This is a genomic window from Exiguobacterium sp. s168 (genome assembly GCF_018619035.1).
GTDB lineage: Bacteria > Bacillota > Bacilli > Exiguobacteriales > Exiguobacteriaceae > Exiguobacterium_A > Exiguobacterium_A acetylicum.
The window spans coordinates 1-54,486 of record NZ_JACSNE010000023.1 but is presented as its reverse complement, the minus strand read 5'-3'; the positions used below and the strand labels follow the sequence as shown (position 1 = coordinate 54,486).

At 48.0% G+C, this 54,486-nt stretch carries 70 protein-coding genes, 1 rRNA gene and 2 other annotated features; of the genes, 1 reads left to right on the top strand and 70 read right to left on the bottom strand.

The window, feature by feature from the left end; all coding sequences use genetic code 11:
* The 4 genes from KNQ15_RS12740 to KNQ15_RS12725 all read right to left on the bottom strand — a co-directional run.
* Positions 1 to 71 (bottom strand): 16S ribosomal RNA (locus KNQ15_RS12740); the annotation flags it as partial.
* Positions 72 to 414: 343 nt separating this feature from the next.
* Positions 415 to 1,017 (bottom strand): KinB-signaling pathway activation protein, encoded by a 603-nt coding sequence (locus KNQ15_RS12735; RefSeq protein ID WP_023466658.1) that lies wholly within the window; start codon positions 1,015 to 1,017, stop codon positions 415 to 417.
* Positions 1,018 to 1,019: 2 nt separating this feature from the next.
* The gene (locus tag KNQ15_RS12730) at positions 1,020 to 2,051 is read right to left on the bottom strand and encodes an Mrp/NBP35 family ATP-binding protein (RefSeq protein ID WP_214729709.1); all 1,032 of its coding nucleotides are present in this window, start codon (positions 2,049 to 2,051) and stop codon (positions 1,020 to 1,022) included.
* A 144-nt stretch (positions 2,052 to 2,195) separates the two neighbouring features.
* Entirely contained in the window at positions 2,196 to 2,846 is a 651-nt protein-coding gene (locus KNQ15_RS12725) for a M15 family metallopeptidase (protein ID WP_047390619.1), read from the bottom strand.
* A 96-nt stretch (positions 2,847 to 2,942) separates the two neighbouring features.
* Between KNQ15_RS12725 and KNQ15_RS12720 the strand changes: the two genes are divergently transcribed.
* Positions 2,943 to 3,230, top strand: a complete 288-nt coding sequence (locus KNQ15_RS12720; protein ID WP_047390616.1) for a hypothetical protein — start codon at positions 2,943 to 2,945, stop codon at positions 3,228 to 3,230.
* A gap of 93 nt (positions 3,231 to 3,323) precedes the next feature.
* Here KNQ15_RS12720 and rpsI read toward each other — a convergent pair whose 3' ends face one another.
* From rpsI to KNQ15_RS12390, 66 genes are all read right to left on the bottom strand, one after another.
* Complete coding sequence (gene rpsI / locus KNQ15_RS12715; protein WP_023466655.1) at positions 3,324 to 3,716, bottom strand: 30S ribosomal protein S9; 393 nt, start codon at positions 3,714 to 3,716, stop codon at positions 3,324 to 3,326.
* Between the two features lie 24 nt (positions 3,717 to 3,740).
* Positions 3,741 to 4,178 carry a 50S ribosomal protein L13 gene (gene rplM, locus KNQ15_RS12710; protein ID WP_023466654.1) on the bottom strand — a complete coding sequence of 146 codons (438 nt, stop codon included), beginning with the start codon at positions 4,176 to 4,178 and terminating at the stop codon, positions 3,741 to 3,743.
* Positions 4,179 to 4,346: 168 nt separating this feature from the next.
* Complete coding sequence (truA, locus tag KNQ15_RS12705; RefSeq protein WP_035399345.1) at positions 4,347 to 5,081, bottom strand: tRNA pseudouridine(38-40) synthase TruA; 735 nt, start codon at positions 5,079 to 5,081, stop codon at positions 4,347 to 4,349.
* Entirely contained in the window at positions 5,081 to 5,872 is a 792-nt protein-coding gene (locus tag KNQ15_RS12700) for an energy-coupling factor transporter transmembrane component T family protein (RefSeq protein WP_064300980.1), read from the bottom strand. The genes truA and KNQ15_RS12700 overlap by 1 nt, the downstream gene beginning before the upstream one ends.
* Entirely contained in the window at positions 5,869 to 6,723 is an 855-nt protein-coding gene (locus tag KNQ15_RS12695) for an energy-coupling factor transporter ATPase (protein WP_214729708.1), read from the bottom strand. Before KNQ15_RS12695 ends, KNQ15_RS12700 begins: the two co-directional genes overlap by 4 nt.
* Positions 6,711 to 7,541 (bottom strand): energy-coupling factor ABC transporter ATP-binding protein, encoded by an 831-nt coding sequence (locus KNQ15_RS12690; protein WP_029343095.1) that lies wholly within the window; start codon positions 7,539 to 7,541, stop codon positions 6,711 to 6,713. Before KNQ15_RS12690 ends, KNQ15_RS12695 begins: the two co-directional genes overlap by 13 nt.
* Positions 7,542 to 7,639: 98 nt before the next feature.
* The gene (gene rplQ, locus KNQ15_RS12685) at positions 7,640 to 8,011 is read right to left on the bottom strand and encodes a 50S ribosomal protein L17 (RefSeq protein ID WP_023466649.1); all 372 of its coding nucleotides are present in this window, start codon (positions 8,009 to 8,011) and stop codon (positions 7,640 to 7,642) included.
* A gap of 33 nt (positions 8,012 to 8,044) precedes the next feature.
* Positions 8,045 to 8,989 (bottom strand): DNA-directed RNA polymerase subunit alpha, encoded by a 945-nt coding sequence (locus KNQ15_RS12680; RefSeq protein WP_023466648.1) that lies wholly within the window; start codon positions 8,987 to 8,989, stop codon positions 8,045 to 8,047.
* Between the two features lie 137 nt (positions 8,990 to 9,126).
* Positions 9,127 to 9,522, bottom strand: a complete 396-nt coding sequence (rpsK, locus tag KNQ15_RS12675) for a 30S ribosomal protein S11 (RefSeq protein WP_023466647.1) — start codon at positions 9,520 to 9,522, stop codon at positions 9,127 to 9,129.
* 16 nt (positions 9,523 to 9,538) lie between these two features.
* Positions 9,539 to 9,904 carry a 30S ribosomal protein S13 gene (gene rpsM / locus KNQ15_RS12670; RefSeq protein WP_023466646.1) on the bottom strand — a complete coding sequence of 122 codons (366 nt, stop codon included), beginning with the start codon at positions 9,902 to 9,904 and terminating at the stop codon, positions 9,539 to 9,541.
* A 20-nt stretch (positions 9,905 to 9,924) separates the two neighbouring features.
* Complete coding sequence (rpmJ, locus tag KNQ15_RS12665) at positions 9,925 to 10,038, bottom strand: 50S ribosomal protein L36 (RefSeq protein WP_003156543.1); 114 nt, start codon at positions 10,036 to 10,038, stop codon at positions 9,925 to 9,927.
* A gap of 33 nt (positions 10,039 to 10,071) precedes the next feature.
* Positions 10,072 to 10,290: a translation initiation factor IF-1 gene (gene infA / locus KNQ15_RS12660; RefSeq protein WP_012369032.1), complete on the bottom strand. Its 219-nt coding sequence runs from the start codon at positions 10,288 to 10,290 to the stop codon at positions 10,072 to 10,074.
* A gap of 149 nt (positions 10,291 to 10,439) precedes the next feature.
* Positions 10,440 to 11,192, bottom strand: a complete 753-nt coding sequence (gene map, locus KNQ15_RS12655) for a type I methionyl aminopeptidase (protein WP_214729707.1) — start codon at positions 11,190 to 11,192, stop codon at positions 10,440 to 10,442.
* Positions 11,192 to 11,839, bottom strand: coding sequence for an adenylate kinase (locus tag KNQ15_RS12650; RefSeq protein ID WP_214729706.1), 648 nt, complete (start codon positions 11,837 to 11,839; stop codon positions 11,192 to 11,194). Before KNQ15_RS12650 ends, map begins: the two co-directional genes overlap by 1 nt.
* Positions 11,840 to 11,910: 71 nt before the next feature.
* Positions 11,911 to 13,200 (bottom strand): preprotein translocase subunit SecY, encoded by a 1,290-nt coding sequence (secY, locus tag KNQ15_RS12645; RefSeq protein ID WP_023466642.1) that lies wholly within the window; start codon positions 13,198 to 13,200, stop codon positions 11,911 to 11,913.
* Positions 13,200 to 13,640: a 50S ribosomal protein L15 gene (gene rplO, locus KNQ15_RS12640; protein ID WP_047390602.1), complete on the bottom strand. Its 441-nt coding sequence runs from the start codon at positions 13,638 to 13,640 to the stop codon at positions 13,200 to 13,202. Before rplO ends, secY begins: the two co-directional genes overlap by 1 nt.
* 35 nt (positions 13,641 to 13,675) lie before the next feature.
* Entirely contained in the window at positions 13,676 to 13,861 is a 186-nt protein-coding gene (gene rpmD, locus KNQ15_RS12635; RefSeq protein WP_023466640.1) for a 50S ribosomal protein L30, read from the bottom strand.
* A gap of 18 nt (positions 13,862 to 13,879) precedes the next feature.
* Positions 13,880 to 14,380 carry a 30S ribosomal protein S5 gene (rpsE, locus tag KNQ15_RS12630; protein ID WP_023466639.1) on the bottom strand — a complete coding sequence of 167 codons (501 nt, stop codon included), beginning with the start codon at positions 14,378 to 14,380 and terminating at the stop codon, positions 13,880 to 13,882.
* A gap of 22 nt (positions 14,381 to 14,402) precedes the next feature.
* Entirely contained in the window at positions 14,403 to 14,753 is a 351-nt protein-coding gene (gene rplR / locus KNQ15_RS12625; RefSeq protein WP_029343092.1) for a 50S ribosomal protein L18, read from the bottom strand.
* Positions 14,754 to 14,790: 37 nt separating this feature from the next.
* A complete protein-coding gene (gene rplF, locus KNQ15_RS12620) occupies positions 14,791 to 15,327 on the bottom strand; it encodes a 50S ribosomal protein L6 (protein ID WP_029343091.1) in 537 nt (178 codons plus the stop codon).
* Positions 15,328 to 15,358: 31 nt separating this feature from the next.
* A complete protein-coding gene (gene rpsH / locus KNQ15_RS12615; protein WP_012369023.1) occupies positions 15,359 to 15,757 on the bottom strand; it encodes a 30S ribosomal protein S8 in 399 nt (132 codons plus the stop codon).
* A gap of 31 nt (positions 15,758 to 15,788) precedes the next feature.
* Positions 15,789 to 16,058, bottom strand: coding sequence for a 30S ribosomal protein S14 (gene rpsN / locus KNQ15_RS12610; protein WP_023466636.1), 270 nt, complete (start codon positions 16,056 to 16,058; stop codon positions 15,789 to 15,791).
* A gap of 14 nt (positions 16,059 to 16,072) precedes the next feature.
* Positions 16,073 to 16,612, bottom strand: a complete 540-nt coding sequence (gene rplE / locus KNQ15_RS12605) for a 50S ribosomal protein L5 (protein ID WP_023466635.1) — start codon at positions 16,610 to 16,612, stop codon at positions 16,073 to 16,075.
* 31 nt (positions 16,613 to 16,643) lie between these two features.
* On the bottom strand, positions 16,644 to 16,955 hold the full coding sequence (gene rplX, locus KNQ15_RS12600; protein WP_012369020.1) for a 50S ribosomal protein L24: 312 nt from the start codon (positions 16,953 to 16,955) through the stop codon (positions 16,644 to 16,646).
* A gap of 34 nt (positions 16,956 to 16,989) precedes the next feature.
* A complete protein-coding gene (gene rplN / locus KNQ15_RS12595; RefSeq protein WP_012369019.1) occupies positions 16,990 to 17,358 on the bottom strand; it encodes a 50S ribosomal protein L14 in 369 nt (122 codons plus the stop codon).
* Between the two features lie 48 nt (positions 17,359 to 17,406).
* Positions 17,407 to 17,670 (bottom strand): 30S ribosomal protein S17, encoded by a 264-nt coding sequence (gene rpsQ / locus KNQ15_RS12590; protein ID WP_023466634.1) that lies wholly within the window; start codon positions 17,668 to 17,670, stop codon positions 17,407 to 17,409.
* 31 nt (positions 17,671 to 17,701) lie between these two features.
* Complete coding sequence (gene rpmC / locus KNQ15_RS12585) at positions 17,702 to 17,905, bottom strand: 50S ribosomal protein L29 (RefSeq protein WP_012369017.1); 204 nt, start codon at positions 17,903 to 17,905, stop codon at positions 17,702 to 17,704.
* The gene (gene rplP, locus KNQ15_RS12580; RefSeq protein WP_012369016.1) at positions 17,892 to 18,329 is read right to left on the bottom strand and encodes a 50S ribosomal protein L16; all 438 of its coding nucleotides are present in this window, start codon (positions 18,327 to 18,329) and stop codon (positions 17,892 to 17,894) included. Before rplP ends, rpmC begins: the two co-directional genes overlap by 14 nt.
* 33 nt (positions 18,330 to 18,362) lie before the next feature.
* On the bottom strand, positions 18,363 to 19,019 hold the full coding sequence (gene rpsC, locus KNQ15_RS12575) for a 30S ribosomal protein S3 (RefSeq protein WP_023466633.1): 657 nt from the start codon (positions 19,017 to 19,019) through the stop codon (positions 18,363 to 18,365).
* A gap of 12 nt (positions 19,020 to 19,031) precedes the next feature.
* Positions 19,032 to 19,364: a 50S ribosomal protein L22 gene (gene rplV, locus KNQ15_RS12570; RefSeq protein ID WP_012369014.1), complete on the bottom strand. Its 333-nt coding sequence runs from the start codon at positions 19,362 to 19,364 to the stop codon at positions 19,032 to 19,034.
* A gap of 20 nt (positions 19,365 to 19,384) precedes the next feature.
* On the bottom strand, positions 19,385 to 19,663 hold the full coding sequence (gene rpsS / locus KNQ15_RS12565; RefSeq protein WP_012369013.1) for a 30S ribosomal protein S19: 279 nt from the start codon (positions 19,661 to 19,663) through the stop codon (positions 19,385 to 19,387).
* Between the two features lie 63 nt (positions 19,664 to 19,726).
* Positions 19,727 to 20,557 (bottom strand): 50S ribosomal protein L2, encoded by an 831-nt coding sequence (gene rplB, locus KNQ15_RS12560; protein ID WP_023466632.1) that lies wholly within the window; start codon positions 20,555 to 20,557, stop codon positions 19,727 to 19,729.
* Between the two features lie 32 nt (positions 20,558 to 20,589).
* Positions 20,590 to 20,874 (bottom strand): 50S ribosomal protein L23, encoded by a 285-nt coding sequence (rplW, locus tag KNQ15_RS12555; RefSeq protein ID WP_023466631.1) that lies wholly within the window; start codon positions 20,872 to 20,874, stop codon positions 20,590 to 20,592.
* Positions 20,874 to 21,497, bottom strand: a complete 624-nt coding sequence (gene rplD, locus KNQ15_RS12550) for a 50S ribosomal protein L4 (protein ID WP_023466630.1) — start codon at positions 21,495 to 21,497, stop codon at positions 20,874 to 20,876. Before rplD ends, rplW begins: the two co-directional genes overlap by 1 nt.
* Positions 21,498 to 21,526: 29 nt before the next feature.
* Positions 21,527 to 22,153, bottom strand: a complete 627-nt coding sequence (gene rplC, locus KNQ15_RS12545; RefSeq protein ID WP_023466629.1) for a 50S ribosomal protein L3 — start codon at positions 22,151 to 22,153, stop codon at positions 21,527 to 21,529.
* A gap of 68 nt (positions 22,154 to 22,221) precedes the next feature.
* The gene (rpsJ, locus tag KNQ15_RS12540) at positions 22,222 to 22,530 is read right to left on the bottom strand and encodes a 30S ribosomal protein S10 (RefSeq protein WP_029343090.1); all 309 of its coding nucleotides are present in this window, start codon (positions 22,528 to 22,530) and stop codon (positions 22,222 to 22,224) included.
* A gap of 316 nt (positions 22,531 to 22,846) precedes the next feature.
* The gene (gene tuf, locus KNQ15_RS12535; RefSeq protein WP_023466627.1) at positions 22,847 to 24,034 is read right to left on the bottom strand and encodes an elongation factor Tu; all 1,188 of its coding nucleotides are present in this window, start codon (positions 24,032 to 24,034) and stop codon (positions 22,847 to 22,849) included.
* 117 nt (positions 24,035 to 24,151) lie between these two features.
* Positions 24,152 to 26,230 (bottom strand): elongation factor G, encoded by a 2,079-nt coding sequence (gene fusA, locus KNQ15_RS12530; protein ID WP_029343088.1) that lies wholly within the window; start codon positions 26,228 to 26,230, stop codon positions 24,152 to 24,154.
* Between the two features lie 124 nt (positions 26,231 to 26,354).
* Positions 26,355 to 26,825: a 30S ribosomal protein S7 gene (gene rpsG, locus KNQ15_RS12525; protein WP_023466623.1), complete on the bottom strand. Its 471-nt coding sequence runs from the start codon at positions 26,823 to 26,825 to the stop codon at positions 26,355 to 26,357.
* A 49-nt stretch (positions 26,826 to 26,874) separates the two neighbouring features.
* The gene (rpsL, locus tag KNQ15_RS12520) at positions 26,875 to 27,294 is read right to left on the bottom strand and encodes a 30S ribosomal protein S12 (protein WP_023466621.1); all 420 of its coding nucleotides are present in this window, start codon (positions 27,292 to 27,294) and stop codon (positions 26,875 to 26,877) included.
* A gap of 125 nt (positions 27,295 to 27,419) precedes the next feature.
* Positions 27,420 to 27,671 (bottom strand): ribosomal L7Ae/L30e/S12e/Gadd45 family protein, encoded by a 252-nt coding sequence (locus KNQ15_RS12515; protein WP_023466620.1) that lies wholly within the window; start codon positions 27,669 to 27,671, stop codon positions 27,420 to 27,422.
* Between the two features lie 80 nt (positions 27,672 to 27,751).
* Positions 27,752 to 31,351, bottom strand: coding sequence for a DNA-directed RNA polymerase subunit beta' (gene rpoC, locus KNQ15_RS12510; protein WP_047390588.1), 3,600 nt, complete (start codon positions 31,349 to 31,351; stop codon positions 27,752 to 27,754).
* A 20-nt stretch (positions 31,352 to 31,371) separates the two neighbouring features.
* The gene (rpoB, locus tag KNQ15_RS12505) at positions 31,372 to 34,929 is read right to left on the bottom strand and encodes a DNA-directed RNA polymerase subunit beta (protein ID WP_047390625.1); all 3,558 of its coding nucleotides are present in this window, start codon (positions 34,927 to 34,929) and stop codon (positions 31,372 to 31,374) included.
* Between the two features lie 231 nt (positions 34,930 to 35,160).
* Positions 35,161 to 35,757: a class I SAM-dependent methyltransferase gene (locus KNQ15_RS12500; RefSeq protein WP_069940145.1), complete on the bottom strand. Its 597-nt coding sequence runs from the start codon at positions 35,755 to 35,757 to the stop codon at positions 35,161 to 35,163.
* Between the two features lie 82 nt (positions 35,758 to 35,839).
* On the bottom strand, positions 35,840 to 36,208 hold the full coding sequence (rplL, locus tag KNQ15_RS12495; protein WP_023466613.1) for a 50S ribosomal protein L7/L12: 369 nt from the start codon (positions 36,206 to 36,208) through the stop codon (positions 35,840 to 35,842).
* 76 nt (positions 36,209 to 36,284) lie between these two features.
* Positions 36,285 to 36,791: a 50S ribosomal protein L10 gene (rplJ, locus tag KNQ15_RS12490; protein WP_023466611.1), complete on the bottom strand. Its 507-nt coding sequence runs from the start codon at positions 36,789 to 36,791 to the stop codon at positions 36,285 to 36,287.
* 50 nt (positions 36,792 to 36,841) lie between these two features.
* Positions 36,842 to 36,993 (bottom strand) — a sequence feature (ribosomal protein L10 leader region).
* Between the two features lie 55 nt (positions 36,994 to 37,048).
* The gene (rplA, locus tag KNQ15_RS12485; RefSeq protein ID WP_023466610.1) at positions 37,049 to 37,735 is read right to left on the bottom strand and encodes a 50S ribosomal protein L1; all 687 of its coding nucleotides are present in this window, start codon (positions 37,733 to 37,735) and stop codon (positions 37,049 to 37,051) included.
* Positions 37,736 to 37,852: 117 nt separating this feature from the next.
* Positions 37,853 to 38,278 (bottom strand): 50S ribosomal protein L11, encoded by a 426-nt coding sequence (rplK, locus tag KNQ15_RS12480; RefSeq protein WP_023466609.1) that lies wholly within the window; start codon positions 38,276 to 38,278, stop codon positions 37,853 to 37,855.
* A 149-nt stretch (positions 38,279 to 38,427) separates the two neighbouring features.
* Positions 38,428 to 38,979, bottom strand: coding sequence for a transcription termination/antitermination protein NusG (gene nusG, locus KNQ15_RS12475; protein WP_023466607.1), 552 nt, complete (start codon positions 38,977 to 38,979; stop codon positions 38,428 to 38,430).
* 19 nt (positions 38,980 to 38,998) lie between these two features.
* Positions 38,999 to 39,169, bottom strand: a complete 171-nt coding sequence (secE, locus tag KNQ15_RS12470) for a preprotein translocase subunit SecE (protein WP_023466605.1) — start codon at positions 39,167 to 39,169, stop codon at positions 38,999 to 39,001.
* Positions 39,170 to 39,213: 44 nt separating this feature from the next.
* Positions 39,214 to 39,360: a 50S ribosomal protein L33 gene (gene rpmG, locus KNQ15_RS12465; RefSeq protein ID WP_023466603.1), complete on the bottom strand. Its 147-nt coding sequence runs from the start codon at positions 39,358 to 39,360 to the stop codon at positions 39,214 to 39,216.
* Between the two features lie 155 nt (positions 39,361 to 39,515).
* Positions 39,516 to 40,157: an RNA polymerase sporulation sigma factor SigH gene (sigH, locus tag KNQ15_RS12460; protein ID WP_029343084.1), complete on the bottom strand. Its 642-nt coding sequence runs from the start codon at positions 40,155 to 40,157 to the stop codon at positions 39,516 to 39,518.
* 189 nt (positions 40,158 to 40,346) lie between these two features.
* Positions 40,347 to 40,877, bottom strand: coding sequence for an NYN domain-containing protein (locus KNQ15_RS12455; protein ID WP_029343083.1), 531 nt, complete (start codon positions 40,875 to 40,877; stop codon positions 40,347 to 40,349).
* Positions 40,874 to 41,557, bottom strand: coding sequence for a 23S rRNA (guanosine(2251)-2'-O)-methyltransferase RlmB (gene rlmB / locus KNQ15_RS12450; protein WP_412767687.1), 684 nt, complete (start codon positions 41,555 to 41,557; stop codon positions 40,874 to 40,876). Before rlmB ends, KNQ15_RS12455 begins: the two co-directional genes overlap by 4 nt.
* Positions 41,558 to 41,723: 166 nt before the next feature.
* Positions 41,724 to 42,128 carry a Mini-ribonuclease 3 gene (locus KNQ15_RS12445; RefSeq protein ID WP_047390584.1) on the bottom strand — a complete coding sequence of 135 codons (405 nt, stop codon included), beginning with the start codon at positions 42,126 to 42,128 and terminating at the stop codon, positions 41,724 to 41,726.
* A complete protein-coding gene (cysS, locus tag KNQ15_RS12440; RefSeq protein ID WP_047390581.1) occupies positions 42,125 to 43,522 on the bottom strand; it encodes a cysteine--tRNA ligase in 1,398 nt (465 codons plus the stop codon). Before cysS ends, KNQ15_RS12445 begins: the two co-directional genes overlap by 4 nt.
* Positions 43,476 to 44,195, bottom strand: coding sequence for a serine O-acetyltransferase (cysE, locus tag KNQ15_RS12435; RefSeq protein ID WP_214856809.1), 720 nt, complete (start codon positions 44,193 to 44,195; stop codon positions 43,476 to 43,478). The genes cysS and cysE overlap by 47 nt, the downstream gene beginning before the upstream one ends.
* Positions 44,196 to 44,204: 9 nt before the next feature.
* Positions 44,205 to 44,423, bottom strand: a binding site (T-box leader).
* On the bottom strand, positions 44,423 to 45,871 hold the full coding sequence (gltX, locus tag KNQ15_RS12430; RefSeq protein WP_029343080.1) for a glutamate--tRNA ligase: 1,449 nt from the start codon (positions 45,869 to 45,871) through the stop codon (positions 44,423 to 44,425). (Overlaps the previous feature by 1 nt.)
* 43 nt (positions 45,872 to 45,914) lie before the next feature.
* Positions 45,915 to 46,397, bottom strand: a complete 483-nt coding sequence (gene ispF / locus KNQ15_RS12425; protein ID WP_029343079.1) for a 2-C-methyl-D-erythritol 2,4-cyclodiphosphate synthase — start codon at positions 46,395 to 46,397, stop codon at positions 45,915 to 45,917.
* 2 nt (positions 46,398 to 46,399) lie between these two features.
* A complete protein-coding gene (ispD, locus tag KNQ15_RS12420) occupies positions 46,400 to 47,083 on the bottom strand; it encodes a 2-C-methyl-D-erythritol 4-phosphate cytidylyltransferase (protein ID WP_029343078.1) in 684 nt (227 codons plus the stop codon).
* 132 nt (positions 47,084 to 47,215) lie between these two features.
* On the bottom strand, positions 47,216 to 48,301 hold the full coding sequence (locus tag KNQ15_RS12415) for a PIN/TRAM domain-containing protein (protein ID WP_047390578.1): 1,086 nt from the start codon (positions 48,299 to 48,301) through the stop codon (positions 47,216 to 47,218).
* Between the two features lie 127 nt (positions 48,302 to 48,428).
* Positions 48,429 to 49,805 carry a DNA repair protein RadA gene (gene radA / locus KNQ15_RS12410; protein ID WP_029343076.1) on the bottom strand — a complete coding sequence of 459 codons (1,377 nt, stop codon included), beginning with the start codon at positions 49,803 to 49,805 and terminating at the stop codon, positions 48,429 to 48,431.
* A 76-nt stretch (positions 49,806 to 49,881) separates the two neighbouring features.
* The gene (clpC, locus tag KNQ15_RS12405) at positions 49,882 to 52,329 is read right to left on the bottom strand and encodes an ATP-dependent protease ATP-binding subunit ClpC (RefSeq protein WP_023466588.1); all 2,448 of its coding nucleotides are present in this window, start codon (positions 52,327 to 52,329) and stop codon (positions 49,882 to 49,884) included.
* Complete coding sequence (locus KNQ15_RS12400) at positions 52,329 to 53,402, bottom strand: ATP--guanido phosphotransferase (RefSeq protein ID WP_029343074.1); 1,074 nt, start codon at positions 53,400 to 53,402, stop codon at positions 52,329 to 52,331. The genes clpC and KNQ15_RS12400 overlap by 1 nt, the downstream gene beginning before the upstream one ends.
* Complete coding sequence (locus KNQ15_RS12395; RefSeq protein ID WP_029343073.1) at positions 53,395 to 53,823, bottom strand: hypothetical protein; 429 nt, start codon at positions 53,821 to 53,823, stop codon at positions 53,395 to 53,397. Before KNQ15_RS12395 ends, KNQ15_RS12400 begins: the two co-directional genes overlap by 8 nt.
* Positions 53,824 to 53,848: 25 nt before the next feature.
* Positions 53,849 to 54,304, bottom strand: a complete 456-nt coding sequence (locus KNQ15_RS12390; RefSeq protein WP_029343072.1) for a CtsR family transcriptional regulator — start codon at positions 54,302 to 54,304, stop codon at positions 53,849 to 53,851.
* Positions 54,305 to 54,486: the final 182 nt, after the last annotated feature.

The window sequence follows — 54,486 nt, the reverse complement described above, 5'->3', positions numbered from 1 at the left end:
CTGCGCTCGACTTGCATGTATTAGGCACGCCGCCAGCGTTCGTCCTGAGCCAGGATCAAACTCTCCATGAAGTGTTTGACTTGCTCGTTGTGTGACCGAAGTCACGATTGACGAAGCTTGCGCTTCATTCATTTTTGTATTCCGTAGAATACGATTTTTGCCTCATCGTTCAGTTTTCAAAGTCCAATATGTCATTTGACGACTTTTAAATCTTACAGTAAAGTAATATGTGATGTCAATTACTTTTTTGAAGTTTTTTTCGTCTGTGACGCTCGCGTTTGGCGTGTGCCTCAGCGACATGTATTAATATATCAACTCTTGTTTTTTTCGTCAACTGTTTTTCTAAAAAAACTTTAGAAAAAAGATAGACCCGCTTGAACCGGTAAAACACTACCCGTTCGCGGGTCTTTTTCGTTACGCCTGTTTTTGTGATTGTCCTTGAGAAGCCGGCTTTTCTTGCAAGCGATGCAGCATTAGAATCTGATACGCATTACAGATTAAAAGTGTCGCAAGCGCCGCCCATAACATCCGTTTATCTTGTGTTGCCTGCAAAGCAGGTACCCATTCGATCAACGTGATGACTGTCATGAGGAACAAGGTTGGAATGAACGCTGTAAAGTTCGTTTCCCGTGCTTTCGTCCGCGCGACTAAGAATGCAATTAAAAGCAAGACGACCATCTCACCAATATAAAGGCTCGTTTTATCAAAGCCGTATGCTAATCCGCGTAGATAGACACCATCAAATAGCGCAAATGCGATCAAGACGATCTGGACACGATTCCAAAGCTTTGCGCCTCGGAATAAATCGAGTCCGACGCGATGTAAGATCAAGTACGAGAAGAATCCCATCAAACTGATGGCTGTCCACGTACTACTGTAGGAGAGAGCCGTCACATATCCGCTAATCGATTGATTTCGGATATATCCAGGTTCTGCTACCAAGTTAAACACGAAGCCGGCGAGCGTTCCGATTAGGAGCGTCATCCAAAACAGCTTCAAAAATCCTTTAATCTTCATTCTTATCCCTCTACTTTTTCGATGACACGCGTGGCGAGTTCATTATAGTACGTCTCAAATGGATGATCATCGCGATAGATCGATGGGGCGAAGTCCGCATCATTCGCATATGGTTGTCCAAGTGGAATCTTAGCTAGAATATCGGTTTTTAACGCTTCTGACAACCTCTCTCCGCCACCACTGCCGAAGACATATTCTTTTTCACCTGTCACTTTGCTTTCAAAGTATGCCATGTTCTCGACGATACCGAGGAGACGGTGGTTCGTCTTGATCGCCATTGCTCCTGCTCGTGCTGCAACAAAAGCCGCTGTCGCGTGAGGTGTCGTGACGATGACTTCCTGACAACTTGGGAGCATCGAATGAATATCGAGCGCAACATCCCCTGTTCCCGGCGGAAGATCAAGCAACAAGTAATCGAGATCGCCCCATTCGACGTCCGCGAAGAAGTTGTTCAGCATCTTCCCGAGCATTGGTCCCCGCCAGATGACGGGTGCATTATCTTCAACGAAGAAGCCCATCGAGATGACTTTGACGCCAAAGCGTTCTGGTGGAACGATTCGGTCGTTAACGACAGTCGGACGTGTTTCGATTCCCATCATGTCTGGAACACTAAAGCCGTAGATATCGGCGTCGATCAACCCGACTTTCTTCCCTGCTCGTGCGAGGGCGACTGCTAAGTTAACGGAAACCGTCGATTTCCCGACGCCCCCTTTACCGGAAGCGATCGCGATGAACGTCGTACCCGATTCTGGTTTGAGGATCGACGGTGTCATCGCTGCTTGAATCCCATGATCACCAAGTGCCTCAAAACGGAGTCCAACCGTCTTGAATCCTTTTTCTTTTAGTTCCTTGACGATTTGCTGTTGGAGCACGAGTTGCTCCCCAGAACCAGATTGAGCTAAAGCGATTTTCAGACTGACATAATCACCTTTAATCCGGACGTCACGAATGCCGTTCGTATCTGCAAGCGGGCGGTCAATCGTCGGATCGACGAGCGTTCCGACTACCTCGCGAATTTCTTGTTCATTCAACATAGTGCCTTCCCCCTGAAAACGTTCGATTTAATCCTTATTAGTATAACAAAAATAAGAGAGCGCTTGCACATTTCGACACCGGAAAGGATGACTTTTCCATGTCCAGTGTCGGTTTTCATCATTTCACTCGATCATTCGCTCGTTTTAGAACATTCGGTTCCATGTACTAGGACCCACGACACCATCGACATCAAGTCCTTGACGTGTTTGATAGGCGCGCACCTTCTGAGCCGTCTCTGCATCAAAGCGCCGAGTCACGGTTGCTTTGACTGCACGCTGAATTCGTTCGATATCCCGCGGATTCATATTGGCTGCACCTTGATACAACGGACGACCTGGATACGGAACGATCGCACGAGAGTGATTCGGCGTTTCTTCAGACACTCCTAGTAATTCAAAGTGTGGATAATCCTTAAAGCTCGTCCAGTCCCCACCCCAAGAAAAGCCACGTCGTTTCATCGCAGCAACAATCTTTTGAAAGCTTTGGTCGTTTCGAAACAGCGCTTGTGTACCGTCTTTGGAATATTGAAAGAGGTCGACGGCAATTCCGCGATTATGATTGGATTGTCCCCCACGTGCATTCGTTACAATTGGTCCCGGTAGTGTCCGTCCCTGTGCGTACAACCGATTCTGTTCTGCAATGGATCGGTACCCTTGTGCGACGCCTACATAAATCCCTTGCGCATGCATCTCCCGAATGACCTCTTGCGTCCGTTTGGCGACTTCTCGCGAAAGTCCCGAAGCATTCAACTTCCGATTCGCTCGCTCGAGTAACCAGCTGATCGATAATGCCATCTATGCTCACTCCCTTTGTCTCCTGTTCCCGAAAACAAAATCCGCTATACTTATGGAATGCAGAATGATTTTAACTCATATCAAAAGGAGCATCCTATGAAAAAACGCATCATTTGGACACTTGGCGTCACCTGTCTCTTACATCTTAGCTTCGTCCTGTATCTGACGCTGCAACCGACTGTCGCTACCGAGACGAAGTTACCGGACAATGCAACCGTCTTAAGTGAAGAAACCGCTTTTACAGGACGTGTCGGTCAAGCGACGGCACATACACCTACCCAATTCATACAATCTCTCTTTGTTTGGAGCATCCCGCTGACGATCGTCATCCTCTACGTTCTTCTGACGATATTGCACCGATTACGCTCCACTCCGTCGACTTGACTTGAATCGCTGTTCTGACACTTCGTCAGGAGAGCGGTTTTTTAGTGCATAAAAAAACCTCCCACCACAAGGGTGAGAGGGATTCGAAAAGAATTAACGTTTCGAGAATTGTGGTGCACGACGAGCTGCTTTAAGACCGTATTTTTTACGCTCTTTCATACGAGCATCACGAGTCAAGAAGCCTTTCGCTTTGAGTGCGCCGCGGAATTCTGGATCCGCTTGAAGAAGAGCACGTGAGATACCGTGACGGATAGCGCCTGCTTGACCAGTGAAGCCGCCGCCTTTGACCGTTACGATTACATCGTACTTGCCTTCTGTTTCTGTGATTACGAGTGGTTCTTTTGCAGTCATGATCAATGTCTCATAACCGAAGTATTCGCTGATATCGCGACCGTTAACTGTGACTTTACCGTCTCCAGCAACGAGGAAAACGCGCGCTGCCGCGTGTTTCCGGCGACCAGTGCCGTAGTAACGTACATCTGCCATCGTGTAGTTCCTCCTAAATTCGTATTAACCGCGAAGTTCGTAAACTTCTGGTTGTTGTGCTTCGTGCTTGTGTGCAGCTCCAGCGTAGACGTGGAGTTTGTTGAACATTTGACGACCGAGGCTACCTTTTGGAAGCATCCCTTTGATCGCGAGTTCAAGCATGCGCTCAGGTTTGTTAGCAAGCATATCGCGTGCAACAGTCTGCTTTAAGCCGCCTGGATGACCAGAGTGACGGTAGTAGACTTTTTTGTCGAGTTTGTTACCAGTTAAAACGATTTTCTCAACGTTGATGAGGATAACGTTATCCCCACAGTCAACGTGTGGTGTGAACGTAGGCTTGTGCTTACCACGGAGAAGTGATGAAACTTCGCTCGCAAGGCGACCGAGTGTTTTACCTTCAGCGTCGATAAGGAGCCATTTGCGTTCTACATCAGTAGCTTTCGCCATGAAAGTTGTGCGCATGTAAAATACCTCCTAAGGAATTAAAAGTTCTGTTTTTGATTTTTCATTTATTCACTAGGTGAATCTATCATAATCTTAGGTGTACGGGGCTAAGATTGTGGTTTCATAATAAATGAAATGCCAATAAACATTGTATGTTTTTTAATAGCCAATGTCAATTGCCTTTTTTCACTCCGGATAGAAAACTTCCCATAGATAGAGTCCATGGGGAGGCGCTGTCACGCCTGCGACGTTCCGGTCCTTTGCCAGTAACATTTTTTTAATGTCCTCTGGTGCAAAACGACCGCGTCCGACGTCAAGTAACGTCCCGACCATGATCCGGATTTGATTATAGAGAAACCCACTGCCCTGGAACCGAAAGACGAGTTCGTCACCGACTGTCATCAACTCTGCCTCGTAAATCGTCCGGACCCGGTTATCCGTTTCCGTCTTCGCGACACAGAACGAACTGAAATCGTGCGTGCCGACGAGATGTGCCATCCCTTGACGGATGCGCTCGAGATCGAGCGGATACGGAATATGAACCGATAGATTCCGACGAAACGCATTTTCTTCGCGGCGGACGAAATAGCGGTATTCCTTCCCCACGACATCGTAACGCGCTTCAAAGGTCGGTTCGACCTCCTCGCAGCTCCGGACACGAATATCCGCTGGTAAGAGCGTATTCAGTGCCTTGACGACGTTCTCCGGTGGAATCGCTAGTTCCGTATCAAAATGAATGACTTGCCCGTAGGCATGCACCCTCGCATCCGTCCGTCCCGACCCGATGATCTTGACGGGATGTTTGTGCATCCGCGCAAGCGTCGTTTCAATTACTTCTTGAATCGTCAATCCGTTTGGTTGCACCTGATATCCGGCGTAGCCGGTTCCGTCATACTGAATCGTACATTTTAAACGACGCATTAACCGATCCCTCGCAATCCTACTAAACTGATCGTTAGGAGGACGAGTAGGATCATCAGACCTGTATCCCGCATCGTCCACTTGGACTCCCGTAAGCGTGTCCGTCCCTCTCCTCCACGGTATCCCCGCGCTTCCATTGCTGTCGCAAGATCCTCTGCCCGCTTAAAGGCGGAGATGAACAACGGAATCAATAACGGAATGATCGCCCGTAAACGTTCCTTGATCGGTCCTGCCGATAAATCAACACCACGTGCTTGCTGTGCCTTCATGATTTTCTCCGTCTCCTCCGCTAAGGTTGGTAAGAACCGAAGTGAGATCGATAACATTAAGGCGATCTCATGCGTTGGAACACGGACGACCTTGAACGGCTTTAATAACAACTCAATCGCATCTGTCAATTCGATCGGTGAGGTCGTCAGCGTGACGAGTGTCGTGATCGAGACAAGATAGAAGAAACGTAATGAGACGATGATCGCGAGTCGCAGTCCTTCTTCGTAGATCCGAAGCCAGCCGAACTCAAAGAGGACAGACCCTTCGCGCGTGAAGAACAGCTGGATGACGAACGTAAAGACGATCAGGAAAAGAATCGGTCGCAGTCCTTTTAGAACATACCGAAGTGGTAACCGACTACTCATGAGTGCTAAGAACGTAAAGACAAGTAAAAAGATGTTCGTTGCTGCATTGTTTGCGAGAAAGACGAGCGGAATGAAGCAGAAAGCAAAGATGATCTTCGCAAGTGCCGACGACCGATGCAAGTACGACTGACCGGGAATATGTTGTCCGACGATCATTCGCTCACCCCTTTCGTCATCAACCACTCGATCAATTCGGTCTCCGTCCGGATCTCCGGTCGTTGCAATCCACGCCGATCAGCGACTTGCCAAGCAAGCGATAGGACGTGCGGGAGATCGAGGTGGAATTGCTCGAGCAATGTCCCTTCTTTAAACAGATCAAGCGGTAGCCCGTCAAACGCCACCTGGGCATCTTCCATGACGATCACACGCTCAGCATACTCAAGCACCTGATCCATGTCGTGCGTGATCAGGAGCAACGTCATACCGGTTTCAGCATGGAGCCGGGCAAACAGACTCAGCATATGCTTGCGCCCTTGCGGATCGAGTCCTGCCGTCGGCTCATCGACGATCAACACGTCTGGTTGACTAGCGAGTACGCCGGCAATTGCAACACGCCTCATTTGCCCACCAGACAGGTCAAACGGCGAACGACTCCAAAAAACTTCATCGAGTCCGACAGTCCGTAATGCCTCTTTCGCTAATTGCTCAGCCATCGCGGCATCATGACCGAAGTTCATCGGACCGAACATGACATCCTTTAAGACCGTCTCTTCGAACAATTGATATTCCGGATATTGAAAAACAAGCCCGACGCGACGTCTTAATGGCTTGAGGTCCTGTTTTTTCTTCGGTTCGACGATGATGTCATCGACTTGTACCTTCCCCGCTGTCGGCTTGAGCAACCCATTGATGTGCTGCACGAGCGTCGATTTCCCGGATCCGGTATGCCCTACAAACGCAACAAGCGCCCCTGACGGAATCTCAAGATTCACATCACGTAGCGCGACTCGTTCGAACGGACTATTGAGTTGATACGTATAATTTAATTCCTGGATTAAGATTGGCATAAACGGTTCACCAATTCTCTTTCATCTAGTATCGTCTCCTCGAGTGAGAGACCTTGCGCCCGTAAACGTTCTTGTACCCGAACAACGAATGGAACATCGAGTCCGATGTCTTCTAAGAACGATGCATGACGAAAGACTTCCTGAGGGGATCCTTCTAATACGATTTTCCCGGCATCCATGACGATGACACGACTAGCCCGTAATACTTCGTCTAATTCGTGTGTAATCGCGATGACCGCCATTGGGTGAGTCGCATGGAGTTCCTGAACGGTCGACATGACCTCTTGTCGTGCTAATGGATCAAGCATCGATGTAGCTTCATCGAGCACGAGAACATCAGGGCGCATCGCAAGCGCCGAAGCGATTGCGACACGCTGCTTCTGTCCGCCGGATAGTTGATGGGGTTCCCGATCAACAAAATCCGTAAGGCCAACGCGCGCTAGACTGTCGTCGATACGACGAACCATTTCCTCGCGTGGCACACCCCAGTTTTCTAGAGCAAATGCCACGTCGTCGCGCACGGTCGTGCCAACGAATTGATTATCTGGATTTTGGAAGACGATGCCGATTGCTCGGCGCATCTCCCACAGTTGCTCCGGATTCGCACTTGAAAAGCGCTCAGCAACCGTAACGGTCCCTGTCTCCGGTAACAACAATCCATTAAACAATTTCGTCAGCGTTGATTTTCCAGAGCCGTTGTGACCAACGATGGCGACCCATTCACCTGAACGAATCGTCAGAGAGACCTCGTGTAGGGCTGCTTGCTCCTGTTCCGGATACCGATAGGTGACCTGTTCCAGTTCAATCAGCTTGTCCATGATCTCTCCTCCTTCATCAAATCAATACTTTCATTTTGTAGCAAAAGGGCAGAAGCGGGATACGCACTGCCCTTTTATGGCGAATCATTTAATGAGGATTAAACGAGTTCGATGATGACCATTTCTGCGCCGTCACCACGACGTGGTCCCATTTTCATGATGCGTGTGTAACCACCTTGACGCTCAGCAAAACGTGGAGCCACATCAGCGAATAATTTTTGGATCGCGTCTTGTGCTTTGCCCTCTGCGTTTTGACCAGCAGCTTCACGGCGAACGAACGATGCAACTTGACGACGAGCGTGGAGATCACCGCGTTTACCTAAAGTGATGAGTTTCTCTACGACTGGACGAAGTTCCTTCGCTTTTTGTTCTGTAGTTTGGATACGCTCATTGATGATGAGATCAGTCGCAAGGTCACGCAAAAGTGCCTTACGTTGTGAGCTTGTACGGCCTAATTTCGAGTATGCCATGGATGGATTCCCTCCTTCGTGCAATTAATAGTATTAGTCTTCTTTGCGCAAGCCTAGTCCGAGTTCGTCGAGTTTCGCTTGAACTTCCTCGAGTGATTTACGTCCGAGGTTACGGACTTTCATCATCTCGTCTTCGCTCTTGTTCGCGAGTTCTTGAACCGTGTTGATACCAGCGCGTTTCAAACAGTTGTACGAACGAACTGAGAGATCGAGTTCTTCGATCGTCATTTCGAGTACTTTTTCTTTTTGATCTTCTTCCTTTTCGACCATGATTTCAGCATGGAGCGCTTCGTCCGTAAGACCAACAAAGATGTTTAAGTGTTCTGTCATGATTTTCGCACCGAGTGACACTGCTTCTTCAGGGCGGATTGAACCGTCCGTCCAAACATCAAGCGTCAACTTATCGAAGCTCGCATCTTGACCGACACGTGTTTTTTCAACTTGATAATTTACACGTTGAATTGGCGTGTAAATCGAGTCGATTGGGATTACACCGATTGGCATATCGTCCCGTTTGTTATCTTCAGCCTGAACATATCCACGACCACGGCGTGCTGTTAGACGCATATGAAGTGATGCACCTTCTGCAAGCGTTGCAATGTGAAGTTCTGGGTTGAGGATTTCGACGTCGCTGTCATGCGTAATGTTCGCAGCAGTGACAACACCAGCGCCTTGAATATCGATCTCAAGCGTTTTCTCTTCTTCCGAGTACACTTTGAGGGCGAGTTTCTTAAGGTTCAAGATGATTTGGGTAACGTCTTCTACAACGCCATCAATCGTCGAGAACTCATGAAGAACGCCATCGATTTGGACTGCAGTGACTGCAGCACCCGGAAGTGAAGACAATAGGATACGACGCAATGAGTTACCAAGCGTTGTACCGAATCCACGCTCAAGCGGCTCAACTACGAATTTACCAAACGTAGCGTTCTCGCTTAACTCGATCGTTTCAATCTTCGGTTTTTCGATTTCGATCATCTGAACCCCTCCTTGAATATCGTCATGTTGGCCATCGCGTTCAATCGCCAACCGCCTTGTGTACGTTTCTACTGCCTTGCTTGGTCAAACGATCAACAAAAGTCTACTCGAATCCCCGCTCTGCAGTACAAGACGGGTTACACGCGACGACGTTTTGGAGGGCGGCAACCGTTGTGTGGTACTGGAGTAACGTCACGGATTGCAGTGACTTCGAGACCGATTGCTTGAAGAGCACGGATAGCTGCTTCACGACCTGCACCAGGACCTTTAACGTTAACTTCTACAGTACGCATACCGTTATCCATTGCTGTTTTAGCAGCTGTTTCAGATGCCATTTGTGCAGCGAAAGGAGTCGATTTACGTGAGCCTTTGAAGCCCATGTTACCTGCAGTTGCCCAAGAGATTGCATTCCCTTGCATATCAGTGATCGTAACGATCGTGTTGTTGAATGTTGAACGGATATGCACGATACCAGATTCAATATTCTTTTTGACTTTACGTTTACTACGAACGTTCTGTTTGCGTTTTGCCATCTTAGTTTACCCTCCCTTACTTCTTCTTGTTCGCTACTGTACGGCGTGGGCCTTTACGAGTACGCGAGTTGTTTTTAGTGTTTTGACCACGAACTGGAAGACCACGACGGTGACGAACACCACGGTAGCAACCGATTTCGATCAAACGTTTGATGTTGAGTGAGATTTCACGACGAAGGTCACCCTCAACTTTGATTTTGTCTAAACCATCACGAAGTTGGTTCAATTGTTCCTCAGTCAAGTCGCGAGTACGAGTATCTTCAGAGATACCAGTTTCTTTCAAGACTTTTTGAGCAGTCGTTTTACCAACACCATAGATGTAAGTGAGTGAGATGACGATGCGTTTCTCACGTGGAATATCTACACCAGCAATACGTGCCATGTGTGCACCTCCTTGTTTAATTACCCTTGTTTTTGTTTATGCTTAGGGTTTTCGCAAATAACCATTACTTTGCCTTTACGGCGGATAACTTTACATTTTTCACAGATCGGTTTAACCGAAGGTCTTACTTTCATTGTGAATACCTCCTCCTGAAAAAATCGGAGTTTTTATTTGAAACGGTATGTGATCCGTCCGCGAGTCAAGTCGTATGGTGACAACTCAACCGTTACTTTATCTCCTGGCAAGATCCGAATGAAGTGCATCCGAATTTTTCCTGAGACGTGCGCGAGGACCGTGTGGCCGTTTTCTAACTCCACCTTAAACATCGCGTTTGGAAGCGGCTCGATAACCGTACCTTCCACTTCGATTACATCTTGTTTCGCCATCAATTATACCCCTTTCTCTATAAAGTTGATTGGGAGCCCAGACGATTTGTAGCGCTAGGGGCTTTCTACAAGAGCCATTGAGAGATCATCGGTCACAAACACGAGTGGATACTGGCTTATAGAAAGGTGACACCAATAACGCGCACAGCTCACTCTGCATCGACCGTTAAGATCTCGTAGCCGTCGTCTGTGATGGCGATGGTGTGCTCAAAGTGGGCGCACATGCTACCGTCCACCGTCACTACCGTCCAATTGTCGGATAGTGTGCGAACATAGCGTTTCCCGACGTTGACCATTGGCTCAATTGCCAGTGTCATGCCGGTTTTCAGGCGCGGCCCTTTCCCCGGTGGTCCATAATGTGGAATTTGCGGATCTTCATGCAAATTTTGTCCCACGCCGTGGCCCACATATTCGCGGACTACAGAAAAATTCGCTGCTTCAACATGTGACTGAATCGCATGCGAAATATCTGTCAGGTGCACGCCAGCTTTGGCGCGCTCCAATCCTTTATACAGAGATTCTTCAGTTACGTCAAGTAACCGCTTCGTCTCTTCAGAGATTGTACCTACCGGATATGTCCAGGCTGAATCTCCGTGATACCCATTGTACTCTGCTCCGATGTCAATCGAGATGATGTCACCGTCCTGAAGTACACGATCTCCCGGAATACCATGGACAAGCTCTTCGTTCACGGAAGCACAGATGCTACCCGTGAAACCATTATACCCTTTAAACGATGGTGTTGCCCCTTGACATCGAATATAGCGTTCAGCGATCGCGTCGAGTTGCCCCGTCGTGATACCTGGGCGAATGTGAGCTTGAAGCTCCTTATGCGTCCGGGCGACGATTTGTCCTGCTTTACGCATGATGTCGATTTCACGCGGCGCTTTCGTGATGATCATTACTGATCACCAAGGAGTGCCTGAACATCGGAATATACATCGTTGATTGGACGATCACCGTCCAAATTACGAAGATACCCTTTTTCTGCGTAAAAGTCAATCAAAGGTTGCGCTTGAGCGACGTTGACTTCCAAGCGACGACGTACTGTCTCCTCTTGGTCATCTTCACGTTGTACAAGTGCTGATCCGTCGATATCACAGATCCCCTCCACTTTTGGTGGGTTATAGAGAACATGATACGTTGCTCCGCAAGTTGGGCAAATCCGGCGACCTGTCAAACGAGGGACAAGTTTCTCCGGGTCTACACCGATGTGGATGACGTGATCAATTTGTTTGCCCAGATCTTCAAGTAATGCTTCAAGAGCATCTGCTTGTTTCGCTGTGCGTGGGAAACCGTCAAGGAGAAAACCATTTGCACAGTCTTCTTTGGCGAGACGCTCACGTACGATGCCGATTGTGACTTCGTCCGGAACGAGTTCCCCTTTATCCATGTATGATTTCGCTTCTTGTCCGAGTGGCGTTGAATCTTTGATCGCCGCGCGGAACATGTCGCCTGTCGAGATATGGGGGATCGCATAGTCTTCGATGATTTTCGCAGCCTGCGTTCCTTTACCAGCACCCGGCAAACCCATCAATACTAGATTCATGTCGGTAGCCTCCACTTCTATAGCTCTATAGACACAACAGAAAGGAAAGGGATGGTCCCCTTCCTCCCGCCTTATCGGATAAAGCCTTTGTAGTGTCGTTTAACCAATTGGCTTTCAATCTGTTTCATCGTCTCTAGTCCTACACCGATGACGATCAACAAGCTCGTTCCACCAATCTGCACCGAGTTCGGTAAGCCAGCAAACTTAATAAAGAATGTCGGCGTCACCGCGATGACAGCGAGGAAGAGTGAACCGAAGAATGTCAGACGGTATAGAATCTTCGTGATGTACTGCTCCGTTTGCTTACCAGGACGAATACCAGGAATGTATCCGCCTTGTTTTTGAAGGTTCTCTGCCATTTGTTCCGGGTTCACCTGAACAAATGTGTAGAAGTACGAGAACGCGATGATCAGTGCCACATAGATCGACATACCGATTGGACTCGTGTAGTCGAAGATGTCACGGATCTTCGTTGCCGTTTCCGGACTTGCAAAGAAACTCGCAATCGTTGGTGGCGTCACCATGAACGACACCGCGAAGATGACTGGAATAACACCGGCAGCGTTCAATTTGATCGGCAAGTGTGCCGATTGACCGCCAACTGGTGTCCGGTTCACCGTACGCTTAGCGTACTGAATCGGAATCTTACGTGCAGCTTGCTGGACGTAGATGACTCCGACGATGACCGCGATAATGATTAAAAGCAAGAGTACGATATAAAGCACGTTTACAAACAAAGCATCCCCTGCATTTTGGAGCTTCGTTTCGTAAATCTGGCGGAATGCATTCGGGAAGCCCGCGACGATCCCGGCGAAGATGATCATTGATATCCCGTTACCAATGCCCTTCTCCGTGATGAGTTCACCGATGAACATCAAGAATGCTGTTCCCGCTGTCAATACGAGTGCAATCATAACGTATGTCCAGGTGCCGAACTGTTCGTCGACAAGACCTGGGTAGATACGGTTAAATCCAAGCGCGATTCCAAACGCTTGGACTAAGCCGAGTACGATCGTTCCATAGCGCGTTACCGTTGCTAACTTCTTACGGCCCGCCTCTCCTTGTTTTGCCCATTCGGCAAACTTTGGAACAACGTCCATCTGTAAGAGTTGGACAACGATCGAGGCCGTGATATACGGCATGATTCCCATCGCAAAGAGTGAGAAATTCTGCAAAGCATTCCCACCGAACGAGTTCAAGAAACCAAGAATACCATTCTGGTCGATCTTGAACACTTCCGTGTTTACCATCGGCACCGGGATATGTGCTCCGATCCGGAACACGATGACCAATGCCAAGGTAAAGAGAATGCGCCGACGAATGTCAGCTACGCGCCACATATTGGAGATCGCTTGAAACATTAGATCACCTCAACCGTACCGCCGGCAGCTTCGATCGCTTGCTTCGCAGCTTCGGAGAACTTATGAGCTTTAACTGTTAGTTTCTTTTCGATCTTACCGTTAGAAAGGATCTTAACGCCGTCTTTCATGCCTTTGACTGTACGAGTCTCGACAAGAAGTTCTGGAGTGATTTCAGTTCCTTCTTCAAAACGGTTGAGTGTGTCAAGGTTAATGACCGCGAACTCTTTACGAGTTGGGTTGTTGAAGCCGCGTTTTGGTAAACGACGGTAAAGTGGGTTTTGTCCACCTTCGAAACCTGGACGAACACCACCGCCTGAACGAGCTTTTTGACCTTTGTGACCACGGCCAGAAGTCTTACCGTTACCAGAAGACATACCGCGACCTACACGGTTGCGTTCTGAACGTGAACCAGCAGCTGGTTTCAATTCATGGAGTTTCATAGTGGGGCACCTCCTCATAAAATTATATCGAACTATTACTCTTGAATTTCTTTTACTGTCACTAAGTGTGACACGTGGTTAATCATCCCACGCATAGCAGCGTTGTCAGGTACGACAACAGTCTGGTGCATCTTACGGAGACCAAGCGTACGAGTAGTAACGCGTTGGTTCTCCGGACGACCGATCATGCTGCGTGTGAGGGTAACTGCGAGTTTCGCCATCTGTTTTCCCTCCCTTTCTTAACCGCGAAGTTCTTCGACGGTTTTACCGCGGAGTTTCGCAACTTCTTCAGCACGTTTGAGTGATGTGAGACCTTCGACAGTCGCACGAACCATGTTGATTGGAGTGCTTGATCCAAGTGATTTTGAAAGAATGTCGTTGATTCCCGCTAATTCGAGAACCGCACGAACTGGACCACCAGCGATGACTCCAGTACCTTCAGAAGCAGGCTTCAAGAAGACGTGACCTGCACCGAATACACCGTTGACTTCGTGTGGAATTGTTGTGTTAACGATTGGAACGTTAACCATGTTTTTCTTAGCATCTTCGATTGCTTTACGGATCGCTTCAGGCACTTCCTGAGCTTTACCCGTACCGAAACCTACGTGACCATTCTTGTCACCAACGACGACGAGTGCAGCAAAACGGAAGCGACGGCCACCTTTTACTACTTTCGCGACGCGGTTTACGGTAACAACGCGTTCTTCGAGTTGATCCATGTTAATTTCTAACTGGCGCATGTAGAGGTTCCCTCCTTTTCTATTAGAATTTGAGACCAGCTTCACGAGCTGCTTCAGCTACAGCTTTGATACGTCCATGATAGAGATATCCTCCACGGTCGAAAACGACTGTTTCAATACCCTTTTCAAGAGCGCGCTCAGCTGCAAGCTTACCAACTGCTGTTGCAGCGTCAGTCGTGTTGCCTTTTTCAAGGTCGAGTGATGATGCAGATGCGAGTGTTGCATGTGTTGCATCGTCAATGACTTGTACGTAAATGTTCTTGTTCGAACGGAATACGTTCATACGTGGACGTGTTGCAGTCCCGATGATTGTACGACGGACACGACCATGACGTTTTTTACGCGTAGCGTTTTTATCTGCCTTTGAGATCATTTATGCCACTCCTTTCCGGTCAATTCGCATTTGCGAATTACTTACCTGTTTTACCTTCTTTACGACGAACGACTTCATCACTGTAACGAATACCTTTACCTTTGTATGGCTCAGGCTGACGGTACGAACGGATCAATGCAGCGACGTGACCAACACGTTCTTTGCTGATTCCGCGAACGATGAGTTGCGTATTCGTAGGAACTTCGACTTCGATGCCTTGTTCCGGAGTGTACTCGATTGGGTGTGAGTAACCGAGGTTGAGTACGATTTTGTTACCTTGCTTTTGTGCACGGTAACCAACACCTTGGATATCGAGTGTCTTAGCGAAACCGTTGTTTACACCTTCGACCATGTTCGCGATAAGCGCACGAGTCGTTCCGTGGATCGTACGGCTTGCTTTCTCGTCGTTCGGACGAGTGACAGTCAATTCATTACCTTCTACGTTGATCGCCATAGCTGGGCTGAACTCGCGTGTGAGTTCCCCTTTAGGACCTTTTACCGTAACCGTGTTGTTTTCAACTGTTACTGTAACGCCTGCTGGGATGACGACTGGCTTTTTACCAATACGTGACATTTAAGACACCTCCGTTCTTTTTATGCGTGTATTACCAGATGTATGCGATCACTTCGCCGCCGACTTTTTGTTGGCGAGCTTCTTTGTCAGTCATTACACCTTTAGATGTTGAAACGATAGCGATTCCGAGACCACCGAGTACTTTCGGGATTTCATCAGCTTTCGCGTAAACGCGAAGACCTGGTTTCGAGATACGTTTGAGTCCAGTGATGACGCGCTCGTTGCTTGCGCCGTATTTAAGGAATACGCGGAGCGTACCTTGTTTGCTGTCCTCGAGATATTCAACATCGCGGATGAAACCTTCACGTTTGAGGATTTCAGCGACTTCACGTTTGATTGTAGAAGCTGGCATTTCCAACTTCTCATGGCGAACCATGTTTGCATTACGAATGCGTGTAAGCATATCTGCAATCGGATCTGTCATAACCATGCGATGTACCTCCTTTCACAACTTTAATGAATTACCAGCTTGCTTTTTTAACACCAGGGATTTGACCTTTATGAGCAAGATCACGGAACTTAATACGGCTGATACCGAATTTACCAATGTAACCGTGTGGACGGCCAGTGATACTACAACGGTTGTGTAAACGAACCGCTGAAGAGTTACGTGGGAGTTTGCTCAAGCCGATGTAGTCGCCTTGTGCTTTCAATTCTGCGCGTTTTTCAGCGTAGCGCTCAACGAGTGCTTGACGTTTTACTTCACGTGCGATCATTGATTTCTTAGCCATGTTGTCGACCTCCCTTATTTTTGGAATGGCATGCCGAGTGCTGTGAGAAGCTCACGTGACTCTTCATCCGTGTTAGCAGTAGTTACGATAACGATGTCCATACCACGGACTTTCGATACGCGATCGTAGTCGATCTCTGGGAAGATCAATTGTTCCTTCACGCCTAGCGTGTAGTTACCACGGCCATCGAAAGATTTTTTCGATACGCCACGGAAGTCACGTACACGTGGAAGTGACACGTTGATCAACTTGTCGAGGAATTCGTACATGCGCTCGCCACGAAGTGTAACCTTCGCACCGATTGGCATACCTTCACGAAGTTTGAAACCAGCGATTGATTTCTTAGCTTTCGTGATGAGTGGCTTCTGACCAGTGAGGAGCTGAAGCTCTTCAACTGCCATGTCAAGTGCCTTAGAGTTCGTAACAGCGTCACCAACACCCATGTTGATTACGATTTTATCGACTTTCGGCGCTTGCATTACAGAACTGTAATTGAATTTCTCCATCATTACTTTGACGATTTCGTCTTGGTATTTAGCTTTTAAACGGTTCATCAGAAAGTGGACCTCCTTTCTTTAAATCTTCTTATTTATCTAAAGCTTCGCCCGATTTTTTAGCGATACGTACTTTCTTGCCGTCAACCACAGTGAAACCAACGCGTGTTGGGTTACCTGTCTTAGGGTCGATGAGCATAACGTTCGATACGTGAATCGGTGCTTCTTTCTCGACAATTCCGCCTTGCGGGTTGAGTTGAGAAGGTTTTGAGTGTTTTTTGATCATGTTAACGCCTTCGACGATTACGCGATCTTTTTTAGGCATAGCTGTAAGGACAACGCCTTGTTTGCCTTTGTCTTTACCAGTCATAACCTGAACTTTATCACCTTTTTTGACATGCATCGTTAGAGCACCTCCTTGTAGGAATTCTTTGGAATTAAAGTACTTCCGGTGCCAACGAGACGATCTTCATGAAGTCTTTTTCACGAAGTTCGCGTGCGACTGGTCCGAAGATACGTGTGCCACGTGGGCTTTTGTCATCTTTGATGATGACTGCTGCGTTTTCGTCAAAACGGATGTACGAACCGTCTTTACGACGAACGCCACGTTTAGTACGAACGACTACTGCGCGTACAACTTCACCTTTTTTGACAACGCCACCTGGTGTTGCTTGTTTTACTGTACAAACAATAACGTCACCAATGTTAGCAGTTTTACGACCAGAACCACCGAGGACTTTGATCGTCAAGACTTCACGAGCTCCTGAGTTGTCTGCTACTTTTAAGCGAGATTCTTGTTGAATCATACGATTGTACCTCCCTCCGGATGTTTATTCACCCGAACTAATTAGAGTTTAGATGATTACTGCTTCTTCAATGACTTCTACGAGACGGAAACGTTTGTCCTTAGATAATGGACGTGTTTCTTGAATGCGTACAACATCACCGATTTTAGCTGTGTTGTTTTCATCATGCGCTTTGTACTTTTTAGAGTAGTTTACGCGTTTGCCGTAAAGCTTGTGCTTTACTTTTGTTTCAACTGTAACTACGATCGTTTTGTCCATTTTGTCAGAAACGACGCGTCCAGTTAACACTTTGCGGTTGTTAGTGCGTTCCATTGAGTGTTCCTCCTCTCAGAATCCGAGTGAATTATGCGTTGTTGATGCCGAGTTCGCGTTCACGAAGAACGGTTTTCGCGCGTGCAATCGACTTGCGCACTTCACGGATACGAGCAGGGTTCTCAAGCTGACCAGTCGCGAGTTGGAAACGAAGGTTGAACAACTCTTCTTTCCACGAACCGACTTTACCGTTAAGCTCTTCAGTTGTTTGCTGACGGAGATCAGTTGCTTTCATTCGTATCACCACCATTTTCTTCACGTTTTACGAACTTACATTTTACTGGAAGTTTGTGTGATGCAAGACGGAGAGCTTCGCGTGCGATCTCTTCCGATACTCCTGCGATTTCGAACATTACTTTACCCGGTTTGACGACTGCTACCCAGCCCTCCGGAGCACCTTTACCTGAACCCATTCGGACTTCAAGAGGTTTTTTAGTGTATGGCTTGTGTGGGAAGATCTTGATCCACACTTTACCACCACGTTTCATATAACGAGTCATCGCGATACGCGCTGATTCGATTTGACGGCTAGTGATCCAGCTAGCTTCTTGAGCTTGGATACCGAACTCGCCGAAGTGTACTGTAGTACCACGTTTCGCTTTACCACGCATGTTGCCGCGGTGAACACGACGATATTTTACACGTTTTGGTAACAACATGTTGTGTTGCCTCCTTCCCTAGACGGATGTGGATTATTCTTCGTTTGCTGCTGCTTTTTTCGTAGGAAGCACTTCACCGTGGTGGAGCCATACTTTTACGCCAATTTTGCCGTAAGTTGTATCAGCTTCTGCAGTACCGTAATCGATGTCTGCACGGAGTGTATGAAGTGGAACTGTTCCTTCCGAATACTTCTCAGAACGAGCGATATCAGCGCCACCAAGACGACCAGAAACTTCAGTCTTGATTCCTTTGATACCAGAACGCATTGAGCGTTGGATTGATTGCTTCATAGCACGACGGAACGATACGCGACCTTCAAGTTGGCGAGCGATGTTCTCAGCGACGAGCTTAGCAACTGCATCCGGGTTTTTCACTTCAACGACGTTAACGTGAACGCGTTTGCCTTTTGCAAGGTTAGTGATGTCTTTACGAAGTGTTTCGATTTCAGAACCGCCTTTACCGATAACCATACCAGGCTTAGCAGTGTGAAGTGAGATGTTCAAGCGGTTAGCTGCGCGCTCGATTTCTACTTTAGAGACACTAGCGTCTTTAAGACGTTTTTCGATATATTCACGAACTACGTAGTCTTCATGAAGGAGATCAGCATAGTCTTTATCTGCGAACCAACGTGATTCCCAGTCTTTGATGATACCTACGCGAAGACCAGTTGGGTTAATCTTCTGACCCACGGTAATCCCTCCTTATTTTTCAGATACCACGATGTGAACGTGGCTCGTACGTTTGTTGATGCGGCTTGCGCGACCCATTGCACGTGGGCGGAAACGTTTGAGCGTTGGACCTTCGTTTACGTAAGCCTCAGTGACTACGAGGTTTTCGATGTTCATGTCGAAGTTGTGCTCAGCGTTCGCGATTGCCGATTTCAATACTTTCTCAACGATTGGCGTTGCTGCCTTGTTCGTGTAAGCAAGAATCGAAAGTGCTTCGCCGATTTGCTTCCCGCGGATTAAGTCTACTACGAGACGTGCCTTACGAGGAGCAATGCGAACCATATTAGCCGATGCTTTTGATTGCATAATGAGTACCTCCCCTCAGATTAACGTTTCGTTTTCTTATCGTTTCCAGCATGTCCTTTGTAAGAACGTGTTGGAGCGAATTCACCAAGTTTGTGACCGACCATATCTTCTGTCACGTAAACCGGTACGTGTTTACGACCATCGTAGACAGCGATCGTGTGACCGATGAACTCTGGGAAGATTGTCGAGCGGCGTGACCAAGTTTTGATGACATGTTTGTCACCAGCTTCGTTGGCTTTATCAACCTTAGCGAGCAGATGGTGATCTGCGAATGGACCTTTTTTCAAGCTGCGACCCATAGTTGTACCTCCCTTTGGCATGATTCAGGAACGGTTCCTACGAACCGTCCAGAAATCATGTAATTATTTTTTAGAACGACGGACGATATATTTATCGCTCGCTTTGTTTTTCTTACGAGTTTTGTATCCGAGTGCCGGTTTACCCCAAGGAGTAAGTGGGCCCGAACGACCGATTGGAGCACGTCCTTCACCACCACCGTGTGGGTGATCGACTGGGTTCATGACAGAACCACGAACTGTAGGACGTTTTCCGAGCCAGCGTGAACGACCAGCTTTACCGATATTGACGAGCTCGTGCTCTTCATTACCGACAGCGCCGACTGTTGCACGGCAAGTAGCAAGGATCATACGAGTTTCGCCTGATTGAAGACGAACGATCGCGTATTTACCATCTTTACCGAGAAGCTGAGCAGAAGTACCAGCTGCGCGAACGAGCTGACCACCTTTACCTGGCTTAAGTTCGATGTTGTGGATCAACGTACCGACTGGGATGTTTGAAAGTGGAAGAGCATTACCGACTTTAATGTCAGCTTCTGGTCCAGCCATGACTTGCATGTCTACTTTCAAGCCTTTCGGTGCGAGGATGTAGCGTTTTTCACCATCGATGTAGTGGATCAATGCGATGTTAGCAGAGCGGTTTGGATCGTACTCAATTGTAGCGACACGACCAGCGATGCCATCCTTGTTCCGTTTGAAGTCGATGATACGATATTTACGTTTGTGTCCGCCACCTTGGTGACGTACTGTCAAGCGACCTTGGTTGTTACGTCCGCCCTTTTTCGAAAGCTTTTCAGTTAACGATTTTTCAGGACGTGAAGCCGTAATCTCAGCAAAGTCAAGTGCAGTCATATTACGACGACCGTTAGTGGTCGGTTTAAACTTTTTAATTCCCATCGAGAGTTCCCTCCTTTTCTACAGAGTTCCGATTAACCGAGGTAATCGAGTTCTTTGCTATCTGCAGTAAGCGTGACGACCGCTTTTTTGCGGCGTGCTGTGTAACCAGCGTGACGACCTACGCGTTTTGCTTTTGGTTTTGAGATCAATGTGTTGACTTTGTCAACTTTCACTCCGAAGATCGCTTCAACTGCATCTTTGATTTGAGTCTTAGATGCCTTCACGTCTACTTCGAATGTGTACTTTTTCTCAGCCATTTGGTTTACTGAACGTTCAGTAATGACAGGACGTTTGATAATGTCGTGTGTGTGTGCCATTATGCAAGCACCTCCTCTACTCTCGCAACAGCGTCCTTCGTAATGATGACTTTGTCATGAGCGACAAGATCAAGGACGTTTACACCTGCAGCGTCAACGACTGTGACACCTGGGATGTTGCGTGTTGAAAGAACGACTGACTCGTTGTAATCAGCAGTAACGACGAGAACTTTACGTTCGATTGAAAGAGCAGCGAATACTGCGATCATGTCCTTAGTTTTAGGAGCATCGATTGTCAATCCTTCAAGAACGATGAACTCGTTGTTAGCGACTTTCGAAGAAAGTGCTGAACGAAGTGCGAGACGACGAACCTTTTTAGGAAGTTTGTAAGCGTACGAACGTGGTGTTGGACCGAAGACTGTTCCACCGCCAACCCATTGTGGCGAACGGATCGAACCTTGGCGTGCACGACCAGTACCTTTTTGTTTCCATGGTTTACGGCCGCCACCGCGAACTTCCGAGCGACCTTTTGTATCATGTGTACCTTGGCGACGTGAAGCTTGTTGCATGACGATTGCATCGTATACGACTGCTTCATTTGGCTCGATTCCGAAAACGGCATCTGCGAGCTCGATGTCTCCAACTTGTGTACCTGTTTGGTTAAGCAAAGCTACTTTAGGCATTCGTTATTCCTCCTTTCCTTGCAAACGGATTAGTTGCCTTTAACCGCAGTTTTGATGACAACTTGGCTCTTACGTGCGCCTGGGATAGCACCCTTGACGAGGAGTAAGCCGCGTTCTGCATCAACTTTTACGATTTCAAGGTTTTGAACAGTGATTTGCTCTCCACCCATGCGTCCAGGGAGCAATTTCCCTTTGAATACACGGTTAGGAGCAACAGGACCCATTGAACCTGGGCGACGGTGGTAACGCGAACCGTGAGCCATTGGACCACGTGATTGGTTGTGACGCTTGATTGCACCAGCGAAACCTTTACCTTTCGACGTACCTGTTACATCAACCATTTCGCCTGCAGCGAAAGTATCTGCTTTAATCTCTTGACCGATTTCGAAATCTGCTACTGATGTACGGATTTCTTTAATGAAGCGCTTAGGTGTCGCGTTTGCTTTCGCAGCGTGACCTTTTTGCGGTTTGTTTTGACGACCTTCTTTGATATCACCAAAGCCGAGTTGGACTGCTTCGTAACCGTCAACTTCCGTTGTTTTTAATTGAAGAACAACGTTACCTTCGACTGAAACGACAGTAACAGGGACGACTTCGCCTGACTCGTTGAAGATTTGTGTCATACCGAGTTTAGTTCCTAAGATTCCTTTAGCCATGAGATACACCTCCTAATATTGAATGATTTTGATCTTCTGGCTAGTATCAACTATCTATAGAAGAAAAATTAAAGTTTGATTTCGATGTCAACGCCCGATGGAAGTTCGAGACGCATAAGCGCATCAACAGTTTTCGGTGTTGGGTTAACGATGTCGATCAAACGTTTGTGTGTACGCATTTCGAACTGCTCACGAGCATCTTTGTACTTGTGAACGGCACGAAGTACTGTGTAGACCGCTTTCTCCGTTGGGAGTGGGATCGGACCAGATACAGTAGCACCTGAACGTTTTGCTGTGTCGACAATTTTCTCAGCCGATTGATCAAGCACGCGGTGATCGTATGCTTTCAAACGGATCCGAATTTTTTCATTTGCCATGTTATTTCCCTCCTTTTCGCCTATTTTGTAAATAGACATTCTCCGCGGAAATTTCCACACTAGCCATGGCAATGCCGCCTGGTGTGTCATAACCTCCCGCTTCATCGCGTTGTGTTTGTGACCAACATATTCTATCATACTGAATCACCAGCAAGAATGCAAGCACTAATAAAATAGAATATGTATTCAAGTCTCTCACCACTCGCACAAACACTTTCCTCAGTATATAAGATGTCAGACCATGTTGCAAGACTGTTTTCAAAGAAATGAAAAAAGGTCTTCCGCCACGGGAGACGGAAGACCTTTGTCTTAAAAATTACTCAACGATTTCTGTAACTGATCCAGCGCCTACTGTACGGCCACCTTCACGGATTGAGAAACGAGTTTCTTTTTCAAGAGCGATTGGTGCGATGAGTTCAACAGTCATTTCGATGTTGTCCCCAGGCATAACCATTTCAGTACCTTCTGGAAGTTGAACCATACCAGTTACGTCAGTTGTACGGAAGTAGAACTGCGGGCGGTAGTTCGCGAAGAATGGCGTGTGACGGCCACCCTCTTCTTTAGAAAGAACGTAAACTTGCGCTTTGAACTTTTTGTGTGGTGTGATTGTGTTTGGTTTCGCGAGAACTTGTCCACGCTCGATGTCGTCACGTGATACACCACGGAGAAGAGCACCGATGTTGTCGCCAGCTTCAGCATAGTCAAGAAGCTTACGGAACATCTCTACACCAGTACATACTGATTTTTTAGTTTCTTCGTGAAGACCAACGATTTCGATCTCGTCGTTGACTTTAAGAACTCCACGCTCAACGCGGCCAGTAGCAACTGTACCACGACCAGTGATTGAGAAGACATCCTCAACTGGCATCATGAAGTCTTTTTCAGTGTCACGAGTTGGTTCTGGGATGTACTCATCGACAGCTGCCATGAGTTCCATGATTTTTTCTTCCCATTTAGCTTCGCCGTTAAGCGCGCCAAGAGCAGAACCTTGGATAACTGGGAGGTCATCACCTGGGAAGTCGTACTCAGAAAGAAGCTCACGGATTTCCATTTCGACGAGCTCAAGAAGCTCTTCGTCGTCAACCATGTCAACTTTGTTCATGAATACTACGATGAAAGGAACACCTACTTGACGTGAAAGCAAGATGTGCTCACGTGTTTGTGGCATTGGACCATCTGTTGCAGAAACAACGAGGATCGCGCCGTCCATTTGTGCAGCACCAGTGATCATGTTTTTAACATAGTCAGCGTGACCTGGGCAGTCAACGTGTGCATAGTGGCGTTTTTCTGTTTCGTACTCGATGTGAGCTGTTGCGATTGTGATACCGCGCTCGCGCTCTTCTGGAGCACCATCGATTTGGTCAAACTTAGTTGCAGCTTTACCTTGTGCTTTTGCAAGTACAGCTGAGATAGCTGCTGTTAAAGTTGTTTTACCGTGGTCGACGTGGCCGATTGTACCAACGTTAACGTGCGGTTTAGAACGGTCGAATTTTTCCTTACCCATTCTGAATTCCTCCTCTATGTGTCTAATAATTTTTTATAACTAGGAAGGTGAGTCGTAAGATAACGTACACCTTCCTTAGCTTACACTAATCATAAAAGCGTGACAACCTGTGAAGGATTAGCCGTTCGCTTTTTTGATGATTTCTTCCGCAACTGATTTCGGTACTTCTTCGTAGTGATCGAAGTGCATCGAGTACGTTCCGCGACCTTGTGTGCGTGAACGAAGACCAGTAGCGTATCCAAACATTTCAGAAAGTGGAATCATTGAACGGACAACTTGAGCGTTACCGCGTGCTTCCATACCTTCTACGCGACCACGGCGTGATGTAACATCACCCATGATGTCTCCCATGTATTCGTCTGGGATAACGATTTCAACTTTCATCATTGGCTCAAGGATAACAGCGCCGCTCTTATCTTTAAGTTGTTTGACTGCCATTGAAGCCGCAACTTTAAATGCCATCTCGTTTGAGTCGACATCGTGGTACGATCCGAAGACGAGTGAAGCTTTTACGTCAACGACTGGGTAACCAGCAAGGATACCGTTTTGAAGTGCTTCTTCGATTCCGTGCTCAACCGCTGGGATGTATTCACGTGGAACAACACCACCGACGATTTTGTTGTTGAACTCGAAGCCAGCGCCTTCTTCGTTCGGCTCGAATTCTACGACGACGTGACCATACTGACCACGACCACCAGATTGACGAGCGAACTTCGAATCGATCTTCGCCGCTTGGCGGATCGTTTCACGGTAAGCTACTTGTGGAGCACCAACGTTTGCTTCGACTTTGAACTCGCGACGCATACGGTCAACGATGATGTCGAGGTGAAGCTCACCCATACCTGAGATGATCGTTTGACCAGTCTCTGGGTTTGTTTCAGTGCGGAACGTTGGATCCTCTTCAGCAAGCTTAGCGAGGGCTTGACCCATTTTATCTTGGTCAGCTTTCGTTTTTGGTTCGATAGCGACCGAGATAACTGGTTCTGGGAATGTCATTGACTCGAGAACGACGTTGTCTTTCTCTGCACAAAGCGTATCTCCAGTAGTCGTATCTTTCAAACCTACAGCTGCAGCGATGTCACCCGCGTATACCATCGGGATCTCTTCACGGCTGTTTGCGTGCATTTGAAGGATACGTCCAAGACGCTCACGTTTGCCTTTTGTTGAGTTTTTAACGTACGATCCTGCCGAAGCTGTACCAGAGTACACACGGAAGAATGTAAGTTTACCGACGTAAGGGTCAGTCATGACTTTGAACGCGAGTGCAGAGAATGGTGCTTCGTCCGAAGACTCACGCACGATTTCTTCATCCGTATCCATGTCGATACCTGAGATCGCTTTTACGTCGATTGGTGATGGGAGGTAATCGAGAACTGCGTCAAGCATAAGCTGAACACCTTTGTTCTTGAATGCCGAACCTACGAGTACAGGATAGAAGTCAACTGTCAGAGTTGCTTTACGGATAGCCGCTTTCAACTCGTCGATTGTGATTTCTTCACCCTCGAGGTATTTCATCATCAATTCTTCTTCATAATCCGCAACTGCTTCGATCAATGATCCACGGAGTTCTTCAGCTTGATCAGCGAGATCAGCTGGGAAACCGTCAGTCACTTCGATGTCAGTTCCGAGATCGTTACCGTACATATATGTTTTCTGTTCGACGAGGTCGATGATTCCTTTGAATTCATCTTCCGCACCGATTGGAAGTTGGATCGCGTGTGCGTTCGCTTGAAGGCGTTCGCGAAGCGTTCCGACCGAGTACAAGAAGTCTGCACCGATTTTATCCATTTTGTTAACGAAAACGATACGTGGTACGCCGTAAGTTGTAGCTTGGCGCCATACTGTCTCAGTTTGTGGCTCAACACCAGACTGAGCGTCAAGTACTGCTACCGCACCATCAAGTACGCGAAGTGAACGTTCAACCTCAACTGTGAAGTCTACGTGTCCAGGTGTATCGATGATGTTTACGCGGTTACCTTTCCATTGAGCAGTTGTTGCTGCCGATGTAATCGTGATCCCACGCTCTTGCTCTTGCTCCATCCAGTCCATTTGTGAAGCACCTTCGTGCGTTTCACCAATCTTGTGGATACGACCCGTGTAATACAGGATACGCTCAGTCGTTGTTGTTTTACCAGCATCGATGTGAGCCATGATCCCGATGTTACGAGTGTTCTTAAGGGAGAATTCTCTTGCCATCTTTAAACATTCTCCTTTCGCATTTTAGTTTAGTGGTCGTGTGTTGCCACACGTCATGACTATACCCGAAAGCCACCTCATAATTCCATTAAAAATGGCATGCATGAGGTGGTGATTTTCGGAATTACCAGCGGTAGTGAGCAAACGCTTTGTTCGCTTCCGCCATTTTGTGCATATCTTCGCGCTTCTTAACAGAAGCACCAGTGTTGTTTGCAGCGTCCATGATTTCGTTAGCAAGGCGCGCATCCATAGTTTTTTCGTTACGGAGACGTGAGTAGTTCACGAGGTAACGAAGTGCGAGTGTCGTACGACGCTCTGGGCGAACTTCGACAGGAACTTGATAGTTAGCTCCACCTACACGGCGTGCTTTAACTTCAAGAACTGGCATGATGTTGTTCATCGCTTCTTCAAAGACTTCCATTGCATCGCGACCTGAACGTTCAGCGATAGTTTCGAAAGCTTTGTATAAGATTTGTTGAGCAGTACCTTTTTTACCATCTAACATAAGACGGTTGATAAGGCGGGTAACGAGTTTAGAGTTGTAGATCGGATCAGCCATTACATCACGACGTTCTGCTTGACCTTTACGTGGCATTCCGAGTCCCTCCTTTCATATAGTGAGGTGATATCTTAAGATATCTAGATTATTTTTTAACTTTAGGACGTTTCGTACCGTATTTCGAACGACCTTGCATACGGCCGTCAACACCAGCTGTATCAAGCGCACCACGAACGATGTGGTAACGTACCCCTGGTAAGTCTTTTACGCGGCCGCCGCGGATAAGAACAACACTGTGCTCTTGAAGGTTGTGGCCGATACCTGGGATGTAAGCTGTTACTTCCATTGTGTTCGTCAAACGTACACGTGCGTATTTACGAAGAGCCGAGTTCGGTTTCTTCGGAGTCATTGTACCTACACGAGTACAAACACCACGTTTTTGTGGTGAGCTGATGTCAGTACGAGCTTTAATGAAGCTGTTGTACCCTTTGTTCAGCGCTGGCGAATCTGATTTCACAACTTTTGATTGACGTCCTTTACGGACTAATTGGTTGATAGTAGGCATCTTTGAGATCCTCCCTTCCTGAATTCATGACAAATTTCAAAACCACCGAGCCGGGTGGTTCATCGAAAGTCATAATGAAACGTTTTGCGTGGCTCAGGCATTCCATCGCCACACAAAACGCATTATCAAACTTTCTTAATGGCAACAGCGGTTGCTGCGACATCGATTCCACAAGCTTTTCCAAGCTCTTGCTTAGAAGGAACATTCACGACTGGAACGTTAGCTTGTTTCGCCGCATCGAGCAATGCTTGTTTTACGTGTTCATCTGCGTCATCCGCAATGATCACTTCCGACGCCTTGCCAGATCGCAATGCTTTGAGCGTTTGCTTTTGACCGACAAACTTCAAATCTGCGCCGACTACTTTTTTGTAAGACATGAAGATATCCTCCAAAATAACACAGCCGGTTGGCAACACTATATCATAGTAGCACCGCCATACCGGCGTGTCAAGGCGTTTTATTCTACCGGAGAATCGGCTTCTACAGGTGCTTCGCCAGCTACTTCGAGATCGATCTGACGGTAACGTGCCATCCCAGTACCAGCTGGAACCAACTTACCGATGATGACGTTCTCTTTCAAGCCGCGAAGGTAGTCGCTCTTCCCTTTAATCGCTGCATCCGTAAGGACACGAGTCGTTTCTTGGAACGACGCAGCCGATAGGAATGAATCTGTTTCAAGTGACGCTTTCGTGATACCGAGAAGAACTGGTTTCGCCGAAGCGAGAGCTTTCCCGTTACGGAGCGCTTCTTTACAAGCTTCCTTGAACGTGCTGATATCGACGAGCGAACCTGGTAAGAGTGAAGTCTCACCAGACTCGATGACACGTACGCGACGGATCATTTGGCGAACCATGACCTCGACGTGTTTGTCACCGATCTCAACCCCTTGCATCCGGTATACTTTTTGAACTTCTTGGAGCAAGTAGTTCTGAACGCCGGATACACCTTTAACGTTCAAGAGTTCTTTCGGATCGATCGAACCTTCCGTGAAGACTTGACCGGCTTTGACCTCGTCCCCGAGCTGAACACGTAGACGCGAACCGAATGGGATCGTGTATGTGCGTGTTTCGCTGAGTCCTTGGACCGTCAATTCACGTTTGTCACGCGATTCCGTGAAGTCGATGACTTGACCATCGATTTCCGAAATGACCGCTTGACCTTTCGGGTTACGCGCTTCGAACAACTCTTGGATACGCGGAAGACCTTGTGTGATATCATCCCCGGCAACCCCACCTGTGTGGAAGGTACGCATTGTAAGCTGCGTTCCTGGCTCACCGATTGATTGTGCCGCAATGATACCGACAGCTTCGCCGACTTCGACGTCGTTGCCTGTTGCCAAGTTACGTCCGTAACATTTCTTACAGACACCATGGCTTGTGTTACATGTGAAGGCAGTACGGATCTCAACGTTATCGACACCAGCATCAGTGATGACACGAGCGATGTCTTCATCGATGAGTTCGTTCGTTGAAACGAGGACTTCTCCTGTTTCTGGGTGAACGACGTTTTCGAATGCAGTACGTCCGACGAGGCGGTCGTAGAGGCTTTCGATCTCTTCCGTTCCTTCACGGAGTGCTGTGACGCGGATACCACGATCCGTTCCACAATCATCTTCACGGATGATGACGTCTTGAGCAACGTCAACGAGACGACGAGTCAGGTAACCTGAGTCAGCCGTTTTCAAGGCTGTATCGGCAAGACCTTTACGTGCACCGTGTGTCGAGATGAAGTATTCCTGTACCGTTAGACCCTCACGGAACGATGATTTGATCGGGAGCTCGATGATCCGTCCACTTGGAGCGGCCATGAGTCCACGCATACCAGCGAGCTGCGTGAAGTTCGACGCGTTACCACGGGCACCGGAGTCACTCATCATGAAGATCGGGTTAAGACGGTTGAGGGATTTCATCAGACGAGACTGAATTTCATCCTTCGCATCATTCCACGATTTAACGACACGCTCATAGCGCTCGTCTTCTGTGATGAGACCACGACGGTACGATTTCATGACGCGGTCGACATTGTCCTGCGCTTCAACAAGAATCTCTTGTTTGTCCGGAAGAACGATGATGTCCGCGATCCCTACCGTGATACCGGCACGAGTCGAGTGTTTGAATCCGAGGTTTTTCATGCGGTCGAGCATGCGGCTTGTTTCTGTCGTCTCAAACCGTTTGAAGACTTCCGCGATGACATTTCCAAGGAATCCTTTTTTGAACGGGTCGATGATCGGACGGTTCTTCAGTTCTGCCGCGACATCTGTTCCTTTTTCAAGGAAGTACTTGTCTGGCGTCGCTTCTTGAAGGTTCGTCATCGTTGGTTCGTTCAAGTAAGGGAACGTCGTTGGGAGGATCTCGTTGAAGATCAACTTACCGACTGTTGTAATCAATAATTTCTCGTTTTGCTCTTCCGTGAATGTCGGGTTCTTGAGAACGCCGGCTGGAATCGCAACACGTGTATGGAAGTGCGCATAACCGTTTTGGTAAGCGATGAGCGCTTCGTTCACTGTCGAGAAGATTTTACCTTCGCCGATCGCGTTTTCGCGCTCGAGCGTGAGGTAGTAGTTACCGAGGACCATATCCTGCGATGGTGTAACAACAGGTTTACCGTCTTTCGGGTTCAAGATGTTTTGTGCAGCGAGCATGAGAAGACGTGCTTCTGCTTGTGCTTCTGCCGAAAGTGGTACGTGAACCGCCATTTGGTCACCATCGAAGTCGGCGTTGTATGCCGTACATACGAGTGGGTGAAGGCGAATCGCGCGTCCTTCGACGAGCGTTGGTTCGAACGCCTGGATACCGAGACGGTGAAGTGTCGGTGCACGGTTCAAGAGAACCGGATGCTCACGGATGACTTCTTCGAGGACATCCCAGATTTCAGGTTGAACGCGCTCGATTTTCCGTTTCGCACTCTTGATGTTCGGTGCGATGCCACGAGAGACGAGTTCTTTCATGACGAACGGTTTGAAGAGCTCAAGGGCCATTTCTTTTGGAAGACCACATTGATACATCTTCAGGTTTGGACCAACGACGATAACCGAACGACCAGAGTAGTCGACACGTTTACCGAGCAAGTTTTGACGGAAACGTCCTTGTTTCCCTTTCAACATGTGTGAAAGTGATTTAAGTGGACGGTTACCTGGTCCAGTGACTGGACGACCGCGACGACCGTTATCGATCAAAGCATCGACTGCTTCTTGAAGCATCCGTTTTTCATTCTGAACGATGATATTCGGAGCGCCAAGGTCAAGAAGACGCTTGAGACGGTTGTTACGGTTGATGACGCGGCGGTACAAGTCGTTCAAGTCAGACGTTGCGAAACGTCCGCCATCGAGTTGAACCATCGGACGAAGTTCCGGTGGGATGACTGGAAGTACTTCAAGCACCATCCATTCTGGATTGTTGCCTGAGTTACGGAACGCATCGAGAACTTCAAGGCGTTTGATCGCACGAGTACGACGTTGTCCTTGAATCATACGAAGCTCTTCACGTAATGCAGCGACTTCTTTATCGAGTTCTACGTCACGGAGCAATTTACGAACTGCTTCCGCACCCATTTCAGCAGTGAACGAACGACCGAACTTCTCACGATAGGCACGGTATTCTTTCTCTGAAAGGAGTTGTTTCTTCTCAAGTGTCGATTCGCCTGGATCTGTGACGACGTACGACGCGAAGTAGATGATCTCTTCTAACGCACGCGGTGACATGTCGAGGACGAGTCCCATACGGCTAGGAATTCCTTTGAAGTACCAGATGTGCGAAACCGGTGCTGCGAGCTCGATGTGACCCATGCGCTCACGACGGACTTTCGACTTCGTGACTTCAACGCCACAGCGGTCACAAATGATTCCTTTATAGCGGATCCGTTTGTATTTACCACAGTAACATTCCCAGTCTTTCGTTGGACCAAAGATACGTTCACAGAACAAACCGTCTTTCTCCGGTTTGAGTGTACGATAGTTGATCGTCTCCGGCTTTTTCACTTCCCCGAAAGACCATGAACGGATCTTTTCGGGGGAAGCGAGGCCGATTTGCATATATTCAAATCTATTAACATCTACCAAGGGGTGGACCTCCCTTTCGCTTATTCCTCTTCAGTAACAACTGGTGCGACAGGCGCTTGAACTTCTTCGAGTGCTGGAGTCGCGTTCGGGATATTGTCCTCGTCTTCGTCGCGCATTTCGATCTCTTCATCATCAGCAGACATCATCTTGACGTCCATACCGAGGGATTGAAGCTCTTTAATGAGGACTCGGAACGATTCCGGTACGCCCGGTTGTGGTACATTCTCACCTTTGACGATTGCTTCGTACGCTTTAACACGACCGATCGTGTCATCCGACTTGATTGTAAGGATCTCTTGGAGCGTGTAGGCTGCGCCGTATGCTTCAAGTGCCCATACTTCCATCTCACCGAAACGCTGACCACCGAACTGTGCTTTACCACCGAGCGGTTGTTGTGTAACGAGTGAGTATGGTCCTGTCGAACGTGCGTGAAGTTTATCATCGACCATGTGAGCAAGTTTAATCATATACATGACACCGACAGAGATGCGGTTATCGAACGCTTCACCCGAACGACCATCATAAAGGACAGTCTTCGCGTCGCGATCCATACCTGCTTCTTCAATCGTTGCCCAAACATCTTCCTCACGCGCACCATCAAATACTGGTGATGCGACTTTGATGCCGAGTTGACGTGCTGCCATCCCGAGGTGAAGCTCGAGCAACTGCCCGATGTTCATCCGTGATGGAACCCCTAGTGGGTTCAACATGATGTCAATTGGCGTACCGTCTGGCATGTACGGCATGTCTTCTTCTGGAAGGATACGCGAGATAACACCTTTGTTACCGTGACGACCCGCCATTTTGTCACCCTCGTGAATCTTACGCTTCTGAACGATATAAGCACGGATCAACTGGTTGACACCAGGTGAGAGCTCGTCCCCGTTATCGCGGTCGAAGATTTTGACGTCGAGGATGATTCCATCACCACCGTGTGGTACACGGAGAGATGTATCACGGACTTCACGTGCTTTTTCACCGAAGATCGCATGAAGAAGACGCTCTTCCGCTGTCAATTCCGTTACACCCTTCGGCGTAACTTTACCGACGAGGATATCGCCGTCCTTGACTTCCGCACCGACGCGGATGATTCCGCGATCGTCGAGGTTTTTCAAGGCATCATCACCGACGTTCGGAATATCACGTGTGATTTCTTCCGGTCCGAGTTTCGTATCACGCGACTCACATTCGTATTCTTCAATGTGGATCGATGTGTAGACGTCGTCTTTGACAAGACGCTCACTCATGATGACAGCATCCTCATAGTTGTAACCATCCCATGTCATGAAACCGACGAGTACGTTACGACCAAGCGCAAGTTCCCCACCGTCCATCGATGGACCATCTGCAAGGATCTCGCCTTTATCGACTGGGTCGCCTGCTTTGATGATTGGTTTTTGGTTATAACACGTTCCTTGGTTGGAACGGATGAATTTTTGGATCTTGTAACGGTCGAGTTCCCCTTCAACGATGTTGCCATCGACTTCCGTCGTACGACGGACAAGGATTTCACGCGCCGTGACACGCTCAGCGATCCCTGCGTGCTTCGCAACAACAGCGGCTCCTGAGTCTTTCGCAGACACGTACTCCATACCTGTACCAACAATCGGAGATTCCGGGTTCAGAAGTGGGACGGCCTGACGTTGCATGTTCGCTCCCATGAGGGCACGGTTCGAGTCATCGTTCTCAAGGAACGGGATACAAGCCGTTGCGGCAGATACAACCTGCTTCGGTGAAACGTCCATGTAATCGACACGTGCTGGTTCGACAGACAAGTTTTGTCCACGGAAACGTGAAAGAACGTGTGAATCTTGGAACGTCTTCTCTTCCGTCAACAACATGTTTGCCTGAGCGACGACGTAGAGATCCTCTTCGTCAGCAGTCATGTAGTGGATTTCATCTGTGACAACGCCCGTTTCCGGATCGACACGACGATATGGCGCTTCGATGAAGCCGTACTCATTGACCTTCGCGTACGAAGACAACGAGTTGATCAAACCAATGTTTGGTCCCTCTGGCGTTTCGATCGGACACATACGGGAATAGTGCGAGTAGTGTACGTCACGAACTTCGAAACCAGCGCGCTCACGTGTCAAACCACCAGGTCCGAGTGCTGAAAGACGACGTTTGTGCGTCAATTCCGCAAGCGGGTTCGTTTGGTCCATGAACTGAGACAACTGCGAGCTACCGAAGAACTCTTTAATCGATGCGATAACTGGACGAATGTTGATCAATGCCTGTGGCGTGATCGCATTCTGATCCTGAATCGACATCCGTTCCTTAACGACACGTTCCATCCGTGAGAGACCGATCCGGAATTGGTTCTGGAGCAGCTCACCAACTGAACGGAGACGACGGTTACCGAGGTGGTCGATATCGTCTGTCGTACCGACTTCATGCAACAAGTTGAAGAAGTAGTTGATAGAAGCAATCATGTCAGCAGGCGTGATGTGCTTGATGTCACGATCGATGTTACCGTTACCGATGATATTGATGATGCGTTCACCTTCAGCATCGTCCGGTGCGAACACCTTGATTGACTGTAAGTTGAAAGCCTCACCTTGCGTCACGCCGCCTGTAGGCGTCGCTTCGATGTAACCAACGGATCCTTCGAGGAATGGAAGGACTTTATCGAGCATACGACGATCAAGGACCGTTCCTGCTTCCGCGATGACTTCACCTGTCTCAGGATCAACAAGCGTTTCCGCAAGTTTTTGACCGAAGAGACGGTTCTTAAGATGAAGCTTTTTATTGATTTTATAACGACCAACGTTTGCCAAATCATAACGTTTCGGGTCAAAGAAGCGCGACACGAGTAACGCTTTTGCGTTTTCGACTGTCGGCGGCTCTCCCGGACGTAGACGCTCATAAATCTCGATGAGGGCTTTTTCCGTTGATTCCGTATTATCTTTTTCAAGTGAATTCCGGAGGTACTCATCATCACCGAGAAGATCGATGATTTCCTGATCCGTACCGAAACCAAGAGCACGTAAAAGAACCGTTACTGGAATCTTACGCGTGCGATCAATGCGAACATAAACGATGTCTTTCGCGTCTGTCTCGAGCTCGAGCCATGCACCACGGTTTGGGATGACTGTCGCGGAAAATCCACGCTTACCGTTCTTATCTAACTTATTGTTGTAATAAACACTTGGCGAACGAACAAGCTGCGAAACGATTACGCGCTCCGCTCCATTGATGATGAATGTTCCCGACTCCGTCATAAGCGGGAAGTCACCCATGAAGACTTCTTGTTCTTTCAATTCACCCGTCTCTTTATTTTGAAGACGGACTTTAACGCGTAGTGGTGCCGAATAGGTCACGTCGCGCTCTTTCGATTCATCGATCGAATACTTCGGCTCTCCGAGCGAGTAGTCGATGAATTCTAATACGAGATTCCCTGTGAAATCGGAAATCGGCGAAATGTCATGAAACATCTCACGAAGACCTTCCCGCAGGAACCACTCATACGAATTCGTTTGAATCTCGATTAAGTTTGGAAGTTCCAATACTTCGCTGATACGTGCATAGCTTCTTCTCTGACGGTGACGACCGTACTGAACAAGTTGACCAGTCAACTGATTCACCTCTCAGACCCACTTCTTCTTATAGAGAAGGACGGGTGTAATATCGAACATTGAAGCCATTTTTTGATTGATAAGCGCAAAAAAGCGACGTCTTGTCTACTCAATCATCTGTAGTCGAGAACGCCAGCTGCTTTCAAACATCTTATCCAAAAATCACTCCAATGGCATTTTATAATACTATCATAGACACAACATGCGGTCAACGACAAATCCTTCGATTTGTCAAGACCGAATTGATTTAAATATCGAGTACCCTTTATCGCGGGTAACTGTCTCACACATACCGAATACGTCTTCCATCAACTTCTTCGCAGATGGTCCACCTTGTTTCTTTTGAATGACGACCCAAAGCTCGCCGCCCACGACGAGGTGATCATACGCTTCTCGGAGGATACGATGAACGACCGTTTTTCCTGCCCGAATCGGTGGATTCGTCACGATCGCTGCGAATGTCGATTCGCCTACCCCATCATACCCGTCACTCACACCGGTCGTCACGGAAACACCGTTCGCGCGCGCATTGTCTGCCGCCAGTTCGAGCGCCCGTTCATTGACATCGATCAAGTGTGCTGGACGTCCTGTCGACTTCGAGAGCGCAATGCCCATCGGTCCGTATCCGCAGCCGACATCTAAAATGTCTCCCGCTACAGCCGGTTCCGTGAATGTCTCAATCAATAGACGGGAACCAAAATCGATTCCGTTCTTTGAAAAGACACCGTGATCCGATGTAAAGCGGAGCGTCTGACCACGCAAGACGTATTCCCACGTCTTCGGATCTCGTTTCGATGAAGGGTCATTCGTATAATAATGATCCGCCATGCTTCCTTCCCCTCTCATGTAAAAGATGAAAACAAAAGAAGCTCGCAATGCGAGCTTCTCTTGTTTCTACGGAAGAAGAAAATTACTTAACTTCTACAGTAGCGCCAGCTTCTTCAAGCTTAGCTTTCATTGCTTCAGCGTCTTCTTTCGAAACGCCTTCTTTAACTGGTGCTGGAGTTCCGTCTACGAGAGCTTTCGCTTCTTTAAGACCGAGGCCTGTCAATTCGCGAACTGCTTTGATGACGTTGATTTTACCAGATCCAGCGTTAGTGAGGATAACGTCGAATTCAGTTTGCTCTTCAGCTGCTGCGCCTGCGCCAGCACCTGCAACTGCTACTGGAGCTGCTGCTGATACGCCGAATTCTTCTTCGATTGTTTTTACGAGTTCGTTAAGTTCAAGAACAGTCATGCCCTTGAGGTCTTCGATAAATTGCTCTTTGTTGAAAGCCATTATGGTTTTCCTCCTTTGATTTAGCCCACGTTGGGGTGTGAAAATTGTGTTGGTTGCCTATCCCGCTAAGCAGAAATTAAGCAGATTGTTCTTCTTTTTGCTCTGCGATTGCGTTCGTTGCCACCGCGAGTCCACGGATTGGCGCTTGAAGCACGCTGAGGAGCATCGAAAGGAGACCTTCGCGTGATGGAAGTTCCGCAAGGGCTTTGACATCTTCTACTGAAGTGACTTTGCCTTCGATGATACCACCTTTAAGTTCGAGAGCCTTGTGCGTTTTAGCGAAGTCGTTCAAGATCTTAGCTGGCGCGATAACGTCTTCATTGCTGAAGGCGATCGCACTAGGACCTGTGAAGACTTCATCAAGACCTTCGAGGTTGCTTTGAACTGCCGCGCGGCGGAGGAGACCGTTTTTGTAAACTTTGAATTCAACGCCCGCTTCGCGGAGTTGTTTACGAAGTTCAGTGACTTCTTCTACTGTGAGACCACGGTAGTCGACGACAACTGTTCCTGCGCTCGCTTGGAGTTTCTCAGCGATCTCAGATACGAGATCCGCTTTGACAGCGATAACTTTTTCGTTTGCCATTTCTGTTGCACCTCCTGGTAGATGAAATGTACCGGTGCGAGGGGCTGCTCGATTTCAAATAAAAAGCCTCCGTCTGCAGAGCAGAGGAGGCGTAATCGTCAAAAAGGATACCTGAACAAACAGGCTCTCTGAGCAAGAACACCTCGGAAGGATTTATGCCCATGTGAGCACCTTCTGTCTACGGTATGTCGAAATATATCAACGTTTTATACTGTAACAGCGTTCTTAGAACGTTGTCAAGTTCGTTTTAGACGAAATTATTTCGCGAAGTCAGCTGAAGATACTTTTACACCAGGACCCATTGTAGAAGCGATCGCGATGTTCTTAAGGTATACACCTTTAGCAGTAGCAGGCTTAACTTTTACGAGAGTTTCGATAACTGTGTTGATGTTCTCAACGAGTTTCTCGTTATCGAATGATTTTTTACCGACAGGAACGTGGATGTTACCTGATTTGTCGACACGGTACTCAACTTTACCAGCTTTGATATCGTTGATTGCTTTTGTGACGTCAAATGTAACTGTACCTGTTTTCGGGTTTGGCATGAGGCCTTTTGGTCCAAGAACGCGACCAAGTTTACCAACTTCACCCATCATGTCTGGTGTCGCAACGATAACATCGAAGTCGAACCATCCTTGTTGGATTTTGTTGATGTACTCAGCATCACCAGCGTAATCTGCTCCAGCAGCTTCCGCTTCTTTAAGTTTCTCACCTTTCGCGAAGACGAGGACTTTTTGTGTTTTACCAGTACCGTGTGGCAATACGACTGCTCCACGGATTTGTTGGTCTGCTTTCTTCGGATCTACTCCGAGACGAACAGCCAATTCGATAGTCTCATCGAATTTCGCAGTTGCAGATTTTTTAGTCAAATCTACAGCTTCTGCGAGTTCGTATGAAACCGTACGATCGATAAGCTTAGCAGCTTCTTTGTACTTCTTACCCATTTTAGGTTCCTCCTTTGTGGTTGTGCGGAAAATCCTCCCACATAATGAAAGGGTAGCAGGCTTCAAGAAACTATCCGCCTGCGACCCTCATCGTTGTTCATGGTAATCAAAAAGACATTAGTCTTCGATTACGATACCCATAGAACGTGCAGTACCTTCAACCATCAACATTGCTGTTTCAACAGATGATGCGTTAAGGTCTGGCATTTTTGTTTCAGCGATTTCACGAACTTTGTCACGTTTGACTGTCGCTACTTTCTTACGGTTCGGTTCACCTGAACCACTCTCAATTCCAGCTGCTTTCTTCAAGAGAACTGCTGCTGGAGGAGTTTTAGTGATGAATGTGAATGAACGATCTTCAAAAACCGTGATGACTACAGGGATAATCAAGCCGGCTTGGTCTTGTGTACGAGCGTTGAACTCTTTACAGAAGCCCATGATGTTCACACCTGCTTGACCGAGTGCCGGTCCAACTGGTGGAGCTGGGTTTGCTTTGCCCGCAGGAATTTGAAGTTTTACGAGTTTCATAACCTTCTTCGCCACGAGACACACCTCCTTAATTCTTTAATGTGGTTTAATTGGACGTTGCGCGTCCTCCCACTCATTCTATTCGACGAGTTATTTATCGAAATAAGCACAACATCAAACACGAAAAATTGTATCATTAAAACAAAACATTCGCAATAGGAAACTTAATCGATTTTATCGACCTGTGCGAAATCAAGCTCAACCTTCGTTTCGCGACCGAACATATCAACAGAGACTTTCATCTTCTCAGCATCTGTATCAAGCTCCTCGATCGTACCTTCGAGATTTTCGAAAGCTCCTTCTTTGATTCGGACGATTTGTCCGAGTGAGAAGTCGTAACGGCTCTTCAGATCAACGAGACCCATTGATCCAAGAATGTTTTCTGCTTCTTCTGGAAGGAGTGGTGTCGGTTTTGAACCACCGCCGACTGATCCGAGGAAGCCCGTGACGTTCGGAGTATTCCGGACGACGTACCAAGAATCATCCGTCATGACCATCTCGACGAGGACATACCCCGGGAAGATCTTGACTTCACGTTCCTTGATTTTCGTTTCTCCCTTTTTGTTCGTTACTTCTTCTTGTACTGTTTCAATCGGAACGAGTACACGGAAGATTTTTTCGTCCATGTTCATGGATTCAATCCGACGTTCAAGGTTCGCCTTGACGTTGTTTTCGAATCCGGAATACGTTTGGACGACAAACCATTGTTTCTCCATGGTAGGCCACCTCTTCTTTTTACTTAATCAACCAGCTCATCAATGCGCTAAGCCCTGAATCGACGCCGAAGATGAAGACACCCATGAAGATCACCATACCGATGACCGTCAATGTGTATTTCGTCAGCTCTTTCCGTTTTGGCCAGCTCGTCTTTTTCAATTCATTCCATACGTCACGCAAAAATTTCATCGTACTTTCCCTCCAGGATGTAATAAATCGGGACAGATGAAGCCTTATTTCGCTTCTTTATGAATCGTATGCGCGTTACAACGACGGCAGAATTTCTTCAATTCCAAGCGGACAGTGACGTCCTCTTTTTTCATCGTCGTATAGTCGCGGGCACCGCAATTATCACAAGCAAGGCCTACTTTCTTCGCCATCTCAAAGTCCTCCTTCTTTGCCACTCTTCTCTTCTGTTAAGGTACTTTCCTTCCGAAAAAGAGCGTAAAAAAAAACGCCTATGAGCGGCGTCTCGCTAGTAAGGCGCTAGTTATACAGTAGCATAGGAAGGGATTACGGTCAATCTACCTCTCTGTTAGACCGTCATCTTTCGTGCTTCGAGATATCGCTCAAGTTTGCGCTTGACGCGTTGCAAGGCATTGTCGATCGATTTCACATGACGATCGAGGTCGTCAGAGATTTCCTGATACGTCCGTCCGTCGAGATAGAGCGCGAGGACCTTCCGTTCGAGGTCGCTCAGAATCTCATCCATCTTCGATTCGATGTCTGCGTATTCTTCCCGGTTGATGATCAAGATTTGTGGATCAGAAGGTGCTGTCGACGTGATGATATCAAGTAACGTCCGCTCCGATTCATCGTCATAGATCGGTTTATCGAGCGAGATGTACGAGTTCAACGGGATATGTTTCTGACGTGTCGCCGTCTTGATCGCAGTGATCATCTGTCGCGTGATGCATAATTCGGCAAATCCTTTAAACGAGGCGAGCTTATCCGTTCGGTAATCCCGTACCGCCTTATAGAGACCAATCATTCCTTCTTGGATGATGTCTTCTCGGTCTGCCCCGATCAAAAAGTAAGAACGGGCTTTGGCACGTACGAAATTTCGATACCGCTCGATCAAAAATTCGAGCGCATCGCTGTTATCGAACTCTTTCGCTTGTTCTACAAGCGCTTCATCGGTCATGCACTCAAACTGGTCGAACGAAACCAAACTCATCCTGTATCCCTCCAAGCATCATTGACGAATAGTTCAATTGTTTTTAATTATACAATAATTACCTGTGGCACGACAATGAAAATTGGCATGACCTCTTTTGTTGTATCCAAAATGTATCTTTTCTACAAAAAAATCCACCGTTCTTTCGAATGAAGGAGAACGGTGGATTGCTCATGCGAATGGTTCATATCATGTATCTGAATTCTTTCGGCGACGAATCGCTTCGAGGCGCGCGATGACGTCTTCCGGTAAATCAATCTTCGAACGCGGTTGAGCCGTCGTCTTCGCAGACGTCGTCTGTTGCTTGATGACGGCAACTGCTGCTTTCCACTCACGCCGGAGTTCCTGCGCCGATATACGGAGTGCTCCAAGCGTGAAGATGACCCATTGCTCCGTGTAGTCGTTCGTCGCTACCGTCAGCTTGACCCGGATATCCTGCAGCCAGTCAGCCGCTGTTTTCTCGATCCATTCGTCCGCCGTCTCGTTTTCTCGTGTATAGACGATATCGATTCCGCTTTTTAGCATCCGAGACTCACGTCCTGGTTGCAGATAGGCATCAAAGACGATCGTAACGCTGATCCCTGTGACGGCTTGGTACTCCGCCATCGCATGAATCAACCGTTCCCGTGCTAATTCAAAGTCTTGCTCCCGCAACGTCCGAAATTCTGGCCATGCGCCAATGATATTGTAGCCATCTACGATGAGGCGATCATATTTCATCGCGCATACGGCTTTCTAGTCCGATAGACTTCATATAATAATAGCGAAGCCGCAACCGATGCGTTGAGCGACGTGACATGTCCTGCCATCGGGAGGTGGACGAGGAAGTCACATTTCTCACGGACGAGCCGGCTCATTCCTTTTCCTTCACTTCCAATGACGATTCCGAGCGGCATCGTACCATCGAGTGTCCGGTAGTCGTCACTTTCACGTGCATCCGTTCCGACGAACCAGATGCCTTGTTTCTTTAGATCCTCCATCGTCCGAGCGAGGTTCGTCACGCGAACGACCGGGATATGTTCGATTGCGCCTGTTGATGCCTTCGCGACGACTTGCGTCAATCCGACTGAGCGACGCTTCGGAATGATGATCCCGTGAGCTCCAACAGCGTCTGCCGTCCGCAAGATCGATCCGAGATTATGGGGATCCTCGAGTTCATCAAGCATGATCAAGAGTGGTGTTTCATCCTTTTGACGGGCAAGCTCGAAGATATCTTCCATCTCAGCGTACTCATACGCTGCAACCGCGGCGACGACACCTTGGTGATTTTCCGTTCCAGCTAAACCGGTTAACCGTGAACGCGGGACGAGCTGGATTTGAATGCCCGCTTCCTGCGCCATCGCATGGATGACGGCAAGCGGTCCTTTTTGTTGTCCTTCCTGCAAGAACAGCTTGTTCATTTCTCGTCCGCTCCGTAATGCCTCTAGGACCGGATTACGACCTGACAAGAAATCTTGTCCTTCTTCGAGCGGTTCGATTACGACCGGTTGTTCCTTAACAGAAGCAGTCTTTCGCTTCTCTTGCGCTGGACGCTGCGCCTTCGTTTTCGGCTTCGCACCGGTAGCCTTAGGATTCGTCTGTTTTTTCGGCTTCGAGTAGTTCGAACGCTTGTCCGATGAGTTCTTCAAGGCGATCCCCTCCTTCTGAAAGATAAATATAACCGAGCAATGCTTCAAATGCTGTCGCGTAGCGATACGTGTGGACGTCCGTGCTCTTCGGGACAGAACCGGATTTCGCGTTCTTTCCGCGCCGGACGACCGCTGCTTCTTCTTCTGTCAACACATCCGTGTTCAACCAGTGCGTCACGACCGTCGCTTGTGCTTGTGCCCGAACATACCGGACAGCTGCTTTGTGCAACTCGCCCGGCTTCACGTAACCTTGTTCGAGCAATCGCTCCCGCACACGAATCTCATAGACGACGTCGCCCATGTACGCTAACGCGAGTGCATTCAGTTGTTTGTAGTTCTTCATCCGCGCTTCCACCGCATCCCTTGCGCTGTGTCTTCGAGCAGGATCCCTTGATCACGTAGCTGATCACGGATTGCGTCCGCTCGTGCGAAGTCACGATTTTGACGGGCTGTGTTCCGCTCTTTGATCAACTGTTCGACTTCTTCATCGAGTAAGCCTTTGTCGACTGTCAACGTGACACCGAGGACATCTGATAATTCCGAGAAGAGTGCGAGGAACTGTTCGAGCACCTGTTTTGACACATGTGCTTCTCCGAGGTATAAGTTGGCTTCTTTCGAGAGATCAAATAAATCCGTCACAGCGTTCGCTGTATTGAAATCATCATCCATCGATGTGATGAAGTGTTCCTTGATCGCCGCTAGACGATTCAACCACTTCTCGTCACCTGTTCCGAGATCGGCCGTCATTTCAAGGCGGTGTTCGATGTTTGCGACCGACTCCCGAATCCGCGCGAGACCATTCGCTGCTTGATCGATCAGTTCACGACTGTAGTTGATCGGGTGACGATACTGAACCGATAACATGAAGAAACGTAACACCATCGGGTCGACTGCTTGGATCGCTTCATGGACCGTCAGGAAGTTACCGAGTGACTTCGACATCTTCTCGTTTTCGATGTTCAAGAACCCGTTATGCATCCAGTAGTTCGCGAACTTCTGCGAGTTGCATGCTTCTGACTGGGCGATCTCATTCTCATGGTGCGGGAACTTCAAGTCTTGTCCACCAGCATGGATATCAATCGTCTCCCCGAGGTATTTCTTCGCCATCGCCGAGCACTCGATGTGCCAGCCTGGTCGTCCTTCGCCCCATGGACTCGTCCATGCCGGCTCCCCTGGTTTTGCTGCTTTCCAGAGCACGAAATCAAGCGGATCTTCTTTTTTCTCTCCCACTTCGATTCGTGCGCCTGCGCGCAATTCATCGATCGACTGTTGGCTCAATTGACCATAATCCTTGAAACTACGCGTCCGGAAGTAGACATCTCCGCTTGATGCGTAGGCATTGCCTTTTTCGACGAGGACTTCGATGAAGGCGATGATATCGTCCATCGTTTCCGTGACGAGTGGATGGATGTCCGCTTTTTGGACATTCAAGGCACCCGTATCCGCGTGGTACGCCTCGATGAAACGTTTCGTCAACGCATGATAGTCTTCTCCGAGTTCGTTCGCTGTCCGGATGATCTTATCATCGACGTCCGTGAAGTTCGAGACATATTTGACTTCGTATCCGCGGTATGTGAAGTAGCGACGAACCGTATCGAAGACGATGGCTGGACGTGCGTTCCCGATATGAATGTAGTTGTAAACAGTCGGGCCACAGACATACATCTTGACCTTTCCTTCTTCTAATGGTTTAAATGGTTCCTTTTTTCCGGTCATGCTGTTGTACAGTTGAATCATGACGTCGCCCTCCTTTAATCCGTTCAATTTCTTGTTTTAATACTTCTAGTTCCATTTCAATTCGCTCTTGGCATTCGCTGACCGGATCCGGGAAACGATGATCAAGCGGTGCTTCGACCTTCATGCCATCTTGAATGACGACACGTCCCGGAATGCCGACGACGGTCGCATTTGGCGGAACGTGTTTTAAGACGACGGAACTGGCACCGATTTTTGAGTATGCCCCGATCGTGATATCACCAAGGACACGGGCACCGGCAGAGACAAGTACGCCGTCTTCAATCGTCGGATGACGCTTTCCTGTTTCTTTCCCCGTTCCGCCGAGCGTCACGCCTTGAAATAACGTGACGTCATCACCAATGATCGTCGTCTCACCAATGACGACACCCATCCCGTGGTCAATAAAGAATCGGCGTCCAATCGTCGCTCCTGGGTGAATCTCGATGCCTGTCAAAAAGCGACTGAACTGCGAAATGAATCGACCGAGTAAGCGAAACTTTGCGTTCCAGAGTCGATGGGCCAGGCGATGCATCCAAATCGCATGTAAGCCCGGGTATGTCAAAATGACTTCTAACGTGCTGCGGGCAGCTGGATCTTGCTCAAACACATTGCGGATATCTTCTCGTATCCGTGTCATATACGTTCTCCTCTCCATAAGAAAAAGCGCCTCTATGCATTGCTGCACAGAGACGCTAACGAAGCGCGGTCCCACTCTGTTTGGACGATTGACTCGTCCCTCTCGACGTCCGTTAACGCCGGAGATACGTCTGCGCCTACTCTCAGGGATTTCGGGCAGCACTCAGAGGGGCATTTCATGATTCGCTTCTTCAAGCCCTCGCACCATTCGAGCTTGTCTCTGGAGAAGAAGACGCATCGTTACTTTCCTCGTCTACGCTTTCGTTATTCTGCTTCAAGCCGTGCAAGCACACGGTCTTTTCCTAGTAATTGAATCGTGTTCGGGAGTTCTGGACCATGTGTCTGTCCTGTCGTCGCGACACGAATTGGCATGAACAAGTTTTTACCTTTTTGACCAGTCGCTTTTTGCGTCGCTTTGATCGATGCTTTGATTGCTTCTGGTGTCCACTCTTCGAGAGCGCGTAACTGGTTCGCGAATTCTGTAAGTACAGTTGGAACCGTCTCGCCACTCAAGACAGTGTTTGCCTCTTCATCATACACCACTTCGTCCTCAAAGAACATCTCTGAAAGCTTGACGATTTCCGCGCCATGCGTCATCTGTTCGCGGTATAACGCGACAAGATCACGTGCCCAAGCGAGCTCTTCTTCTGAAGGCGACGCTTCGACGCGACCTGCTTCTTGTAAGAACGGAAGACTGGCTTCGAATACTTCTTCGAACGATTGATGTTTCATATACTGACTGTTGATCCAAGCCAATTTGTTTTGGTCAAAGACAGCTGGACTCTTCGAGAGACGATCCGCGTCAAAGATTTCGATGAACTCTTCTTTCGTGAAGATTTCTTGTTCGCCGACCGGTGACCATCCGAGAAGCGTGATGAAGTTGAGCAATGCTTCCGGGAGATAACCGAGCTCTTTATACTGCTCGATGTACTGAATGATCGAGTGATCACGCTTCGAGAGTTTCTTGTGTGATTCGTTGACGATCAATGTCATGTGACCGAACGTTGGGTATTCCCAACCGAACGCATCATAGATCATCATCTGTTTCGGTGTGTTCGAAATATGATCATCGCCACGAAGAACATGGCTGATCGCCATTAAATGATCGTCGATGACGACGGCAAAGTTGTATGTCGGAATGCCATCTTTTTTGACGATGACCCAGTCACCGAAGTCTTTTGATTCGAATGAGACATCGTCTTTAACGATATCATTCCATGTATACGTGACATCCTCCGGTACACGAATCCGAATTGACGGCGTGCGACCTTCTGCGCGGAACGCTTCTTCTTGTTCTGCTGTCAGGTTACGGTGCGCTCCTGAATAACGTGGTGCTTCTCCGCGTGCGATTTGTGCTTCACGTTCTGCTTCGAGTTCTTCCGATGTCATGTAGCAACGGTAAGCAAGTCCTTTTTCAAGTAACTCATCCGTGTACTTTTGATAGATATCGAGACGTTCCATTTGTGAATAAGGACCGTACTCGCCACCGCGACCTGGACCTTCGTCCCAATCGACACCGAGCCACTCGAGGTTCTTCATTTGACTCTCGACACCACCTGCGATGTTCCGCTTTTGGTCCGTATCCTCGATTCGTAATACCATCTTACCGCCTAAATGGCGTGCAAACAGATAGTTAAATAATGCAGTCCGGGCATTCCCGATATGCAAGTGTCCTGTTGGACTTGGGGCATAACGTACTCGTACTTCTGCCATTGCCAATCACTCCTTCGACTAAAATTCGCTTATCTAGTATACCTTATTCTTCGATTCGTTTCAGTAGAATCACTGCTTGACAAGCGATTCCCTCTTCACGTCCCGTAAAACCTAACCATTCCGTCGTCGTTGCCTTGACATTGATCTGTTCAATGTCCGCTTCGAGTAATTCCGCGATCCGCGCACGCATCGTGTCGATGTAAGGACGCAGCTTTGGTGCCTGTGCGATGACTGTCGCATCTAGGTTGCCAAGCTCATACCCTTGTTGTTTAACAAGCGCGTAAACATGTTGTAGCAATTTTGCTGAATCGGCATCCTTGAATTCCGGATCCGTATCTGGAAAATGTTTTCCGATATCCCCTGCTGCGATCGCACCAAGTGCTGCGTCGGCAATCGTATGTAATAAAACGTCTGCATCCGAATGACCGAGCAATCCTTTCGTATGCGGAATCTCGATGCCGCCTAAAATCAATTTCCGATCCTCTGCAAAGGCATGTACATCAAAGCCTTGTCCAATTCGAATCATCGTCATTTCCCTCGTTTCATTAGAATCGCTTCACCGAACCAAAGATCGTCCGGTGTCGTCATCTTGATATTTTCGTAGTGACCGTGGACGATCGTTACTTTTCCTCCGTCCCATTCTATCAAACTTGCATCGTCGGTTCCTAGGTATTTCGTTGCCGCTTTTTCATGAACCGTACGAATCGTCGCAAGATCAAACGCTTGTGGTGTCTGGGCTGCCATCAGGTGCTCCCGCGGAACGGTCTCGCTGATGTGGTTCGCTTCAATCCGTTTGACGGTGTCTTTGATCGGCACGGCAAGAATCGCTGCTTGATCCAAAGCTGCCGCCTGGACGACCGCATGAATCGCTGCTTGTGAAATGAACGGTCGGGCACCATCATGGATCAGAACAATTCCTTCGCCTTCTAACGCCTCAAGACCACGGAGCACACTTTCCTGACGTTCGGCACCACCCGTGACAAGTTTAATCGATGTCTTATAAGACGCGATAATACTTGTAAACCATTCCTGTTCTAGTGGATTGATCGCGAGGACGATTTCCGTACAAGCTGGATCTGCCTCGAAGACATCCAGTGTCCAAGCGATGATTGGACGGTCTCTCAGTTCAAGCATCAATTTATTACGATCTGCGCCCATCCGCTTACCGGCACCAGCAGCGGGGATGACGACGCGATAGGTGGTTGTAGACATCCCATTCCCTCTTTTCTCTCTCACTGATCATCGTGATCCATTCCATCACACCGAAAACGGACTCGATCATGAAATCGAATCCGTTGCGGGGTCTATCCGAATGCCTCTCGATGTCTCTCTAGGCATAGTGTCTCATTTTTCTTGTGGTTTCGCAAAAATCATTCGTCCAGCTGACGTCTGCAAGACACTCGTGACGACGACACCAATCGTTTTCGAAATGAGGTGTTTGCCTCCTTCGACGACGACCATCGTCCCATCTTCGAGATAAGCGATGCCCTGTTTTTGTTCTTTCCCTTCCTTGATGACAAGGACGGTCATCTCTTCTCCTGGAATGACGACTTGTTTGACGGCATTCGCCAGATCATTGATGTTGAGAACAGGAACATGTCGGACTTCACAGACTTTGTTCAAGTTATAGTCGTTCGTGACGACGATGCCTTTGACGAGTTCCGCGAGTTTAATTAGCTTAATATCGACTTCCGGTACATCCTCGAAATCGCCGTCATAAATTTCGACCTCGACTCCAGGGATGTCTTGTAACTCTTTTAAGACATCAAGTCCACGACGTCCACGGTTTCGTTTCAACGTATCCGAAGAATCCGCGATGTACTGCAACTCACCGATAACGAATTGCGGGACGATCAGTTTTCCTTCGACGAAGCCGGTTTTCGTGATATCCGTAATTCGTCCGTCGATGATGACGCTCGTATCAAGTACCTTGCTGTTTGATTTAACTGGAACGACGACTTCAGGTGTTGCTTTTTTCTCACTTTGGTTGCTGCGTAAGAAGATTTTCGTCAATTCATGACGTTTACGATACCCGACCGTAAAGCCGAGATATCCGAATAACGCGGTCACGAAAATTGTTAAGACGTTACTGAGGACAGGAATACCTACTAAATCAATCAATGTACTAACAAGGAAAGCCAGTACCAACCCGATCAACAAACCAAATGTTCCAAAAAAGAGATCTGCCACTGGGGCTTTGACGAGTCGTTCTTCTAAAAATCGGAGAAGTCGAATTACCGAATCCGTAATGAATAATCCAATTAATAAGAATATGAGTGCACCAATCGTTCCAGTTACGTATTCGCTCATCAACCAGGCGGGGAATGTCGTATTCGTTGCCGTTTCAATTAATTGGAAGAACTGAGGCAGCAACAAAATCCCGAGGGCAAGTCCGAGTAATGCAAAAAATACCCGAATGACGATTTTCAATCTTCTCACCTCCTTTGCTTATTTTAAGTTCATTGTAACATGTACTGATTTGAACTACCTACGCCGGAAGGAGGGGAAACTGTTTACATATCCATTACAGTTCCCCCATTTTTTGCGTCATTCCAGTTTAAAACGGAATTGTTTCACGTAATGCTTCGTCCACACTCTCGACACCAACGACCGTAATCCCGTCCGGATACGTCCAACCACCCAAGTTGTTTTTCGGAATGATCGCCCGCGTGAAACCAAGTTTAGCTGCTTCTGCTACACGTTGTTCGATCCGCGATACACGGCGAACCTCACCTGTCAATCCGACTTCACCAATCACGACATCCGTCGGACGCGTCGGCTTGTCACGGAAACTAGAAGCAATCGCAACACAAACCGCCAAGTCAATCGCAGGTTCATCAAGCTTCACACCACCGGCTGCCTTGAGGTAGGCATCTTGTGTTTGTAAGAGAAGACCCGACCGTTTCTCAAGAACAGCCATCAATAAGGCAACCTTATTTTGATCGATTCCGGTCGCCATCCGTCTTGGATTCCCGAATGACGTCGGTGAAATCAACGCTTGCAGTTCAACGAGGACCGTCCGTGTCCCCTCCATGGAAGCGACGATCGTCGAACCAGATACACCGGATGTCCGTTCCTCGAGGAAAATTTCTGACGGATTCAAGACCTCTTCAAGACCGGACTCCCGCATCTCAAAAATTCCGATTTCATTCGTTGAACCAAATCGGTTTTTGACGGCACGCAGAATCCGGAACGTATGGTGACGTTCGCCTTCGAAATACAAGACGGCATCCACCATGTGCTCCAGTAAACGTGGTCCAGCAATCGAACCCTGTTTCGTGACGTGACCGACGATGAAAATCGCAATACCGCGACTCTTCGCAATTTTCATCAGCATCGCCGTACATTCACGTACCTGTGTCACGCTGCCGGGTGCGGACTGGATTTCATCGATGTAGACGGTTTGAATCGAGTCGATGATTAAAAAACGTGGCTGTTCTTCATCGACGACACGTTCAATCATGTTCATATCCGTCTCACTGAGGACGAACAAATCTTGTGTCGGTAAGCCAAGCCGTTCCGCGCGCAATTTAGTTTGTTTGAGTGATTCTTCCCCTGAGATGTAGAGCACTTTTTCGCCACGTTGAGCAAGGCGTGCACTCGTCTGCAGCAAGATTGTCGACTTCCCGATCCCTGGGTCTCCTCCAACAAGCACCATCGAACCTGGAACGATACCTCCTCCGAGGACACGGTCGAATTCACCACTTCCGGTAAAGACGCGACTCTCTTCTTGCGAGACGATGTTCGCGAGACGCTCTGGCTTCAATTGTTTTGTCGTCGTATGAACGAAAGCGGCACCGCGCCGTCCTTTTTTCTCTTCGACGACTTCTTCGACCATCGTGTTCCATTCCCCGCACCCGGAACAACGTCCCATCCATTTCGGTGATTCGGTCCCACAGCTTTGACAAACGAATTTTGTTTTTAACTTAGCCAATCGATTCATCCTTTCTGTTTCAAAAAAAGGACCAGCTTCGCTCAGAAAGTGCGAAAGCTGGCCCTGTGCTCAGTGCTTATTCCGTTGCGGCAGAACTCACGTGATTCCGGCGAACGATGAATTCGTTCTCTTCGACATCAAGCGCAACACGTTCTCCTTTTTGGATATCGCCTGCGAGCAATGCTTCTGACAACCGGTCTTCCGCTTCCCGTTGAAGGGCACGACGGATTGGACGTGCGCCGTACTCTGGATCGTACCCGATATCAGCGATCTTCGAGAGGGCAGCTGGTGTCAATTCGAAATGAATTTCCTGTTCAGCCAAACGTTTTTCAAGGGTTTTCGCCATCAACTTCACGATCTCTTCGATGTGTTGTTTCTCAAGTGAGTGGAAGACGATCGTTTCATCAATCCGGTTCAAGAACTCTGGACGGAAGGCCCGTTTGAGTTCTTCCATGACTTTATCTTTCATGTCTTTGTATTCGCGATCCGTATCTTCAGAAACAGCGAATCCAACATATTTATTCCGTTTAAGGGCACTTGCACCGACGTTCGATGTCATGACGATGATCGTGTTACGAAAATCAACCGTCCGACCTTTCGAGTCTGTTAAGCGTCCATCATCAAGTACTTGCAAGAGAATGTTGAAGACTTCTGGGTGCGCCTTCTCGATTTCATCAAGTAAGATGACCGAGTACGGTTTCCGGCGAACTTTTTCCGTTAATTGACCGCCTTCTTCGTAACCGACATATCCTGGAGGTGAACCGACGAGACGGCTCGTTGCATGTTTCTCCATGTACTCTGACATGTCGATCCGGATGATCGCATCCTCATCTCCGAACATCGCTTCGGCAACAGCGCGTGCGAGTTCTGTTTTACCAACCCCAGTAGGGCCGAGGAAGATGAACGAACCGATCGGACGTTTTGGATCTTTGAGTCCAGCACGTGCGCGGCGGATGGCTTTTGAAATCGATTTAACGGCTTCGTTTTGACCGATGACACGATCGTGAAGGATTTCTTCGAGGCGAAGGAGACGATCCGTCTCTTCTTCCGCGATCTTCGTGACCGGTACACCTGTCCAGTTGGCAACAACTTGTGCGATGTCATCTTTTGTGACTTCAAGTTTTTCGTTGCCTTGTTTATTCTGCCATTCCTCTTTCAAACGCTCAAGTTCATCGCGTAATTTTTGTTCTGTGTCACGAAGACTTGCTGCTTTTTCAAACTCTTGGCTTTGGACAGCTTCATCCTTGTCCTTACGGATACCTTCGAGTTTTGCTTCGACTTCTTTTAAGTTCGGTGGTGCTGTATACGAGCGTAAACGAACTTTTGATGCCGCTTCATCGATCAAATCGATCGCTTTATCCGGAAGGAAACGATCCGAAATGTATCGATCCGACAATGTGACGGCTTCTTGGATTGCTTCGTCTGTGATCGTCACACGGTGGTGTGCTTCATAACGATCGCGAAGACCAAATAGGATTTGTGTTGCTTCATCCGTCGTTGGCTCTGCGACTTGGATCGGTTGGAAACGACGTTCGAGTGCCGCATCTTTTTCGATGTATTTCCGGTACTCATCAAGAGTCGTTGCTCCGATACACTGAAGTTCGCCTCGTGCGAGTGATGGTTTAAGGATGTTCGATGCATCGATCGCACCTTCTGCTCCACCCGCTCCAATCAATGTATGCAACTCATCGATGAAGAGAATGATGTTCCCCGCTTGACGAATCTCATCCATGACCTTTTTCAAACGATCTTCGAATTCACCACGGTATTTCGTACCAGCGACGAGTGTTCCCATGTCGAGTACCATGACACGTTTATTGCGTAACGTCTCCGGCACTTCGTTGTTGATGATTTGTTGAGCGAGACCTTCGACGACAGCCGTTTTACCGACCCCTGGTTCCCCGATCAAGACCGGGTTATTCTTCGTCCGGCGGCTTAAGACTTCGATGACGCGTTGAATTTCTTTCGCACGACCGATAACTGGGTCAAGACGTGTTTCGCGCGCTTGTTGTGTCAAATCACGAGCAAGACCATCAAGTGTAGGTGTTGCGACACCTGAACCTGCTTGCGACGCGTTTGCTGTCGTTTCGCTGTTCCCGAGCAACTGGAGTACTTGCTGACGGGCTTTTGAAAGACTGATGCCTAAGTTATTCAAGACACGAGCAGCAACGCCCTCTCCTTCTCGAATCAATCCGAGCAAGAGGTGTTCTGTCCCAACGTAAGAGTGACCAAGTTTACGTGCCTCATCCATTGATAACTCGATGACCTTTTTCGCACGTGGTGTATAGTGAATCGTCGTTGCACCATCTTGTCCGCGACCGATCAATGCTTCGACTTCCATTTGAATTTTATCTGAACTGAGACCGAGTGCTGTTAAGGCTTTCGCAGCGATTCCGTCTCCTTCACGTACAAGTCCGAGTAAAATGTGTTCTGTTCCGATATTGTGGTGCCCCAACCGTACTGCCTCTTCTTGAGCAAGTGCCAATACACGTTGTGCACGTTCTGTGAATCGTCCAAACATCATTATGCAAAACCTCCTTGTGTGTGATCCCTGTTTGTCTGTTCGGTTAACATCGTCCGGATTCGTTTCGCCCGTTCGATGTCCCGTTCTCTAGATGTTAATTGTTTCCCGAAATGCTTTTGTAGAAAACCTGTTTGTAGTGATACGAGCAGTTGATGAAAAAGATTTGGAGGAAGATTGACCTCTAGTCCCAGACTATCTGCTAAGCGGACATCCGATAGTCGTTCCGTTGCTTCCCGCGCTGTAATCAGTCGAGCTGATGTCAGGATGCCATAGGAACGATATAGTCTGTCCTCTAGTTCTTCTTGATACATCTCCAATAATCCTTTTCGTGCTGCCTGTTCTGCTTCAATTAATGCTTCAACGGCAAATTGATAGTCCGTGATTAGCATATCCTCGCTTGCCCCAAGCGTCCGTTGGTTCGACAGTTGAAACATACGACCAGATGCATCGCTTCCCTCGCCGTAACGCCCACGAATCGCGAATCCAAGCTGTCGTAAGTGTTTGATATAGCCTTGAATCTGATTCGTCAGGACCAGTCCCGGTAAATGCAACATCACGGAAGCACGAAGACCTGTTCCGACGTTACTCGGACATGTCGTTAAATAACCAAGCGTGTCATCAAAAGCAATTTTAAATCGTTCACTGATCAAGCGATCGACTTGTTTTGCGATCCGAAACGCTTCTTCAAGTTGAAGTCCCGGTAATAACGTCTGAATCCGGAAATGATCCTCTTCATTGACCATGACACTGATCTGCTCATCTTCACTGATGAAGAGTCCTGTCCGTGGATGACTCGCTAACGCCGGACTGATTAGATGCTTTTCTACTAAAGCGGTTCGAGTCAGGACATCCGCCTGATCGACGCGACCAAACCGAAACCCTTTCATCCCGTTTAGTTGGCGTTCCGTCTCGTCAATGAGCGCATTGGCTTGTGCTTCTGACAACATCGTTGAGAACGGATAACGTGTCGTATTGCGCGCCAATCGGATCCGTGTCGAAACGACGATGTCGTCAAAGGGAGAAGATTGATTCATCGATTCGCTTAAAGGGTGTTGGAGCAACTCTTCAAACATGACGCAAATCCTCCTCGACACTTTCAATCTGTTGTTTTATGATTTCTGCTTCTTCATAGTCTTCTGCTAAGATTTTGCGATTGAGTTGTTCTTTCAGTCGACTGAGCTGCTGGTTCAATCGTTTTTCCACGGATTCCTCATCAGGTCGTGAGCCATAGTGTTGCGTATGACCGTGTTGGAACTGACGAACCATGCCGTCGACTTCGTCTTTAAAAAATGAATAACAAGTCGGGCAACCGACTTTACGAAGATGAAGCAATTGTTGACGGGTCATACCGCAAGACGGACACGCCGTCCCTTGATATTCACGTGCTAACTCCCGCACACAAACCGAGCATAAGAACTTCTCATCGGTTTCCGATTCTTGTGGAAGTTTGACACGGACGATTGCTTCTCGTTCGCCACATCGTTGACAACGCATCATGCATTCCTCCAATGTCCGACGACTAGAGTCGCTTCATGGTTTGAAGAAGCGTCCGCATCAAGTGGGCACGCATCCGGTGTTGATCTTCGACCGCCATTGGCAAACTCTCTTTTTGCAACAGCGATTGAATCAAAATAGCTTCCCGCCGCGTCAGTAATTGTTCGTTCATCAAACGAATCAAATAATCTTCTGCAGCTTGTTCCGTCAAATGATCATCGATCCATGAACTGACTTCATCTAATAGATCGTGACTATCGAGCACAACGATTTTTTGAATCCGAATGTATCCACCGCCACCCCGTTTACTTTCAACGAAATAACCCTTTTCGACCGTAAAACGAGTATTGATGACGTAGTTGATTTGTGATGGAACACAGTCAAAACGCTGTGCAATTTCTTGACGTTTGATTTCAATCGTCTTTTCGTCGTGTAAAATTTGCTTTAAATAGGCTTCGATGATATCTGTGATGTTTTGCATTGGCACCACCTCTCTGACCATCTTTGACTATTGTTTGATTTAATAGTAATCATCTAAAAAAAGAAATGCAACTGATAAGGCTTTTTATAAAACACAAAAAGACCGACCTGCAATCTGCAGATCGGTCAAGTGCCTGGCAACGTCCTATCCTCACAGGGGGAAGCCCCCAACTACTTTCGGCG

What these genes read in the sequence shown, in the direction of transcription:
- KNQ15_RS12735 (WP_023466658.1), bottom strand. Translation starts at nt 1,017, where the DNA reads ATGAAGATTAAAGGATTTTTGAAGCTGTTTTGGATGACGCTCCTAATC.
- KNQ15_RS12730 (WP_214729709.1), bottom strand. Translation starts at nt 2,051, where the DNA reads ATGTTGAATGAACAAGAAATTCGCGAGGTAGTCGGAACGCTCGTCGAT.
- KNQ15_RS12725 (WP_047390619.1), bottom strand. Translation starts at nt 2,846, where the DNA reads ATGGCATTATCGATCAGCTGGTTACTCGAGCGAGCGAATCGGAAGTTG.
- KNQ15_RS12720 (WP_047390616.1), top strand. Translation starts at nt 2,943, where the DNA reads ATGAAAAAACGCATCATTTGGACACTTGGCGTCACCTGTCTCTTACAT.
- rpsI (WP_023466655.1), bottom strand. Translation starts at nt 3,716, where the DNA reads ATGGCAGATGTACGTTACTACGGCACTGGTCGCCGGAAACACGCGGCA.
- rplM (WP_023466654.1), bottom strand. Translation starts at nt 4,178, where the DNA reads ATGCGCACAACTTTCATGGCGAAAGCTACTGATGTAGAACGCAAATGG.
- truA (WP_035399345.1), bottom strand. Translation starts at nt 5,081, where the DNA reads ATGCGTCGTTTAAAATGTACGATTCAGTATGACGGAACCGGCTACGCC.
- KNQ15_RS12700 (WP_064300980.1), bottom strand. Translation starts at nt 5,872, where the DNA reads ATGATCGTCGGACAACATATTCCCGGTCAGTCGTACTTGCATCGGTCG.
- KNQ15_RS12695 (WP_214729708.1), bottom strand. Translation starts at nt 6,723, where the DNA reads ATGCCAATCTTAATCCAGGAATTAAATTATACGTATCAACTCAATAGT.
- KNQ15_RS12690 (WP_029343095.1), bottom strand. Translation starts at nt 7,541, where the DNA reads ATGGACAAGCTGATTGAACTGGAACAGGTCACCTATCGGTATCCGGAA.
- rplQ (WP_023466649.1), bottom strand. Translation starts at nt 8,011, where the DNA reads ATGGCATACTCGAAATTAGGCCGTACAAGCTCACAACGTAAGGCACTT.
- KNQ15_RS12680 (WP_023466648.1), bottom strand. Translation starts at nt 8,989, where the DNA reads ATGATCGAAATCGAAAAACCGAAGATTGAAACGATCGAGTTAAGCGAG.
- rpsK (WP_023466647.1), bottom strand. Translation starts at nt 9,522, where the DNA reads ATGGCAAAACGCAAACAGAACGTTCGTAGTAAACGTAAAGTCAAAAAG.
- rpsM (WP_023466646.1), bottom strand. Translation starts at nt 9,904, where the DNA reads ATGGCACGTATTGCTGGTGTAGATATTCCACGTGAGAAACGCATCGTC.
- rpmJ (WP_003156543.1), bottom strand. Translation starts at nt 10,038, where the DNA reads ATGAAAGTAAGACCTTCGGTTAAACCGATCTGTGAAAAATGTAAAGTT.
- infA (WP_012369032.1), bottom strand. Translation starts at nt 10,290, where the DNA reads ATGGCGAAACAAGATGTAATCGAAGTGGAAGGTACGGTTATCGAGCCG.
- map (WP_214729707.1), bottom strand. Translation starts at nt 11,192, where the DNA reads ATGATCATCACGAAAGCGCCGCGTGAAATCGACATCATGCGTAAAGCA.
- KNQ15_RS12650 (WP_214729706.1), bottom strand. Translation starts at nt 11,839, where the DNA reads ATGAATCTAGTATTGATGGGTTTGCCGGGTGCTGGTAAAGGAACGCAG.
- secY (WP_023466642.1), bottom strand. Translation starts at nt 13,200, where the DNA reads ATGTTTCAAGCGATCTCCAATATGTGGCGCGTAGCTGACATTCGTCGG.
- rplO (WP_047390602.1), bottom strand. Translation starts at nt 13,640, where the DNA reads ATGAAACTCCATGAATTGAAACCAGCTGCTGGTTCACGTTCAGAACGC.
- rpmD (WP_023466640.1), bottom strand. Translation starts at nt 13,861, where the DNA reads ATGGCGAAACTCGCAGTTACCCTCACACGCAGCATGATCGGTCGTCCG.
- rpsE (WP_023466639.1), bottom strand. Translation starts at nt 14,380, where the DNA reads ATGCGCCAGTTAGAAATTAACATGGATCAACTCGAAGAACGCGTTGTT.
- rplR (WP_029343092.1), bottom strand. Translation starts at nt 14,753, where the DNA reads ATGATCTCAAAGGCAGATAAAAACGCTACGCGTAAAAAACGTCATGGT.
- rplF (WP_029343091.1), bottom strand. Translation starts at nt 15,327, where the DNA reads ATGTCACGTATTGGTAAAAAGCCAGTCGTCATCCCAGCAGGCGTTACA.
- rpsH (WP_012369023.1), bottom strand. Translation starts at nt 15,757, where the DNA reads ATGGTTATGACAGATCCGATTGCAGATATGCTTACACGCATTCGTAAT.
- rpsN (WP_023466636.1), bottom strand. Translation starts at nt 16,058, where the DNA reads ATGGCTAAGAAATCAATGATCGCACGTGAAGTAAAACGTCAAGCACTC.
- rplE (WP_023466635.1), bottom strand. Translation starts at nt 16,612, where the DNA reads ATGAACCGTTTAAAAGCTAAATACCAAGACGAAATCGTCAAAGTAATG.
- rplX (WP_012369020.1), bottom strand. Translation starts at nt 16,955, where the DNA reads ATGCATGTCAAAAAAGGTGATAAAGTTCAGGTTATGACTGGTAAAGAC.
- rplN (WP_012369019.1), bottom strand. Translation starts at nt 17,358, where the DNA reads ATGATTCAACAAGAATCTCGCTTAAAAGTAGCAGACAACTCAGGAGCT.
- rpsQ (WP_023466634.1), bottom strand. Translation starts at nt 17,670, where the DNA reads ATGGAACGCACTAACAACCGCAAAGTGTTAACTGGACGCGTCGTTTCT.
- rpmC (WP_012369017.1), bottom strand. Translation starts at nt 17,905, where the DNA reads ATGAAAGCAACTGATCTCCGTCAGCAAACAACTGAAGAGCTTAACGGT.
- rplP (WP_012369016.1), bottom strand. Translation starts at nt 18,329, where the DNA reads ATGTTGTTACCAAAACGTGTAAAATATCGTCGTGTTCACCGCGGCAAC.
- rplV (WP_012369014.1), bottom strand. Translation starts at nt 19,364, where the DNA reads ATGCAATCAAAAGCATCGGCTAATATGGTTCGCATTGCTCCTCGTAAG.
- rpsS (WP_012369013.1), bottom strand. Translation starts at nt 19,663, where the DNA reads ATGGGTCGCAGCTTGAAAAAAGGTCCATTCGCAGATCACCATCTGCTC.
- rplB (WP_023466632.1), bottom strand. Translation starts at nt 20,557, where the DNA reads ATGGGAATTAAAAAGTTTAAACCGACCACTAACGGTCGTCGTAATATG.
- rplW (WP_023466631.1), bottom strand. Translation starts at nt 20,874, where the DNA reads ATGGCACACACACACGACATTATCAAACGTCCTGTCATTACTGAACGT.
- rplD (WP_023466630.1), bottom strand. Translation starts at nt 21,497, where the DNA reads ATGCCTAAAGTAGCTTTGCTTAACCAAACAGGTACACAAGTTGGAGAC.
- rplC (WP_023466629.1), bottom strand. Translation starts at nt 22,153, where the DNA reads ATGGCTAAAGGAATCTTAGGAACTAAACTCGGTATGACACAAATCTTC.
- rpsJ (WP_029343090.1), bottom strand. Translation starts at nt 22,530, where the DNA reads ATGGCAAATGAAAAAATTCGGATCCGTTTGAAAGCATACGATCACCGC.
- tuf (WP_023466627.1), bottom strand. Translation starts at nt 24,034, where the DNA reads ATGGGTAAGGAAAAATTCGACCGTTCTAAACCGCACGTTAACGTTGGT.
- fusA (WP_029343088.1), bottom strand. Translation starts at nt 26,230, where the DNA reads ATGGCAAGAGAATTCTCCCTTAAGAACACTCGTAACATCGGGATCATG.
- rpsG (WP_023466623.1), bottom strand. Translation starts at nt 26,825, where the DNA reads ATGCCACGTAAAGGTCAAGCAGAACGTCGTGATGTAATGGCTGATCCG.
- rpsL (WP_023466621.1), bottom strand. Translation starts at nt 27,294, where the DNA reads ATGCCTACTATCAACCAATTAGTCCGTAAAGGACGTCAATCAAAAGTT.
- KNQ15_RS12515 (WP_023466620.1), bottom strand. Translation starts at nt 27,671, where the DNA reads ATGTCTTACAAAAAAGTAGTCGGCGCAGATTTGAAGTTTGTCGGTCAA.
- KNQ15_RS12500 (WP_069940145.1), bottom strand. Translation starts at nt 35,757, where the DNA reads ATGGCGGATCATTATTATACGAATGACCCTTCATCGAAACGAGATCCG.
- rplL (WP_023466613.1), bottom strand. Translation starts at nt 36,208, where the DNA reads ATGGCTTTCAACAAAGAGCAATTTATCGAAGACCTCAAGGGCATGACT.
- rplJ (WP_023466611.1), bottom strand. Translation starts at nt 36,791, where the DNA reads ATGGCAAACGAAAAAGTTATCGCTGTCAAAGCGGATCTCGTATCTGAG.
- rplA (WP_023466610.1), bottom strand. Translation starts at nt 37,735, where the DNA reads ATGGGTAAGAAGTACAAAGAAGCTGCTAAGCTTATCGATCGTACGGTT.
- nusG (WP_023466607.1), bottom strand. Translation starts at nt 38,979, where the DNA reads ATGGAGAAACAATGGTTTGTCGTCCAAACGTATTCCGGATTCGAAAAC.
- secE (WP_023466605.1), bottom strand. Translation starts at nt 39,169, where the DNA reads ATGAAATTTTTGCGTGACGTATGGAATGAATTGAAAAAGACGAGCTGG.
- rpmG (WP_023466603.1), bottom strand. Translation starts at nt 39,360, where the DNA reads ATGGCGAAGAAAGTAGGCCTTGCTTGTGATAATTGCGGTGCCCGCGAC.
- sigH (WP_029343084.1), bottom strand. Translation starts at nt 40,157, where the DNA reads ATGAGTTTGGTTTCGTTCGACCAGTTTGAGTGCATGACCGATGAAGCG.
- KNQ15_RS12455 (WP_029343083.1), bottom strand. Translation starts at nt 40,877, where the DNA reads ATGAAATATGATCGCCTCATCGTAGATGGCTACAATATCATTGGCGCA.
- rlmB (WP_412767687.1), bottom strand. Translation starts at nt 41,557, where the DNA reads ATGAACAAGCTGTTCTTGCAGGAAGGACAACAAAAAGGACCGCTTGCC.
- KNQ15_RS12445 (WP_047390584.1), bottom strand. Translation starts at nt 42,128, where the DNA reads ATGAAGAACTACAAACAACTGAATGCACTCGCGTTAGCGTACATGGGC.
- cysS (WP_047390581.1), bottom strand. Translation starts at nt 43,522, where the DNA reads ATGATTCAACTGTACAACAGCATGACCGGAAAAAAGGAACCATTTAAA.
- gltX (WP_029343080.1), bottom strand. Translation starts at nt 45,871, where the DNA reads ATGGCAGAAGTACGAGTACGTTATGCCCCAAGTCCAACAGGACACTTG.
- ispF (WP_029343079.1), bottom strand. Translation starts at nt 46,397, where the DNA reads ATGATTCGAATTGGACAAGGCTTTGATGTACATGCCTTTGCAGAGGAT.
- ispD (WP_029343078.1), bottom strand. Translation starts at nt 47,083, where the DNA reads ATGTCTACAACCACCTATCGCGTCGTCATCCCCGCTGCTGGTGCCGGT.
- clpC (WP_023466588.1), bottom strand. Translation starts at nt 52,329, where the DNA reads ATGATGTTTGGACGATTCACAGAACGTGCACAACGTGTATTGGCACTT.
- KNQ15_RS12400 (WP_029343074.1), bottom strand. Translation starts at nt 53,402, where the DNA reads ATGTTTGAAGAGTTGCTCCAACACCCTTTAAGCGAATCGATGAATCAA.
- KNQ15_RS12395 (WP_029343073.1), bottom strand. Translation starts at nt 53,823, where the DNA reads ATGCGTTGTCAACGATGTGGCGAACGAGAAGCAATCGTCCGTGTCAAA.
- KNQ15_RS12390 (WP_029343072.1), bottom strand. Translation starts at nt 54,304, where the DNA reads ATGCAAAACATCACAGATATCATCGAAGCCTATTTAAAGCAAATTTTA.